This is a genomic window from Acidovorax sp. Q11, from assembly GCF_054950075.1.
In genome coordinates this window covers 170,494-212,781 of sequence record NZ_JBUDZG010000006.1, presented here as the reverse complement: position 1 = coordinate 212,781, position 42,288 = coordinate 170,494, and the positions used below count along the sequence as shown (strand labels likewise).

The 42,288-nt window shown below is 65.5% G+C and carries 33 protein-coding genes and 2 tRNA genes (1 of these 35 only partly in view); 17 read left to right on the top strand and 18 right to left on the bottom strand.

What is annotated here, in order from left to right; genetic code table 11:
• Positions 1 to 565 precede the first annotated feature (565 nt).
• Positions 566 to 1,288, bottom strand: coding sequence for a hypothetical protein (locus tag ACYZGB_RS07950; protein WP_462387705.1), 723 nt, complete (start codon positions 1,286 to 1,288; stop codon positions 566 to 568).
• Between the two features lie 245 nt (positions 1,289 to 1,533).
• Between ACYZGB_RS07950 and ACYZGB_RS07945 the strand changes: the two genes are divergently transcribed.
• Entirely contained in the window at positions 1,534 to 2,154 is a 621-nt protein-coding gene (locus ACYZGB_RS07945) for a hypothetical protein (protein ID WP_462387704.1), read from the top strand.
• Positions 2,155 to 2,210: 56 nt separating this feature from the next.
• Here ACYZGB_RS07945 and ACYZGB_RS07940 read toward each other — a convergent pair whose 3' ends face one another.
• From ACYZGB_RS07940 to ACYZGB_RS07930, 3 genes are all read right to left on the bottom strand, one after another.
• On the bottom strand, positions 2,211 to 3,221 hold the full coding sequence (locus ACYZGB_RS07940) for an asparaginase (protein ID WP_462387703.1): 1,011 nt from the start codon (positions 3,219 to 3,221) through the stop codon (positions 2,211 to 2,213).
• 23 nt (positions 3,222 to 3,244) lie between these two features.
• Positions 3,245 to 5,791, bottom strand: coding sequence for a penicillin acylase family protein (locus ACYZGB_RS07935; RefSeq protein ID WP_462387702.1), 2,547 nt, complete (start codon positions 5,789 to 5,791; stop codon positions 3,245 to 3,247).
• 67 nt (positions 5,792 to 5,858) lie between these two features.
• Complete coding sequence (locus tag ACYZGB_RS07930; protein ID WP_462387701.1) at positions 5,859 to 6,788, bottom strand: adenylate/guanylate cyclase domain-containing protein; 930 nt, start codon at positions 6,786 to 6,788, stop codon at positions 5,859 to 5,861.
• 379 nt (positions 6,789 to 7,167) lie between these two features.
• On the opposite strand from ACYZGB_RS07930, the gene ACYZGB_RS07925 reads away from it, so the two are divergent.
• Positions 7,168 to 7,530 carry a hypothetical protein gene (locus tag ACYZGB_RS07925; protein WP_063459615.1) on the top strand — a complete coding sequence of 121 codons (363 nt, stop codon included), beginning with the start codon at positions 7,168 to 7,170 and terminating at the stop codon, positions 7,528 to 7,530.
• A gap of 51 nt (positions 7,531 to 7,581) precedes the next feature.
• On the opposite strand, the gene ACYZGB_RS07920 is transcribed toward ACYZGB_RS07925, so the two are convergent.
• The 4 genes from ACYZGB_RS07920 to ACYZGB_RS07905 form a co-directional block, all read right to left on the bottom strand.
• On the bottom strand, positions 7,582 to 8,565 hold the full coding sequence (locus ACYZGB_RS07920; RefSeq protein ID WP_462387711.1) for an LD-carboxypeptidase: 984 nt from the start codon (positions 8,563 to 8,565) through the stop codon (positions 7,582 to 7,584).
• Between the two features lie 64 nt (positions 8,566 to 8,629).
• Entirely contained in the window at positions 8,630 to 10,039 is a 1,410-nt protein-coding gene (tadA, locus tag ACYZGB_RS07915) for a tRNA adenosine(34) deaminase TadA (protein ID WP_462387699.1), read from the bottom strand.
• A 58-nt stretch (positions 10,040 to 10,097) separates the two neighbouring features.
• Positions 10,098 to 10,346 (bottom strand): hypothetical protein, encoded by a 249-nt coding sequence (locus ACYZGB_RS07910; protein WP_462387698.1) that lies wholly within the window; start codon positions 10,344 to 10,346, stop codon positions 10,098 to 10,100.
• Between the two features lie 123 nt (positions 10,347 to 10,469).
• Positions 10,470 to 11,624 carry a branched-chain amino acid ABC transporter substrate-binding protein gene (locus ACYZGB_RS07905; protein WP_462387697.1) on the bottom strand — a complete coding sequence of 385 codons (1,155 nt, stop codon included), beginning with the start codon at positions 11,622 to 11,624 and terminating at the stop codon, positions 10,470 to 10,472.
• Positions 11,625 to 11,823: 199 nt separating this feature from the next.
• Here ACYZGB_RS07905 and ACYZGB_RS07900 point away from each other — a divergent pair, with 199 nt between their 5' ends.
• From ACYZGB_RS07900 to ACYZGB_RS07885, 4 genes are all read left to right on the top strand, one after another.
• On the top strand, positions 11,824 to 13,827 hold the full coding sequence (locus ACYZGB_RS07900; protein ID WP_462387696.1) for a peptidase U32 family protein: 2,004 nt from the start codon (positions 11,824 to 11,826) through the stop codon (positions 13,825 to 13,827).
• Positions 13,828 to 13,861: 34 nt separating this feature from the next.
• Entirely contained in the window at positions 13,862 to 16,555 is a 2,694-nt protein-coding gene (locus ACYZGB_RS07895; protein ID WP_462387695.1) for a cation-translocating P-type ATPase, read from the top strand.
• Positions 16,556 to 16,724: 169 nt separating this feature from the next.
• On the top strand, positions 16,725 to 18,008 hold the full coding sequence (locus ACYZGB_RS07890; RefSeq protein WP_462387693.1) for an O-acetylhomoserine aminocarboxypropyltransferase/cysteine synthase family protein: 1,284 nt from the start codon (positions 16,725 to 16,727) through the stop codon (positions 18,006 to 18,008).
• An 83-nt stretch (positions 18,009 to 18,091) separates the two neighbouring features.
• Positions 18,092 to 18,553: an energy transducer TonB gene (locus ACYZGB_RS07885; RefSeq protein ID WP_462387692.1), complete on the top strand. Its 462-nt coding sequence runs from the start codon at positions 18,092 to 18,094 to the stop codon at positions 18,551 to 18,553.
• A gap of 14 nt (positions 18,554 to 18,567) precedes the next feature.
• On the opposite strand, the gene egtB is transcribed toward ACYZGB_RS07885, so the two are convergent.
• On the bottom strand, positions 18,568 to 19,803 hold the full coding sequence (gene egtB, locus ACYZGB_RS07880; protein ID WP_462387690.1) for an ergothioneine biosynthesis protein EgtB: 1,236 nt from the start codon (positions 19,801 to 19,803) through the stop codon (positions 18,568 to 18,570).
• A 12-nt stretch (positions 19,804 to 19,815) separates the two neighbouring features.
• Positions 19,816 to 20,736 carry an L-histidine N(alpha)-methyltransferase gene (gene egtD, locus ACYZGB_RS07875; protein WP_462387689.1) on the bottom strand — a complete coding sequence of 307 codons (921 nt, stop codon included), beginning with the start codon at positions 20,734 to 20,736 and terminating at the stop codon, positions 19,816 to 19,818.
• Positions 20,737 to 21,022: 286 nt separating this feature from the next.
• Between egtD and ACYZGB_RS07870 the strand changes: the two genes are divergently transcribed.
• The 3 genes from ACYZGB_RS07870 (at position 21,023) to ACYZGB_RS07860 (ending at position 23,687) form a co-directional block, all read left to right on the top strand.
• Positions 21,023 to 21,730 carry a dioxygenase family protein gene (locus ACYZGB_RS07870; protein WP_462387688.1) on the top strand — a complete coding sequence of 236 codons (708 nt, stop codon included), beginning with the start codon at positions 21,023 to 21,025 and terminating at the stop codon, positions 21,728 to 21,730.
• Positions 21,731 to 21,787: 57 nt separating this feature from the next.
• Entirely contained in the window at positions 21,788 to 22,819 is a 1,032-nt protein-coding gene (locus ACYZGB_RS07865; protein WP_462387687.1) for a metal-dependent hydrolase, read from the top strand.
• Positions 22,820 to 23,042: 223 nt separating this feature from the next.
• On the top strand, positions 23,043 to 23,687 hold the full coding sequence (locus ACYZGB_RS07860; RefSeq protein WP_462387686.1) for a LysE family translocator: 645 nt from the start codon (positions 23,043 to 23,045) through the stop codon (positions 23,685 to 23,687).
• 65 nt (positions 23,688 to 23,752) lie between these two features.
• On the opposite strand, the gene ACYZGB_RS07855 is transcribed toward ACYZGB_RS07860, so the two are convergent.
• The 3 genes from ACYZGB_RS07855 to purL all read right to left on the bottom strand — a co-directional run bounded on the left by ACYZGB_RS07855 (position 23,753) and on the right by purL (position 30,053).
• On the bottom strand, positions 23,753 to 24,343 hold the full coding sequence (locus ACYZGB_RS07855) for an OmpW/AlkL family protein (RefSeq protein ID WP_063459603.1): 591 nt from the start codon (positions 24,341 to 24,343) through the stop codon (positions 23,753 to 23,755).
• 400 nt (positions 24,344 to 24,743) lie between these two features.
• Positions 24,744 to 25,730 (bottom strand): DUF808 domain-containing protein, encoded by a 987-nt coding sequence (locus ACYZGB_RS07850; RefSeq protein ID WP_462387685.1) that lies wholly within the window; start codon positions 25,728 to 25,730, stop codon positions 24,744 to 24,746.
• Between the two features lie 315 nt (positions 25,731 to 26,045).
• Positions 26,046 to 30,053, bottom strand: coding sequence for a phosphoribosylformylglycinamidine synthase (purL, locus tag ACYZGB_RS07845; RefSeq protein ID WP_462387684.1), 4,008 nt, complete (start codon positions 30,051 to 30,053; stop codon positions 26,046 to 26,048).
• A 137-nt stretch (positions 30,054 to 30,190) separates the two neighbouring features.
• Between purL and map the strand changes: the two genes are divergently transcribed.
• Positions 30,191 to 31,006, top strand: a complete 816-nt coding sequence (gene map / locus ACYZGB_RS07840; RefSeq protein WP_462387683.1) for a type I methionyl aminopeptidase — start codon at positions 30,191 to 30,193, stop codon at positions 31,004 to 31,006.
• Positions 31,007 to 31,093: 87 nt separating this feature from the next.
• Positions 31,094 to 33,694, top strand: coding sequence for a [protein-PII] uridylyltransferase (locus ACYZGB_RS07835; RefSeq protein WP_462387682.1), 2,601 nt, complete (start codon positions 31,094 to 31,096; stop codon positions 33,692 to 33,694).
• 22 nt (positions 33,695 to 33,716) lie between these two features.
• Here the strand turns inward: ACYZGB_RS07835 and def are convergent, their stop codons facing one another.
• Entirely contained in the window at positions 33,717 to 34,256 is a 540-nt protein-coding gene (def, locus tag ACYZGB_RS07830; RefSeq protein ID WP_462387681.1) for a peptide deformylase, read from the bottom strand.
• 127 nt (positions 34,257 to 34,383) lie between these two features.
• On the opposite strand from def, the gene ACYZGB_RS07825 reads away from it, so the two are divergent.
• The 6 genes from ACYZGB_RS07825 to ACYZGB_RS07800 all read left to right on the top strand — a co-directional run bounded on the left by ACYZGB_RS07825 (position 34,384) and on the right by ACYZGB_RS07800 (position 37,639).
• Positions 34,384 to 34,812 (top strand): YbaN family protein, encoded by a 429-nt coding sequence (locus tag ACYZGB_RS07825; RefSeq protein WP_462387680.1) that lies wholly within the window; start codon positions 34,384 to 34,386, stop codon positions 34,810 to 34,812.
• 107 nt (positions 34,813 to 34,919) lie between these two features.
• Positions 34,920 to 34,995 (top strand) — tRNA-Asn (locus ACYZGB_RS07820).
• Between the two features lie 60 nt (positions 34,996 to 35,055).
• Positions 35,056 to 35,131 (top strand) — tRNA-Asn (locus ACYZGB_RS07815).
• Positions 35,132 to 35,244: 113 nt separating this feature from the next.
• Positions 35,245 to 36,000 (top strand): leucyl/phenylalanyl-tRNA--protein transferase, encoded by a 756-nt coding sequence (gene aat, locus ACYZGB_RS07810; protein ID WP_462387679.1) that lies wholly within the window; start codon positions 35,245 to 35,247, stop codon positions 35,998 to 36,000.
• Positions 35,997 to 36,755: an arginyltransferase gene (locus ACYZGB_RS07805; RefSeq protein ID WP_462387678.1), complete on the top strand. Its 759-nt coding sequence runs from the start codon at positions 35,997 to 35,999 to the stop codon at positions 36,753 to 36,755. The genes aat and ACYZGB_RS07805 overlap by 4 nt, the downstream gene beginning before the upstream one ends.
• A gap of 56 nt (positions 36,756 to 36,811) precedes the next feature.
• Positions 36,812 to 37,639 carry an IclR family transcriptional regulator gene (locus ACYZGB_RS07800; protein ID WP_462387677.1) on the top strand — a complete coding sequence of 276 codons (828 nt, stop codon included), beginning with the start codon at positions 36,812 to 36,814 and terminating at the stop codon, positions 37,637 to 37,639.
• A 165-nt stretch (positions 37,640 to 37,804) separates the two neighbouring features.
• On the opposite strand, the gene pbpG is transcribed toward ACYZGB_RS07800, so the two are convergent.
• From pbpG to ilvC, 4 genes are all read right to left on the bottom strand, one after another.
• Positions 37,805 to 38,887 (bottom strand): D-alanyl-D-alanine endopeptidase, encoded by a 1,083-nt coding sequence (gene pbpG, locus ACYZGB_RS07795; protein WP_462387676.1) that lies wholly within the window; start codon positions 38,885 to 38,887, stop codon positions 37,805 to 37,807.
• 116 nt (positions 38,888 to 39,003) lie between these two features.
• Positions 39,004 to 40,542: a 2-isopropylmalate synthase gene (locus ACYZGB_RS07790; protein ID WP_462387675.1), complete on the bottom strand. Its 1,539-nt coding sequence runs from the start codon at positions 40,540 to 40,542 to the stop codon at positions 39,004 to 39,006.
• A 208-nt stretch (positions 40,543 to 40,750) separates the two neighbouring features.
• A complete protein-coding gene (gene pssA / locus ACYZGB_RS07785) occupies positions 40,751 to 41,584 on the bottom strand; it encodes a CDP-diacylglycerol--serine O-phosphatidyltransferase (RefSeq protein ID WP_462387674.1) in 834 nt (277 codons plus the stop codon).
• A 192-nt stretch (positions 41,585 to 41,776) separates the two neighbouring features.
• On the bottom strand, positions 41,777 to 42,288 hold the 3' portion of the coding sequence (gene ilvC / locus ACYZGB_RS07780) for a ketol-acid reductoisomerase (RefSeq protein WP_056638514.1). 505 nt of this gene lie beyond the right edge of the window; 512 of the gene's 1,017 nt are visible here — the last part of the coding sequence; its start codon lies beyond the right edge, outside the window; its stop codon occupies positions 41,777 to 41,779.

Sequence of the window (42,288 nt, the reverse complement as noted above, 5' to 3'; positions counted from 1 at the left end):
TCAAGCGCTGCGGCTGAGAATTGCGGCTGCGCCGCCTTGTCCGCTGCTGCGGTTGTCTTCGTCTTGCGTGGCATTCATGCTCCTTGTTGACATGCTATGCCTCACACACAAAACATCTGACAGGCTCAGGAAGAACATGCGGAGGTCAATTTGTGGGACTTCAAAAAAATCACGGCATTTTCATCGCGTTTGAATAGGCAGATCAGAAACAAAAGTGTTGGCAAACTGAATGGTCGCCCTGTGCTACCGGGTGGCCAAAAAGTATGGGAATCCGGCGGCTCACTGCATCCATACAAACCTTCAGACCCTTCTGTAACGCTCCAACTAGATACCTGACCACTCCGTTACTTCGCGCCGCACAAGGAAGGCCACTTATTTTTCAGTTGAGTGTCTGCTTTTACCAGTCGCGACCGGTGGCTCCAAGCAGAACGCAGGTATGGTCGTTCCGACTCTACAAGTCGCACATTGACCAACCCTCGTTTCGTAAATTCTTGTTTGCGAGCAAGCTTGCAACCATAAATGGGGTCACGACGCCCGGTTGCTGTTGAGCATGCAGCTCAACCCCCTACCGCTCCACATTCGGCAAATCATCCGGCCCTGCCACCGACATGGGCGGCAGGTTCTGCATGGCCGCCTGCGCGCCTATCAACAGCATCTGCGTGGCGTGTGCGATCTCGGGCAGGCTGCGCTCGGTGTGCTCCATGCGCAGATAGACCTTGCCGCGCACCAGCATCAGCACCAAGGGGGACTGCGCACGGACAGCGCTGTGTTCGCCTTCCAGAAAGTTGAGCAGCTGCGACACCACGGGCGCATGGATCCAGCGCTGGGCCACGTCTATGCGCTCGGCAATCACCGCAAAATGCTGGCGGAAGGACGCGGGCAGGCCGGGCCAGGTCATCTCTTCGTACATGGCCAGCCAGCGCATTTCTTCGGGCAGGTTGGCGTTTACCGTGGTCTGCAGCGTGTCGGTGATGGCGTTGTAGGCGCTGCCCTCCAGCGCCTCGTGCAAGGAGCGATTGAGCACCATCACGGCGGCGTCCGGGTCGGCGCCTACGTCGGCGCGGCCGCGCAGCTCCAGGCCACGCACGTAGTCGCGTGTGGGGGCACCACACTCCAGCCGCCAGGGGTGGCCGCCTACATCGCCGCCCAGGTCGAAATGCCCCTCGGTGGCCGATGGCACGATGGCCAGCTGCTGCGACGCGGCCCAACGGGCCACTTCCTTGTTGGTGACGGGCCGTGCGGCAGCGGCGGCGGACGGGCTGAAGGCTTTGCGCAGGCGGTCGAACATGGCCAGGGGGAAGCGGGTGCTTCGCAAGAGTCGCGGGTACAGGCATTATTGGGGGCATTGGCTGACGGAGATAGCCCCCCCCCGAGGGAAAAGCCCCCCTGAGTCGCCCGCGGCGCCTTCCCCCGAAGGGGAACGCACCCGGCGACCTAGCGAAGCCAGCTCCACGGGTGCGCTGGCCTTGCGCCGCGCCGGTTTCATCGGCCGTGGGTGGGGCACAGCGTTTGGATGACCTGCATGTTTTCACCATGAACCGCCGTCTTGTCTTTTCCGCCCTGGGTTGCACGTTGGCCTTGGCTCCTCTGGCCGCCCTGGCGTTGCCTGCCGATGCCTCGGCCACGGCCCGGCAGCTGGTGCGCTGGGCCACGGACACGGGCGACCACCAGGGCTTGCCTTTTGCAGTGATCGACAAGCCCTGGGCCCGCATCCATGTGTTTTCGGCCCAGGGGCAGTGGCTGGGCAGTGCGCCGGTGCTGCTGGGCGCGGCACGGGGCGACCGGTCGGCGCCCGACCTGAGCACGCGCCCGCTGACGCAGATTCGGCCGGAGGAGCGCACCACGCCCGCAGGCCGCTTTGTGACCGAACCGGGCCGCAACCTGCGCGGGGAGGACATTGTGTGGATCGACTACGACTCGGCCGTGTCGCTGCACCGGGTGCGCAGCGTCAGCGCCTCGGAACGCCGCCACCAGCGCCTGGCCAGCGGCAACGCTCGCGACAAGCGCATCAGCTATGGCTGCGTGAATGCGCCCGAGGCGTTCTACAACCAGCACATCGCCCCGCTGTTCGGGCAGGGGCCCGGCGTGGTCTATGTGTTGCCAGACACGGAACCGTTTGCTACATTTTTTATAGCTTCGAGCGCTTATCGATAGCGCGGAGACGGCACTTTTTACTCAAATTCTTGCCGCCTCTCGGGCGCCGCGGGGCCTCAGCCCGTCTTCTGGAGACTGAACACCGCGCGGCGGCCACCCACGGTGAGCCCCTTGGCGTTGACGATGTGCACAGAGCGCCGCCGCGCCAGCGCTTCGCGCTGGCCTGCATCCAGCCAGCCGAGCTGGTCCATCACCTCCACGGCGGCAGCCACCTGGGCGACCATGTTGCCGTCCATGATTTTGAGCGCAAAGGCCTCGCCCCGGCTGCGGCTGCCCACCACCTGCACGCCGTCGGCGCCCGTCTTGGAGACCCAGTCGCTCTGCCCCACCTGCATGAAATCCAGGTCGTGCCGCCCGGTGCCCGAACCCAGCTCGGGCCGCGCCACCATGGCGTCGGCCAGTGTGGTCAGGCTTTCGTGCAGGTCCGTGTCGGGCGCACCACCCGCCAACCGGGCATAGCCCCGCGCCAGGTGCGCCAGCGGCATGGCGTAGTTGGGCGCCGAGCAGCCGTCGATGCCCATGGCGAGCTGATCGGGGGCGAGCCCCACCGCCTGCGCCACGTGGTTGCGGATGGCCACCTGCAGCGGATGGGCGGGGTCCAGGTGATCCTCCAGCGGCAACCCCTGCTGCACGCAGTGCGCCACAAAACCCGCGTGTTTGCCGCTGCAATTGTTGTGGCGTTCGTCGGGCACAAAACCCTCGGGCAGCGTGCCCAGCCCCAGCTCCGCGAACAGGGGGCGGTGGCAGCCGCAGCGCAGCGCGTGGTAGTCCTGCCCCACGCTGGCCAGCATGCGGTCGGCCTGCTCCACATGCATGGGCTCGCCGTTGTGGCTGGCGCACAAAAGCGCCAGTTCGCCCTGCCCCCAGCCCAGCGCACGGGCCCCGCCCGCTTGCATGAAGGGCAACGCCTGGAAGGCCTTGATGGTGGAGCGCGTGAAGGTAACGGTGTACGGGTCGCCCACCCGCGCCAGCACCTGGCCCTGGCGGTTGGCCACGGCCACGGCGCCCCAGTGCTGGCACTCGGGCAGACCGCCCCGGCTGACTTCGATCAACGGAACAAAACCCATGGCGATGATTCCTGGCAGCGGCCTTAGCGCGCTGCGGTGGGAGGGGTTCCGGGGGCCAGCGTCAGGCTGTGCGCCCAGCGCGCGGGCTGGCGCTGCAGGGCGCGGTAGCCGGTGTCGACCCAGGTGGTGCTCATGTCGCGGTAGCGCGGCGAAAACACCAGGCCGCTCTGGCCCGTCTGGTAGATGAAGCGTGACTGCTCCAGGTCCGCCAGGTCATACACCGCGCGCAGCGACGCGGCATGGCGGTTCACATACGGCCCCTTGGCCTCGCCTGCGTTGTACTGGCCCACGTTCACGGTGTACGAGTCTCCGTGCGATGGCACGCTCACGTCAAAGAAGCGCGCGAGCGCAGGCACGTTGCCAAAAGGCCGGTGCACGCTGAGCGCGGGGTGCGCGGCGCCCCAGCGCCACTGGGCAGGGTCTGCGCCATAGACGGCCTGCAGGCGGTCGAGCGCACGGCCCAAGGCAGCAGCGGATTGCTCGGCGCAGGTCGCGGGCTGGCACCACCAAGCGTCGTTGCGCTCCAGGATGCCTTCGATGGCCGCACGGTAGTCGCGCTTGCCGTAGGTGGCCTTGAAGCGGCCTTCACCAATGCGCGGAATGATGAGGCCCCGGGCCAGCTCGTCTGTCCAAGCCACAAAAATCAGGGGCGCGGCGCGGCCCGCGTCCATCACGCCGTCAAAGCCCTGCAGCTCTTTCTGCGCAGCGGCGGCCAGCGGGTGCGTGGACTGCGCCTGCTGAAGGTGCGGCAGCAAGCGCTGCGTGGCGAGCGAGGCCACGTCGCGATGGATGGCCTGCATGCTGGCCGCGTCGTGTTTGGGCGTGGCTTCGATGAGTTGTGCGATGCGCTCGTAGCGGTAGGGCAGCGCCCAATCCTGCGTGAGGAAATGCGGGTAGCCGGGCGCCGTCACGCGCTGGTTGGCGGTAGCCACCCAGCCCTTGTTACCGTCATCCTGCGGGGTCTGCTCGTAGGGCAGCCAGCCCTTCCAGTCGTAGCGTGCATCCCAGCCGGGCGATGGCGCCACGCCCCGGATGTCGTTGGCGGCATCGCGCACCGGCACGCGGCCAGCGGCCTTGAAACGGATGGTGCCCTGGTCGTCGGTCGCCACCACGCTCTGCATGGGCGAGTGGTAGTGGGCCAAGCCTGCAAAGAGTTCGTCCACGCTCTTGGACTGGTTGGTCTTGAACCCCGCCAGCACAGTCTGGTTGTCGTCGTCCAGCGCGCTCCAGCGCAGGGCCAGCACATATTTGCCCAGGTCCAGCACCTCGGCGTGCGACTTCTGCACATCGCTCAGCACCGGTCCGTGGCGGGTGCTGCGGAGTTGCAGCACCACATCGGCCTCGCCCTTGACGCGGATGGTTTCCTTGCGCACGGTGAACGGCGCCCAGCCCTCGGGTGTGCGGTACTGCGTGGCGTCGGCGGGGTTGATCTGCTCCAGGTACAGGTCCTGCACGTCCGGGCCGGTGTTGGTAAAGCCCCAGGCCACCTTGTCGGTGCGGCCCAGCACCACAAAGGGCAGGCCTGGCAAGGTGGCGCCCACGGCGTCGATGGCGGCAATGGGCGTGCCGTCCGACGCTTGCCCTGCGGGCGCCTGCAGCCCGGCGAAGTACCAGATGGCGGGGGCCGACAGGCCCAGGTGCGGGTCGTTGGCGAGCAGGGGTTTACCGCTCACGGTGCGCGAGCCCGCCAGCACCCAGTTGTTGCTGCCCTTGCCTTCGTTGGTGCCCGCGTTGCGGGTCAGCTCGTCGGCCCAGGCCAGCATGCCGGTGCTGATCTGCCGTGCCAGCGGACCTTCAGGTTTGCGGCTGACCGCATCCGCGGTGCTGCCCTGCGCTGCCGCAGTGGAGCCCGCATCTGCCGCGCGGTACACGCCCAGCTGCCGGTACAGCGCTGCCAGATCGGCCGAGGCGGCGGGCTTTTCGCCCGGATAAGGCGGCATCAGCTGCCAGAGGCGGTCGGTGTCGAGCGTGCGCGCCACCGACAGGCGCGCAAACTCTGTGCCCCAGTTGCCGCCCAGATCCAGCGCCATCATCAGCGCCCAGCCTACGCTGTCTTCGGGCTCCCACACCGCGCCCTGCGCGCCGCCAGGCTGCACGCCCAGCACATGGAACTCGGGCGGCAGCGCCTGCGGGCGGTTTTTGTGGAAGGCGTGGATGCCCTGGCTGTAGGCCTGCAGCGCGTCCTTGGCGTACTGGGGCAGCCCTGCATACTGGCGTTTGGCCACGCCCGCAATGTCGAGCGCGCGCATGAGCTTGTCGGTCTCGACCGTGGCAGGGCCAAACACCTCGGACAGCTCGCCATGCATGACCCGGCGGTTGAATTCGAGCTGCCAGGTGCGCTCCTGCGCATGTACGTAGCCCATGGCAAACCAGGCATCCTGCGGGGTCTGCGCACGCACGTGGGTCACGTCCGAAGCGTCGCGCTGCACGCGCACGGCCTCGCGCAGCCCGGGCACCTGCAGCGAGCCATCGACCACCGCAAAGCTGCGCTGCACATACACCGCCGCCCCCGTGCCCGCCAGCAGTGCCGCCACCACCAGCCCGACGGCCGTCCGCTTCATCCACGCCATGTCTTGTGTCTCCTGTTGTTGTGTCGCCTGGGGGTACACCCCAGTGGGGGCGCCTGCGGGCCAGTGCTCAGCCCAGGTGTACGCTGGTGCCCACCACCTGGAAGCTCATGATCGGCGCGCTGGGTTCGGTAAAAGGCACGCCCAGCGCTATCTGACCGGTGCCATGCAGGATGCAGGCATCGCGGCGCAGCCGCACGGGCGCGTCGCTGCCCTCAAACCGCACCCAGGTGCCAAAGCTGCTCATGTCGGTGAGCACAAAACCGCTGTTGCGCCAGTCAATGCGTGCATGCAGGCGCGACACCCGGGGGTCGTTGATGCACAGCTGCGCATGGTTGGCGCGCCCCACATGCACGGGGGCGTCCGACGAGGTGAACGACATGTTCACCCCATGCCATGAGAACTGGATTTCCCCCAGGATCGGATCTACCGGTGCAAAGCTGCTGATCAGCGCCGCCTGCATGGTGAGGGAGTCCGGTGCCTCGTCCTCGCGCCACTCGACGTGGTAGAGCATGAGCGCCTCGGCCTTGCCCCGGATCTCCATGAGGCCCAGCTTGCGGTACCAGGCATCGGGGGCGGTGCCTGCCAGCAACACGGTGGTCTCGGTGGCCCAGATTTCGGCGGGCCCGGCCCGCTCGCACAGGCGAGAGGCCACATTGACCGCGTCGCCATAACAATCGCCGTCCACGTCCACCACCTCGCCACTGGCCACGCCCACTCGGATGTCCATGCGCAAAGGCTGCGGCCAACGGCCCAGTCGCTCATGGTGCTGGCGCAGCATGGTGGCGCTGGCCGAGACCGCCCCGGCCGCGTCGCCAAAAATGCACAACACACCGTCCCCCAGCTTTTTAACGACCCGGCCGCCATGGGCTTCGATGGTGTCGGCAATCCACTGGGTGACCTGGGTCACGGCTTCGGTGGCCCGCTCGTTGCCCAGCGTTTCGTACAACGAGGTACTGCCCGAAATGTCCGCGAAGACCACCGTTGACAGCACGCTCATGAACGATGGCCTATTAGTAACATCATGTGAATCAGTTTAGTGCAAGCTCAACGAAGACGCACCCACTCAAGCGTCAACAATCCTGAGCCGGGTGTTCAGCCCCCACCAGCGCACTCCAGGCCCCCACCACCGGGCTCCTGATGAGGGACAGAAGAGGAACGCATGCGCCCTTCAAGGCCCCTCCCCTCCGTCAAAAACATGGAACCCGCTAGGCAACGTCAGGGCATTGCAAGCAATCGCGCCAAATGCGTAAAAGTTCGCAACAAACGGGGGCAACGTGTTGTCTTTATACAAAAACAGGAGCATCACCCTTGCGTCAATCCTCGCTCCCGCTTAATTTGACCGACCTTGTTACAAAAACCGATTTGCGCCCCCGTCCATGCGCTGGAACAAACCCAATCTCCGCAACAACTTGCACGACCTGCTCGGCCGTGACAAGCCGTCCTCGACGGCCTGGGTGCGCGACCAGGGGCTGGAGGAAGTGCGCCAGGCCATGTTGCAAGGCCTGATGGGCGTGTCGGGTTGCGAAGTGGCACGCATGAACATGCGGCTGCGCTATGCGGGCGACATCGAAGCGCTGTGGTACCTGCGCACCGATCTGTTTGACACACTGGTGCCCTTGCGGGGCGAGGCCGTTGCCCAGAAGGTGCTGGACCACGTCACACCCTTGTTCCAGGGGCAGTTGCCGTTATCCCTGCGCGCCCCCCAGGTGCCGCAGGAACCCCGGTTCCGGAACTTCTGAGCCAGCCGCCCCCTGGGCCGCACGCCCAGGCCTAGGCCCAGCCCACTTGCTTCAGTGCTGGTGCCCCCAGTAGATCAGCGCATCACGCGCCTCCACCGACAGCGACACCGTCGCCCCCACCGGCAGCAGCACCTTGGTCTCGACATGCCCAAACGGCAGGTTTGTGAGCACCGGCGCCTTGATCTGGCTGCGCAGCCAGTCCACCACCGACTGCAGCTTGTAGCCCTTGTCGTGCGGCGCCAGCTTGAAGTTGGTGAACTGCCCTAGCACCACGGCCTTCTGTTGGGCCAGCACGCCGGCGTGTAGCAGCTGGGTAAGCATGCGCTCGATGCGGTAGGGGTGCTCATGCACGTCTTCGATGAACAGCACCCCGCCCTTGATCTGCGGCAGATATGGCGTGCCCACCAGAGCAGCCAGCACCGACAGGTTGCCGCCCCACAACGTGGCGCTTTTCACATACACATTGGGCACGGCGGGCTTGCCCGTGGTGGCGTGGGGCTTCTCGTTGTTCATGCGCCAGCCCGTGCCTTCGCCATGGCCGGTCAGCAGGTCGTCAAAGCAGGCTTCCATGATGTCGTCGGGCTCGCCCGCCACGCCAAAATCCGCCCCCACTGAGGGGCCCGCCCAGGTGGTGGCGCCGGTCTTGGCCAGCACTGCAAGCTGGAAGGCGGTGAAGTCGCTCACTCCCACAAAGTGCATGCCCTTGTCGATGGCCTTGGCCACGGCCTTGTAGCGGATGCCCGGCAGGATGCGCGTGAGGCCATAACCCCCGCGCGAGATCAGCGCCACGTCGGCACCGCTGGCGGCAGCGCGGTGGATGGCCGCCAGCCGGGTTTCGTCATCGCCCGCAAAACGCGTATGGGTGGCCAAGGCATCGGCGTCCACCTCGACCTCGTGGCCCAGGGCCTTGAGCCGTGCAATGCCGCGCTTGAAGGCCGCCTTGTCGCGCTCGGCGCTGGAGGGCGAATAGATGTAGATGTGCTTGGGACCGTGGTCGTGGTGGCACTGCGAATGGTCGTGATCGTGGTCGTGCAAAGCGCTCAGGCCCACCAGGGGCCTGCTCCGTCAAAAATAGAGGTCCGGCGTCGCGTCAGCCGCTCTAACGGCTGGCACCGGGAAACGAGAAGTATTCCACAGCCCGCGCAGCGATCGCCTCGCCGTGCTCCTGCACAAAATGCCCCGCCTCCGGCAGCACCACGGGCTCGGGGCAGCCCTGGATGGTTTGCTGCAGCGCGCGCATGGTGGGCAGGCCCAGCACCGGGTCCTGTGCGCCCACCACCATCAGGGTCTGGCCTTGCCACTGGTGATGCCAGAAATCGCGGGCCGCGCGCGACAGGGCCGCGCCCGGATCTTCGGTGGCGGCGGGCACGCGCTCCGGGAATGCGCGCAGCGCGGCACGGTAGCCTTTGTCGGGGAACGGCGCATCGTAGGCCGCGCATTCGGCGGGGCTCAGGTGCGGGTTGCCACGCGCCAGCAGGCGGCCAACGCCATACAGCGGCTTGTCGCGGCACATCGCGCGCCAGTCCACAAACCCCTTTGGCAGGGGCGTGTCGCCCGTGGCCAGCAAGGTGTTCATCACCAGCAGGCCGTCAAAACGCTCCGGCATCGCCATGGGCAAAGTCAGCCCCAGGATGCCGCCCCAGTCCTGCACCACCAGCACCACGTTGCGCAGATCGAGCCGCTCAATCAGCTCCAGCAGTACCTGGCGGTGCCATTCGAACTGGTGAGCGCCCTCCTTCTTGGGCTTGTCGCTTTTGCCAAAGCCGATCAGGTCGGGCGCCACCACACGGTCACCTGCGGCCAGAAAGGTGGGCAGCATGTGGCGGTACAGGTAGCTCCAGGCCGGGTTGCCGTGCAGGCACAGCCAGGTGCGGGGCGCATCGCGTGGGCCTTCGTCCAGATAGTGCAGCCGCAGGCCCGCCAGGCTGGACAGGTCGCTGATGTACTGCGGCGCCCACGGGTAACCAGGCAAGTCGGCAAATGCTGCATCGGGCGTGCGCAGGGCGTCGTCGCGCAGCGGGTGGCGGGCCAGCGCTTCGGCGCGCTGCTGGCGGCGGCGCTGCGCAAAAAAGCTGCTCAGCAGGCTGCCACATTCACCGGCCAGCACGCCGCCCAGCACCTCGGTCTGGTGGTTGATCTCGGCATGGCCAAACAGGTTGAGCACCGAGCCTGCGGCGCCCGTCTTGGGCTCCACCGCGCCATACACCACGCGGGCCAGGCGTGCATGCAGCATGGCGCCGCTGCACATGGCGCAGGGCTCCAGCGTGACATACAGGCTGCAGCCATCGAGCCGGTAGTTGCCCAGGCGAAGAGCCGCTGCACGCAGCGCCACGATTTCGGCGTGGGCCGTGGGGTCGTGACCCTCCACAGGCGCGTTGCGACCCGTGGCAATCACCTCGCCGTCCTTCACCACGATGGCGCCGACAGGCACCTCGCCCGCCTGCGCGGCCGCCTGCGCCTCGGCCAGGGCCAGGCGCATCCAGTGGGTGTCGAGGGGTGCGTCTACCATTTCAATATTGATAGCAACAAAACGAATACAGTCGCGCGCATACGGCCATTTTTATTCATTATTTGGCAGCATCCTCGGGCATAGGGCGTGCTTGCTGCATCAAACCTTCCATTTGCTGCTTGACCTGCTGCTGCATCTGCTGGCTTTGCTCGCGCACGGTGGCCGGGGGCGCCGATGCAGGTGCGCCCCCCGGGGCCGTCTGCAACGCGGGCACCGGGGCGCGCGTGGCCGACAACTGCTTCTTGGCCAGCAGGCCCACGATGGCCAGCACCACGACCAGCCCCACCAATCCAAACACTGCACGCATAAGACTGCTCCTTGCCGGGCACCAGCCGCCCGTTGACTCAGCGACCGACTGTAAAGGCAAACCCCCGCACGCAAAAACGGCCGCACGCGGCGGCCGTTGGAGGTTTCGCTGACGCAGCGGGCCTTAATTCAGCGCCACGCGGCTGCCGTCCTTGAAGGTGTAGAGCGTCACGGCGGGCGTGGTCAGCTCACCCTTGGCGGTGAAGGCGATGTTGGCCGTTACCCCTTTGTATTCCGCCTTGGCCAGGAAGGGGGTGAACACCTTGGGGTCCACCGAGTTGGCGCGCTTCATGGCGTCGGCCAGCACCATGGCGGCGTCGTACGCATAGGGGCTGTAGATCTGGAACTGGCCGGGGAACTTGGCGTCGTAGCGCTTCTTCCAGTCGGCGCCGCCCTGCATCTTGTCCACCGACGCGCCGCCCGTGGCACAGGTCACGTTCTTCAGCGCGGGGGTCTTGCCCGACAGCTCGGGCAGCTTCTCGGTGCACAGCGCGTCGCCGCCAAAGAACTTCACGTTGCCCAGGCCCAGCTGCTCCATCTGGCGCAGCATGGGGCCGGCCTGCGCGTCCAGGCCGCCGTAGAAGATCGCGTCGGGCTTCTTGTTCTTGATGCCGGTGAGGATGGCCATGAAGTCAGTGGCCTTGTCGTTGGTGAACTCCTCGGCCACCACCTTCAGGCCTTTTTGTTGTGCCGTGGCCTTGAAGACCGAGGCCACGCCCTGGCCATAGGCTGTGCGGTCGTCGATGATCGCCACGCTCTTGAGCTTCTGGTGATCCGCACCAAACAGCGCCAGCGCTGCACCCAGCGCGTTGTCGTTGGCGATCAGGCGGAAGGTGGTCTTGTGGCCGGGTTTGGTCAGGTCGGGGTTGGAGGCCGATGCCGTGATGTGCGGCAGGTCGCACTTGGCGTAGATGCTGGACGCGGGGATGGACGTGCCCGACTGCAGGTGGCCCACCACGCCCGCCACCTTCTGGTCGCACAGCTTTTGCGCCACAGCGGTGGCCTGGCGTGGGTCACCCGCGTCGTCTTCGGCCGCAATTTCAAACTTGATCTTCTTGCCGCCGATCACCAGGTTCTGGGCGTTGAGGTCGTCAATCGCCAGGCGCACACCGTTTTCAGTGTCTTTGCCGATGTGGGCAATACCGCCCGACACGGGGCCCGCGTGGGCGATCTTGACGGTCTGCACGTCTTGCGCAGAGGCCACACTGGCGGCCAGCGCGATGGCGGTCAGGGCAGAAATTCGGAACAGGGGCGAGGAAGCAAAAGCGGGGCGAAGCACGGTACGGAGTCTCCAAAATCAGTCTATGCAGGCATGTTGTGCACCGATCTTGTACACAACAAGCCCTGCATCCTAGCCATGCCAGCGGTCATTTGCCGCATTTGCTATGCAAACTTAGCAATTTGCTCCGGCATTAACCACGCTAACGGGCAGCCCTCCCGCAGGCATTCCCCGGGGTGGGCTGGGATAATCACGCCCCATGTCTCTCCTGCCCCACCAGCTCGAACTGCTCTCCCCCGCGCGCGATGCCGACATTGGCATCGAAGCCATCAACCACGGCGCCGACGCCGTCTACATCGGCGGCCCCGCCTTCGGCGCACGCGCCAGCGCGGGCAACGACATCCGGGACATCGAGCGCCTGGTGAAACACGCGCACCGCTTCAACAGCCGCATCTTCATCACGCTCAACACCATCCTGCGTGACGACGAGCTGGAGGCCGCGCGCCAGATGGCCTGGCAGGTGTACGAAGCCGGTGCCGACGCCCTCATCATCCAGGACATGGGCCTGCTCGAAATCGACCTGCCGCCCATCCAGCTGCACGCCAGCACCCAGACCGACATCCGCACGCCCGAAAAAGCGCGCTTTCTGCAGGACGCGGGCCTGTCGCAGATCGTGCTGGCGCGCGAACTGACGGTGCAGCAAATCGCCGCCGTGCACAAGGCGCTGGGGCCGGTGGATGCGCCGGGGCGCGCCAACATCGAGTTCTTCATCCACGGCGCGCTGTGCGTGGCCTACAGCGGCCAGTGCAACATCAGCCATGCGCAGACCGGCCGCAGCGCCAACCGGGGCGACTGCAGCCAGGCCTGCCGCCTGCCCTACCAGGTGACGGACGCGCAGGGGCGCTTCATCGCGCACGACAAGCATGTGCTCTCCATGAAGGACAACAACCAGAGCGACAACCTGCGCGCCCTCATCGATGCGGGCGTGCGCAGCTTCAAGATCGAAGGCCGCTACAAGGACATGGGCTACGTGAAGAACATCACCGCCCACTACCGCACGCTCATCGACGAGATCCTGGAGGAGCGCGAGAGCGCCGGCCGGCCGCTGTCGCGCTCGTCCAGCGGTAGCACCACCTTCACCTTCACGCCCGACCCGCTGCAGAACTTCAACCGCGAGTTCACCGACTACTTCGTCACAGGCCGCAAGGAAGACATCGGCGCGTTCGACAGCCCCAAGAACCCGGGCCAGGCCATCGGCTGGGTGACGAAGGTAGGCCCCGACTTCGTCGAGCTGGAAGTGAGTGACCCCGCCACCGTGCTGCACAACGGCGACGGCCTGTGCTACTACGACCTGCACAAGGAGCTGGTGGGCATGGCCATCAACGTAGCGGAGCCCGTGTCGGCCCGCAGCGTGGGCCAGTGGCGGGTGTACCCCAAAGACCCGATGGACGGCTTCAAGGACCTGCGCAAGGGCACCGAGGTCAACCGCAACCGCGACATGGACTGGGTGCGCACGCTGGAGAAAAAATCCAGCGACCGCCGCATCGGCCTGTGGGCGCACCTGAGCGAAACGCCCACCGGCTTTAGCCTGATGCTGACCGATGAAGACGGCAACGTGGGCTGCGCCGACGTGTTGCACGCCCACCAGAGCGCCACCGACGCCGCCAAGGCCGAAGCCAGCCTACGCGAGCAGCTCGGCCGCTTCGGCGCCACCATCTTTGCGGTGCACGACATTGCCCTGCAACTGACTGAGCCCTGGTTCGTGCCCGCCTCGGTGCTCAACGCGCTGCGCCGCGACGCGCTGGCCGACCTAGAAGCAAACCGCGCGCGCAACTTCGAGCGCCTGCAGCGCGCCACGCCCGTCGAACCGCCCGCGCCCTACCCTGAGGACACTCTGAGCTTTCTAGGCAATGTGTTCAACCACAAGGCGCACGACTTTTACGTGCGCCATGGCGTGAAGGTGATTGATGCAGCCTACGAAGCGCACGAGGAAGAAGGCGAAGTCAGCCTCATGATCACCAAACACTGTGTGCGTTTTTCGATGAGCCTGTGCCCCAAGCAGGCCAAGGGCGTCACGGGTGTGCAGGGCACGATCAAGGCCGAACCCTTGATGTTGATCAATGGCAAGGAGAAGCTGACCTTGCGCTTTGACTGCAAGCCCTGTGAAATGCACGTGGTGGGCAAAATCAAGCGCCAGGTGCTGAACCAGGCCAATGAGATCCCCCTGACCTTCTACAAAGCCCGGCCGCAGAACGCGCACTGACGCACTGGCGTGCGGCCTCTGTCCAGATTGCCGCATGCCCCCTTCTCAAGCCCCTCACCTGCACACCGCCGAGGCCGTCGCCCAGGCACATGGCGTCAACCCCGATGCGGGCCTGCATGCCGACGAGGCCCAGCGCCGCAGCGCCACGCACGGCGCCAATGAGCTGGCAACCGGACAAAACCGTCCCTGGTGGCACCTGCTGGCCGACCAGTTCAAGGATTTCATGGTGCTGGTGCTGCTGGGTGCGGCCGTCATCTCGGGGCTGGTGGGCGAGGTCACCGACACGCTGGTCATCCTCGTCATCGTGGTGCTCAACGCGGTCATCGGCTTTGTGCAGGCCTGGCGTGCCGACCAGGCCATGGCGGCGCTGCGCCAGCTGGCAGCAGCCCATGCCACCGTGCTGCGCAACGGAGCCGTGCAGGTGGTGCCTGCCACCGCACTGGTGCCCGGTGACATCGTGCTGCTGGAGGCGGGCAACCAGATCCCGGCCGACCTGCGGCTCATCGAGATTGCGCAATTGCAGGTGGATGAATCCGCCCTCACGGGCGAATCCGTCACGGTGGCCAAGCAGACGGAGGCCCTGGCCGCCGAGGATGTGGGCGCACTGGGCGACCGCACCAACATGGCCTTCAAGGGCACTACCGCCACCCACGGCCGGGCGCGGGGCCTGGTGGTGGCCACCGGCATGCACACCGAGCTGGGCAAGGTGGCCACGCTGCTCGATACCGGCGACCGCAGCACACCGCTGCAGTTGCGCCTCGCAGCGTTTGGCAAGCGGCTGGCGCTGGCGGTGCTGGGCATCTGCATCGTGATCTTTGGGGTGGGTGTGCTCCGCGGCGAGGCGCCGCTGCTCATGGCCCTCACCGCCATCAGCCTGGCCGTGGCCGCCATCCCCGAGGCCCTGCCCGCCGTGGTCACCGTGCTGCTGGCCCTGGGCGCACGCCGCATGGTGGCGGTGCATGCGCTGGTGCGGCGCCTGCCGTCGGTGGAGACGCTCGGCTCGGTCACCACCATCTGCTCGGACAAGACCGGCACCCTGACGCAGAACCGCATGCATGCCGAGCTGCTGCTGGCCCACGGTGTGCGCTGGGTCCCCGGCGACCCCCTGCCCGGCCCCGCCCATGCCGAGGCCCTGCGCGCCGCCGCGCTGTGCAACGACGCCACGCTCCAGGCACAGAACGAAGAGGGCCAGTCCGCCACCCACTGGCAGGGCGACCCCACCGAAACCGCGCTGGTGCTGGCCGCCCACGCGGGCGGGCTGGACAAGGCCCAGCTCGACACCACCTGGCCGCGCGTGCAGGAGCAGCCGTTTGACTCCGACCGCAAGCGCATGACGACCTTCCACCGCGACGTGCAGGGTTTTGTGGCCTATACCAAGGGCGCGCCGGAATCGCTCTTGCCCCGCTGCACCGCCCACTGGACGCCCGATGGCACTGCCGCACTCGACACCGCCAAGGTCCTCGCCACAGCCCAGCAACTCGCCGCCCAGGGCCTGCGTGTGCTGGCCCTGGCGCGCCGCAGCCACGCCCGCCTGCCCGACACCAACGACATCGACGCAGTAGAAAACCAGCTGGAGCTGCTGGGCCTGATCGCCCTCATCGACCCACCCCGCGCCGAGGCCCAGGCCGCAGTGCGCGACTGCATCAGCGCGGGCATCACCCCGGTGATGATCACGGGCGACCACCCCGCCACCGCGCGCGCCATCGCGCACCGGCTGGGCATTGTGCGCAGCAGCGATGCCCCCGTGCTTACCGGCGCAGACCTGGCCACGCTGGACGATGCCGCCCTGCGCGCCCGGGTGGAGCAGGTGCAGGTCTACGCCCGCGTGGACCCGGCGCAGAAAATCCGCATCGTCGAAGCACTGCAGGCCCAGGGCCACTTTGTGGCCATGACGGGCGACGGCGTGAACGATGCCCCGGCGCTCAAGCGCGCCGACATCGGCGTGGCCATGGGCCAGGGCGGCACCGACGTGGCGCGCGAGGCATCGAGCCTGGTGCTGCTGGACGACAACTTCGCCACCATCGTCGCCGCCGTGCGCGAAGGCCGCCGCATCTACGACAACATCCGCAAGTTTGTGCGCTACGCGATGACGGGCAACTCGGGCGAGATCTGGACCATCTTCCTCGCGCCGCTGCTGCTCCTGCCCATTCCGCTGCTGCCCATCCACATCCTGTGGGTCAACCTGGTGACCGATGGCCTGCCGGGCCTGGCGCTGGCGGCCGAACCGGCCGAGCGCGGCATCATGCAGCGCCCGCCCCGCGCGCCGCGCGAGAGCCTGTTTGCCCATGGCATGTGGCAGCACATCCTGGGCGTGGGCCTGCTCATTGGCGGGCTGTGCCTGGCGGTGCAGGCCTGGGCGCTGCACACCGGGCATGCACACTGGCAGACCATGGTGTTCACAGTGCTTACGCTGGCGCAGATGGCGCATGTGATCGCCATCCGCTCCGAATCCGAACCCATCTGGCGCCTGGGCCTGCTCAGCAACCGCCCGCTGCTGGGTGCCGTGCTGCTCACCTTCGCGCTGCAGATGGCGACCATTTATGTGCCCTGGCTCAACCCCATCTTCCGCACCGAGCCTCTGAGCCTGGGCGAATTGGCGCTGTGCATTGGCGCTGCGCTGGTGGTGCTGGTGGTGGTCGAAGTGGAAAAGGCTTGGCGTCGCAGCCAGCAGGCAGGCCGCACAGCCCCCGAGCCCGCCGCCAGTGCCATGGACGAGCCCGCTGCATAGGCGGGCCCATGGCGCACAAGAACCTCATAAGCACATAGCCAACGATTCGATGACGCCGGGGGCCTGCGGTGCCAGAATGGCCCGCGCCATTGGCACATCGAGCAACGCCCAGCCATGGGTGGAGCCCGGTTGCTCCACTCCCTTCCCTTCAACGAAAGAGACAGCCTTCATGAAAATCGAGACCCTGGCCGTACACGCTGGCTACAGCCCCGACCCCACCACCAAAGCAGTCGCGGTGCCCATCTACCAGACAGTGGCCTACGCGTTTGACAGCGCCCAGCATGGCGCCGACCTGTTCGACCTGAAGGTGCCTGGCAACATCTACACCCGCATCATGAACCCCACGACCGACGTGCTGGAAAAGCGCGTCGCGGCTCTCGAAGGTGGCATTGCGGCGCTGGCCGTGGCATCGGGCATGGCGGCCATCACCTATGCCATCCAGACCATTGCCGAGGCGGGCGACAACATCGTCTCGGCCAGCACACTCTATGGCGGCACCTACAACCTGTTCGCGCACACGCTGCCGCAGCAGGGCATCACCACCCGCTTTGCCGACCCGCGCGACCCGGCCAGCTTTGCGCAGCACATCGATGCGCGTACCAAGGCCATCTTCATCGAGTCCATTGGCAACCCGCTGGGCAATGTGACCGATATCGCAGCGCTGGCCAAGGTTGCGCACGACCATGGCATTCCGCTGATCGTGGACAACACCGTGCCCAGCCCCTACCTGCTGCGCCCCATCGAGCACGGCGCCGACATCGTGGTGCACTCGCTCACCAAGTACCTGGGCGGCCACGGCAACAGCGTGGGCGGCGCGATTGTGGACAGCGGCAAGTTCCCGTGGGCCGAGCACAAGGCACGCTTTCCGCGCCTGAACGAGCCCGATGTGAGCTACCACGGCGTGGTCTACACCGAAGCGCTGGGCCCGGCCGCATTCATCGGTCGCGCGCGCGTGGTGCCATTGCGCAACACGGGCGCGGCGCTGTCGCCGCAAAGCGCCTTCCTAATCCTGCAAGGCATCGAGACCTTGGCCCTGCGCATGGACCGCATCTGCGACAACACGCTGGCGCTGGCCCAGTACCTGCAAAGCCACCCCAAGGTGGAATGGGTGCGCTACGCGGGCCTGCCCGACCACCCCGACCACGCGCTGGTGCAGCGCCAGTCGGGCGGCAAGGCCTCGGGCATTTTGAGCTTTGGCCTCAAGAACACCGACGCCGACCCGCGCGCGGCCGGGGCACGGTTCCTCGATGCGCTGCAGCTCTTCACGCGCCTCGTCAATATCGGCGATGCGAAATCGCTGGCGACGCACCCGGCGTCCACCACCCACCGCCAGCTCAACCCGGAAGAGCTGGCCAAGGCGGGCGTGAGCGAGAGCATGGTGCGCCTGTCGGTGGGCATTGAGCACATCGACGACCTGCGGGCCGATCTGGTGCAGGCACTCAACGCCGTCTGAGCCTTCGGCAACAGCCAGCGCCGGTTGCGGGATACTGGAGGGCCGTCCCCGCAGATCGCGGGGTACTCTGATACAAGTTCACCATGTCCCGCCTATCCCCTCTTGCTCCGGTCACTCTCGGCCTGCTGATTCTGGCCGGATGCAGCTCCACACCATCCATCCCGCCGCGCGGAGCGGATGTGACCGATTCCCACGTCGCCAGTTTCCGCCAGAAGGAGGACGAGCAACTGCTGCAAAAGCAGGTGTCACCTCCGCTGGATGCGCCTTTGTCGCTGCTGGAGGCACCGCTGCCGCGCTACCCGTCCTTCCTGCTGAATGACACATCATCCAAAGCACGCGGCGATGTGACGGTGTCGTTCGAGATCATGCCCAGCGGGCTGGTCGGCACCGTTCGTGTGCTGTCTGGCACAGGGGATGATGCCTTGCACAAGCCGGCGATCGATGCGGTGCGCCGCTGGAAATTTGCGCCGCTGCTACGCAACGGGGAACCCGCACGCCTGGTCCTGCAACACACCTTCCGCATGGAACCTGAGCGCGTCAGATAGCGCGGTGACGCCACTCATGCGTCACGCGCCAGCCGCAGCCCGCTGTATTGCCAGCGTGCAGTGGCAGGAAAGAAATTGCGGTAGGTGCTGCGCGCGTGCCCCGGCGGCGTAGCGCACGAACTGCCGCGCAGCACGTACTGGTTGACCATGAACTTGCCGTTGTATTCGCCCACCGCGCCTTCGGCCGGGCGAAAGCCGGGGTAGGCGGCGTAGCTCGATTGCGTCCACTGCCAGGCGGTGCCAAACAGCTGCTCCAGCCCAGGGTCGCCAATGGGTGCCAGCTGCGCGGCGTGTTCCCATTCGGCCTCGGTGGGCAGGCGCGCGCCTGCCCAGCGGGCATAGGCGTCGGCTTCGTAGTACGAGAGGTGCAGCACCGGCAGCGCCGCCTGCAAAGGCTGCAACCCCGCCAGTGTGAACACCTGCCACGGGCCGTCGCCACCCGGGCGGTGCCAGTACAGTGGGTGCTCCAGCCCCTGGGCCACGCGCCAGTCCCAGCCTTCGGCCAGCCAGTGGGCGGGTTGCTGGTAACCCCCGGCCTGCACAAACGCCAGCCACTCGCCGCAGGTCACCAGCCGCGAGGCCAGCGCATACGGCGCCAGGTAGCAGCGGTGGCGCGGGCTTTCATTGTCGAAGGCGAAACCGGTGCCACCGTGGCCGATGTCCACCAGCCCTCCTTCCAGACGCACCCAGCCCGGGGGCGCAGTGGCGGGGGTGATGGCGGGATCGCCCACCGGGGTGGTGGCATCGCCATAGGCCGGAAAGATGGGGTTGCACGACAGCAGGTGCTTGATGTCGGTCAGCAGCAGCTCCTGGTGCTGCTGCTCGTGCTGCAAGCCCAGCTCAACCAGTGCGCGCAACGTATCGCTCTGCAGCACGGCGGGCATAAGCCGCGCCATGCGCTGGTCCACATCGGCACGGTAAGCCTGCACCCCGGCGAGTGGCGGCCGCGTGAGCAGGCCGCGCTGCGGGCGTGGGTGCTTGGCCCCCACACCGTTGTAGTAGGAGTTGAACAGCACGCGGAATGCGGGGTTGAACGGCGCAAAACCCGGCTCGTGCTGTTCCAGCACAAAGGTCTCGAAGAACCAGGTGGTGTGCGCCAGGTGCCACTTGGCGGGGCTGGCATCGGGCATGGACTGGGCGGCGCAGTCCTCCGCCGAAAGAGGGGCAACCAGCGCTGCGGTGTGGTTGCGCACAGAGGTGTAGCGGGGCAGCAGCCCAACGGTCGAAGCGCCAAAGTCCATGTTGGTCATACCAAAAAACCTTCAGGGCCTGGCGTGCACCACGGCAAACCAGCCCCGGTCGTCGGTCCAGGCCTGGGCCTGTGTAAAACCCGCGTGCTCCAGCATGTCGGTGAACACGCGCAAGGGGTATTTGTAGCTGTTCTCGGTGTGGATGCGCTCACCTTGGTCAAACCGGCGGCCGCCACCGGGCCAGTGCACGTCGAAGTCCGCCATGGCCTCCAGGTGCATCTCGATGCGCGACGCGCCCTGGTTGAAAAATGCGCGGTGCTGCCACTGCTCCACGTCAAAGTTGCTGCCGATGAGCCGGTTCACATGCCGCAGCACGTTGCGGTTGAAGGCGGCCGTCACACCCGCCGCATCGTCGTATGCGGCTTCGAGCACGTCCACGTCCTTGGGCAGGTCGATGCCAATCAGCAGGCCGCCGTCGTCGTCGATCAGCTCGCGCATGTGGGCCAGCAAGCTCTGCGCGTGGGGCGGGTCGAAGTTGCCGATGGACGAACCGGGGTAGAACACCAGCCGCCCGGTGCGCGGAATGTCGTCGGGCAGGGCCACGCCCTGCGTCATGTCGCCACCCACGGCCCGTGCATCGAGGCCCGGGAAGTCGTCACGCAGGCCCTGCACCGCAGCCTGCAAAAAGTCGGCAGAAATGTCCACCCCCACAAAACACGCGGGCTGCACCAGCCGGCACAGGGTGCGGGCCTTCTGGCAGTTGCCCGCGCCCAGCTCGACCAGCGTGCGCCCCACCCCCACGGCACGCGCGATGTCGGCCGCATGCTGGTGCATGAGCGCGGTTTCGGTGCGGGTGGGGTAGTACTCGGGCAGGCGGGTGATTTCCTCGAACAGGCGGGAACCATGCTGGTCGTAGAAATACTTGGGCGAAATGCTCGCGGGCCGCTGGTTCAGGCCACGCGTGATGTCGTCGGTGGGGCTGGGCAAAGGCATGGGTTGTGTCGAGGCGTCTCACGCGGCGCACATGCACCGCAGGTTCATCCAACAGAACGGCCCCGGGACCCTGTGGGCTCCAGCAGACCATCCCGCACCCGGGCGGAGGTATCAAACAATCACCCCACCGCCAGCGGGCCATTGTGCGCCGCCTGGATGACATTGTGTGCATGCCGTTTCTGCCGCAGCCCACGCCTGGCACGGTATCCCATTGCAATTTTTTGGGCACTTTCGCCCAGTGCCCCGCTCCAACGCCGCTGTGCCCACTTTTTTGCAGGAGTGCCCGATGCCCATCCACACCGGCTCAACGCCATCCAGCCCATACAGCGGCCCCTCACTGGGCATCGACACACGCCCCGCCCCGGCCGCAGGGCCCACGCGGCGGCGCCTGCTGCGGCAGGGACTGTGGGGCAGCGCCTTGGTGGCGGCCCCGGCCCTGGTGCCCGCCGCCATGGCGCAAGGGGCCTTGGCTCCCACACCACGCCAGACCGAAGGGCCGTACTACCCGGTCCGGTTCCCGTCGGACAGTGACGGCGACCTGCTGCGCAACGGCCTGATGCGCTATGTGGACGGACAGCCCGTGTGGGTGGAGGGCCGGGTCACCGACACGCAGGGGGTGCCCCTGGCGGGTGGCACGGTCGAGATCTGGCAGTGCGATGCAGACGGCCACTACCACCACCCCGGTGACGGCAACAAGGCGGCCCCGGCCTTCCAGGGCTTTGGCCGCGTGGTGCTGGGCCGCGACGGGCGCTACCGCTTCCGCACCATCCGGCCCGCGCCCTACACGGGGCGCACGCCCCACATCCACTTTAAGGTGCGCCTGCCCGATCGCGAGCTGCTGACCACGCAGATGTATGTGGCGGGCGACCCGGGCAACACGAGCGACTTCCTCTGGAGCCGCCTGGGCGCGGCAGAGCGTGCGGCCCTCACAGTGCCGTTTGCGCCGTCGGCCGATGGCATGCGGGCCGAGTTTGCGCTGGTGGTGCAGGCCTGATGGGCTGCCACCCGCCACAATCCACCACCCCTCTGCTCTGCTCACCTGCTCCACCGCATGGATTCCGTCACCCAACTCGTTCTGGGCTCTGCCGTCAGCATCGCCACCCTGGGCCGCCGCACCGCCGTGTGGAAGGCCGCGCTCTGGGGCGGCATTGCTGGCACGTTGCCCGACCTGGACGCACTGATCGACCATGGCGACGCCATCCTCAACATGGTGCTGCACCGCTCGGAGAGCCATGCCCTGCTCTACCTCACCCTGCTGTCGGCGCCGCTGGCCTGGCTGGTGTCGCGCCTGCACCGGGAGCCAGGCCTGTTCAGCCGCTGGTGGCTGGCCCTGTGGCTGGCGCTGATCACCCACCCCTTGCTCGACTGGATGACGGTGTATGGCACGCAGCTGCTGCTGCCCTTCACCCACACGCCCTATGCGGTGGGCAGCGTGTTCATCATCGACCCGCTCTACACCCTGCCGCTGCTGCTGGGCGTGCTGCTGGCGCTGCTGATGCGCCACGGGCGGGGCATTGGCTGGGTGCGCGCCGGGCTGGTGCTGAGCACGGCCTACCTGGGCTGGAGCGTGGCCGCGCAGCAGATGGCCACGCAGCGGTTTCTGGCGCACGCCCCGGTGCCGCAGCTGGCGCCCGGGAAGTTGCTGGTCACGCCCGCGCCCTTCAACACCCTGCTGTGGCGCGCCGTGGCCGTGACGCCCACGCACTACTACGAGGGCTACTACGGGTTGCTGGACGGCGACCGACCCGTGCGCTGGACCGCCCATGAACGCGGGGAGGCCCTGTATGCGCGCCACCAGGGCAACACGCTGGTGGACCGCGTGGCAAGGTTCAGCCACGGATTCTTCAAGATGAGCGAGGCCGAGGGCGAGGTCTTTATCACCGACCTGCGCATGGGCAACGAGCCCACCTACACCTTCCACTTCAACCTGGGCACCCCGGCTGAGATGGCTGGGGGCCAGCGCCCCACCACCCAGCAGTGGCAGCGGCCCGACCTGGCCACCGCCCTGCCCTGGCTGTGGGCACGCATGAGGGGGGCCGATGTGGTGCTGGCACCGCCGCAGGGCATGCGCGGGCAGCCCTAGGGGCGCCAGCGCTCAGAAGAGCAGGTGTACTGCCCGAAACAGCGGCATCTGTGCCTTGTGAGGGGGCTTCCTGCGGCCTACGCTGGGCCCATCCTTCCCGAACAAACCATGCCATGCCCTCCATGCCCAGCCACAGCACAAAGAGCCACGGGAATCGATGGCCCGGCGGCACTAGCGCCCGCATCGGCAACGTGAAACCCGGGCAGGGTTGCGGGGTGGCTGCATGACACTTGCCACCCTGCTGGTCTTCTCGCTGGTGGCACTGGTGGCCATTGCCACGCCGGGTCCCACTGTGCTGCTGGCGCTGACCAATGGCGCGCGCTACGGCGTGCGCCGCGCACTGCCGGGCATGCTGGGCGCGATGACATCCGACTTCGTGCTCGTAGGCGCCGTGGCGCTGGGGCTGGGCGCGTTGCTGGCCGCGTCGGAGTTCTGGTTCTCGGTGGTGAAGTGGCTGGGGGCCGCCTATCTGGCCTGGCTGGGGTGGCGGCTGCTGCGCTCGCAAGGAGGCCTGGACGTTGCATCCGCAGGGGGCGCCCCGAGCACCGTGGGGGCGGCAGCCGCGCCGCGCAGCATCTTCCTGCGCTCGTTTCTGGTGGCTGTCACCAACCCCAAGTGTTATCTTTTCTGCTCGGCGCTGTTGCCACAGTTCATCAACGCCAATGCACCGCAGTGGCCACAGTACGCGGCCATTGCGGTGGTGTTTGCCAGCCTCGATGGTGTGGTAATGCTGGCCTATGCGCTGGTCGGTGCACGCGCCATCCGGCTGTTGCACCGCCGTGCGGTGCGGTGGCTGGACCGCTGCTGCGGGGGCGCATTGCTGGCGCTGGCCGCCTCACTGGCGTTGTACCGCCGCGGTGTGAGCTGACCAGCGCCGCTGCAACGGCGCCGCCAGAAGCTGCCGCCATCACCGAAGCGATGGAGAACTGCCTCTTAGAAGCGCCAACCCAGACCCACGCCCACCAGAACAGGGTCTACCTTGAAGGTGCCCAGCTTGGCACCACCCGCAGTCACATCGGTCTTGATGAAGACCTTCTTCACGTCAAAGTTGAGGTACAGATTCTTGGCCAGCGGGATGTCTACACCCACCTGCAGCGCGGGGCCAAAGCTGTTGCGATCGATGTTCACACCGGCAGGCAGGTTCACGCTGGAGAAACGCGTGTAGTTCAGGCCTGCGCCCACATAGGGCTTGAAGCCGGGTGCATCAAAGTGGTACTGCGCCAGCAGTGTCGGTGGCAGGTGCTTGAGCGTGCCAATGGCTGCGCCACCCGCGCTGAGCGTGTGCTTTTGCGGCACCGTGAGGATCAGCTCGGCCGCGATGTTCTTGTTGAAGAAGTACGTGATATCGACTTCAGGAATCGCCTTGTTGTTGACCGTGAGGCCCAGGGGTGTGCTGTCCTTGTTGGCGCTGTCCAGGTGCACCGCACGTGCACGGACCATCCAGGGGCCTTCAGCCTGTTGCGCCAGGGCAGCGCCGGAAGACAGGACACACAGGGCAGCTACAGCCAGCAGGTTCTTTTTCATGGTGATTACGCATCGGTTGGACGGGGACGACCCCCGTGCATGTATTGAACCGCTGCACCTGCCCACCGGCCTTGCCTTAACTCAAGGCCTTGGTACTAACCCTTAGACCTACATCAAGACATGCCCATTCTTAGAACGTGTTTACGAGCTTTTCAGGGCCGCGCAAGTACCTTGCCGGGATGGGATGCAAGGCGCGGGGTGCAGTGGATAGCTTGGCTATCCACAAGCGCCGCAACGCTGCAGACCGCCCGGCAAGGCACTTGCCCGAAGGGTTGGGGCGAAATCGGGCGATTGGACGCCTCGACTGCTTGCATGGGCACGAGCCCATGCGGCGCATCCGAAGCATCCACTCATCCCGATTGCGCCCCAACGCGGCCCCGAAAAGATCGTAAACACGTTCTTACGCTGTGGACTTGCCGCGCAGGCGCTGCACCAGCGTGACACCCGCCAGCACCAAGCCACCAGCCACAATGCCCACCACCGCGTTGAGCAGGTTCTCGGCCACCACCTTCCACACCCCGCCTGCGGGCCACTGGCCTGCGGCGTTGGCGGCGGCCTCGACGGCATGGTGCAGCGCAGGCACGCCGTGCACCAGAATACCGCCGCCCACCAGGAACATGGCCGCCGTGCCCGCCACGGACAAACCCTTCATCAGCCAGGGCGCCGCCCGCACAATGCCCGCGCCCAGCGCCCGCGCCGTGCTGCTGGCCTTGTTGCTGAGCCACAGGCCCAGGTCGTCGAGCTTGACGATGCCCGCCACCAGGCCATAAACCCCCACGGTCATGATGATGGCGATGCCCGACAGCACGGCCACCTGCTGCGCAAAAGGCGCGGTGGCCACGGTGCCCAGGGTGATGGCAATGATTTCGGCCGACAAAATGAAGTCGGTGCGCACAGCACCTTTGATCTTGTCTTTTTCGAACGCCACCAGGTCTACCGCCGGGTTGGCGTTGGCTTTGGCATGGCTTTCGTGCTCGGCAGCGTCCTCGTGCGGTGCGTGCAGCAGCTTGTGCGCCACCTTCTCAAAGCCCTCAAAACACAGGAAAGCGCCCCCCACCATCAGCAGCGGCGTCACGGCCCAGGGTGCAAATGCGCTGATGAGCAGCGCGGCGGGCACCAGGATGACCTTGTTGATCATCGAGCCCTTGGCCACGGCCCACACCACCGGGATCTCGCGCTCGGCACGCACCCCGGTCACCTGCTGCGCATTGAGCGCAAGGTCGTCCCCCAGCACCCCTGCGGTCTTCTGCGCCGCCACCTTGGTCATCACGGACACATCGTCCGCCATGGCCGCACTCTTCTTGGCCGCCACTTTGGTCATCACGGCCACGTCGTCCAGAATGGTGGCGATATCGTCGAGCAGGGCAAGCAGGCTGCCAGAAGCCATGGGAGGTCCTTGGAATGGATGAAAAGCGCCGACTATAGCAATGACCCGCGTCAATCCTGCTGATATCAACGCCCCATGAAAAACGGGGCCGAAGCCCCGTTGCACGTCGCCTGCAAAGCGTGCCAGTCCAGCTCTTTCTGTAAGCCTTCCAAGGAGCGCAAGCGCCCTACCGCATCCATCGAAAACGCGCTGCCCCAGCGCCAGAGCAGCCGAGCAAGGGCCGCCCCGCAGCGAGGGCTGCGTCCCCCTTCCCGATTCGCGCAGCGAATCGAGAGAAGGGGGAAGCGGCGCAGCCGCTCAGGGGGTTGTACCTGCTCACCCCACCCACTTGCGCGCATTGCGCCAGATGCGCATCCAGCCGCTGTACTGCGCCTGGTCCTCGCTGGTCCAGCTCATCTGCACGTTGCGGAACACGCGCTCGGGGTGCGGCATCATGGCCGTGAAGCGGCCATCGGCGGTGGTCACGGCCGTCAGGCCACCCGTGCTGCCGTTGGGGTTGAAGGGGTACTGCTCGGTGGCACGGCCGTGGTTGTCCACGTAGCACATGGCGGCAATCGCCTTGTCGGCGTTGCCCCGGTACTTGAAGTTGGCATAACCCTCGCCATGCGCCACGGCAATCGGCAGGCGGCTGCCAGCCATGCCCTGCAGGAACAGGCTGGGGGACTCCAGCACTTCCACCAGCGAGAGGCGGGCCTCGAAACGCTCGCTCTGGTTGGTGGTGAAGCGCGGCCAGCCTTGTGCGCCGGGGATGATGTCGGCCAGCTCGGCAAACATCTGGCAGCCGTTGCACACGCCCAGGCCGAACGTGTCGGTGCGACCGAAGAAGCCCTGGAACTGTGCCGCCAGCACCGGGTTGAAGGTGATGGACCGAGCCCAGCCAATGCCCGCACCCAGCGTGTCGCCATAGCTGAAGCCGCCGCAGGCAACCACGCCCTTGAAGTCTTCGAGCTTGACGCGGCCAGTTTGCAGGTCGGTCATGTGCACGTCGTAGGCCTCGAAGCCTGCCTCGGTGAAGGCGTAGGCCATCTCGATGTGCGAGTTCACGCCCTGCTCGCGCAGGATGGCGACCTTGGGTTTGGCCAAATTCAAGTACGGCGCAGCGACATTCTCGGCTGCGTCGAACGTGAGGTGCACGTGCATGCCCGGGTCGGTGGGCTCGCCCGCCGCCGCGTGTTCCGCGTCGGCGTTGGCGGGGTTGTCGCGCTGCTGGCAGATCTTCCAGCTCACCGCATCCCACACCTGGTGCAGGTCGGCCAGCGGTGCGCTGAACACGGCCTTGGCATCGCGCCAGACCTGCAGCTCGCCCTTGCCCGCGTCGATTTCGGACGACACAGGGCGGGTCTTGCCCACAAAATGGCTGAATTTGGACAGGCCATGCTCGCGCAGCACCTGCATCACATCGTTGCGCTTGGCGGTGCGCACTTGCAGCAGCACACCCAGCTCTTCGTTGAACAGCGCCTTGAGCGTCAGTTCTTCACGGCGGGCACTGACCTGCTGCGCCCAGTTCTTGGCGTCACCGGTTTCCATGCGGCTGTCGCTGATGCCGTCGCCCTCAGTCACCAGCATGTCCACGTTGAGCGCCACGCCCACGTGGCCCGCAAATGCCATTTCGGCCGCTGCGGCCAGCAGGCCGCCATCGCTGCGGTCGTGGTAGGCCAGGATCTGGCCCTTGGCGCGCAGTGCGTTCACGGCGTTGACCAAGTTGACCAGGTCTTGGGGGTCGTCCACATCGGGCACCATGTTGCCGCTTTGCTCCAGCGTCTGGCCCAGGATGCTGCCTCCCATGCGGTTCTGGCCCTTGCCCAGGTCGATCAGCACCAGCGCGGTGTCGGCCTCAGTGGCGTTGAGCTGTGGCGTGAGCGTGCCGCGCACGTCGGACAGCGATGCGAAGGCGCTCACGATCAGGCTGACGGGTGAGGTGACCTTCTTCTTGTCCGCGCCTTCACTCCACTGCGTGCGCATGGACAGCGAATCCTTGCCCACGGGGATGGACACGCCTAGAGCGGGGCACAGCTCCATGCCCACAGCCTTCACGGTTTCGTACAGCGCGGCGTCTTCGCCGGGCTCGCCACAGGCGGCCATCCAGTTGGCCGACAGCTTCACGCGCGGCAGCTCGATGGGAGCAGCCAGCAGGTTGGTGATGGCCTCGGCCACGGCCATGCGGCCCGAGGCGGGCGCGTTGATGGCGGCCAGCGGCGTGCGCTCGCCCATGCTCATCGCCTCGCCCGCAAAACCCTTGTAGTCGGCCAGGGTCACGGCGCAATCGGCCACAGGTACTTGCCAGGGGCCGACCATCTGGTCGCGGTGGCTGAGGCCACCCACCGTGCGGTCGCCAATGGTGATGAGGAAGCGCTTGGACGCCACGGTGGGGTGGGCCAGCACGTCGATCACGGCCTTTTGCAGCGGCACGCCGGTCAAATCCATCGGCGCGAACTGGCGCTCCACGGTCTTCACATCGCGGTGCATCTTGGGCGGCTTGCCCAGCAGCACGTTCATGGGCATGTCCACGGGCAGCTTCTGGTCTTCGGCCGTGGCAGCGGGGTCGTGCAGCACCAGCTGACGCTCTTCAGTGGCCGTGCCGATCACGGCAAAGGGGCAGCGCTCGCGTTCACAAAAGGCTTTGAACTGTTCCAGCGACTCGGGCGCAATCGCCAGCACATAACGCTCTTGCGATTCGTTGGACCAGATTTCCTTGGGCGCCATGCCCGACTCTTCGAGCTGCACGGCGCGCAGGTCAAAACGTGCGCCACGGCCTGCGTCGTTGGTCAGCTCGGGGAAGGCGTTGGACAAGCCGCCTGCACCCACGTCGTGGATCGCCAGGATGGGGTTGTCGGTGCCCTGGGCCCAGCAGTGGTTGATGACTTCTTGCGCGCGGCGCTCGATCTCGGGGTTGCCACGCTGCACCGAGTCAAAGTCCAGCTCGGCCGCGTTGGTGCCGGTGGCCATGGAACTGGCAGCGCTGCCGCCCATGCCGATGCGCATGCCGGGGCCGCCCAGCTGGATCAGCAGCGAGCCAGCGGGGAATTCGATCTTCTTCGTCAGCTCGGCGTCGATCACGCCCACACCGCCCGCGATCATGATGGGCTTGTGGTAGCCACGCTGCACGCCGCCTACGTTCTGCTCGTACTCGCGGAAGTAGCCGTTGAGGTTGGGGCGGCCGAATTCGTTGTTGAACGCCGCGCCGCCCAGAGGGCCTTCGACCATGATCTGCAGCGGGCTGGCGATGTGCTCAGGCTTGCCCACGGTGCTGCCCCAGAGCTTGGAGACGGTGAAGCCCGTGAGGCCCGCCTTGGGCTTGGAGCCCCGGCCGGTGGCGCCCTCGTCGCGGATCTCGCCGCCCGCGCCGGTGGAGGCGCCTGGGAAAGGCGAGATGGCCGTGGGGTGGTTGTGGGTTTCCACCTTCATCAGCACATGCTGGGTAACGCTACTTTTTTGATAGCTATTAGCGCTTGATGGATGCGCGGTAGCGGCCATTTTTGCCACAAATCTCTCGACCTGGTGGCCTTCCATCACCGAGGCGTTGTCCGAATACGCGATCACTGTGTGCTGCGGCGCCAGCTGGTGGGTGTTGCGGATCATGCCGAACAGGCTCTTGTCCTGGGCCACACCGTCGATGGTGAACTGGGCGTTGAAGATCTTGTGGCGGCAGTGTTCGCTGTTGGCCTGCGCGAACATCATCAGTTCCACGTCGGTGGGGTTGCGCTTGAGGCCCGTGAACGCGGTCACGAGGTAGTCGATTTCGTCATCGGCCAGAGCAAGGCCGAAGCGGGTGTTGGCGGCCTCCAGGGCAGCGCGGCCACCGGCCAGCACATCCACATGCTCCATGGGCGCGGGCTGCAGTTCGGTGAACAGGGCAGCGGCGGCGCTGCGGTCGGCCACCACGGACTCGGTCATGCGGTCGTGCAGCAGGGCGGACACCTGGGCCAGTTGCTCGGCGGTCAGCTCCGGCGTCTTGCCCAGCAGGCCTGCCTTGAGGCTGATGCGGTATTCGGTGATGCGCTCCACGCGGCGGATGGCGATGCCGCAGTTGCGAGCAATGTCGGTGGCCTTGGAGGCCCAGGGCGACAGCGTGCCCAGGCGGGGCGTGACGATGAGCACGGCGCCGTCTTCGGGGCCTGCGTACGGGTCGCCGTAGGTCAGCAGCGCAGCCAGGCGTTCTTGCTCAGTGGGTGTGGGGGCCGCATCGGTGGCGACCAGGTGCACGAAACGCGCTGCAATGCCGCTGATCTTGGGGTGGATCGCCTCCAGGGCGGGTTGAAGTTGCTGGGCGCGGAAGGAGCTGAGGGCGTTGCCGCCCGCCAGCGTGGTCATGTGCAAGGTCACGGTAGCGGCCTGTTGGGGGGTGTCAGGGGTAGAGGGTGGCTCCGGGCGCCAGCGTGCAGCCAGGACCGGAGCCCAGCATTTTACCGGGCATGGCTGCACCGCCTGCGTGGCGCGGGGGCCAATGGGATAATCCGGGGATGAGCATCACCATCAAAAGCGCTGAGGACATCGAGGGCATGCGCCTGGCCTGCCGCCTGGCCTCCGAAGTGCTGGACTACATCGCCCCCCACATCAAGCCCGGCATCACCACCAAAGAGATCGACCGCCTGGGCGCCGAATGCATGGCCCAGCAAGGCACCATCTCGGCCACCGTGGGCTACCAGCCGCCCGGCTACCCGCCCTACCCGGCTTCGCTGTGCACCTCGGTCAACCATGTGGTGTGCCACGGCATCCCCAACGACAAGCCGCTCAAGAAGGGCGATATCGTCAACGTGGACGTGACCGTGATCACCAAGGATGGCTGGTACGGCGACAACAGCCGCATGTACCTGATTGGCGAATGCTCGATTGCCGCCAAGCGCCTCACGGCCCTCACGTTTGAAGCCATGTGGCATGGCATCGTACAGGTCAAGCCCGGCGCGCATCTGGGCGACATCGGCCACGCCATCCAGAAGTTTGCAGAAGGCCACGGGTTTTCCATCGTGCGCGAGTTCTGCGGCCACGGCATTGGCCAGAAGTTCCACGAAGAGCCCCAGGTGCTGCACTATGGCCGCCCTGGCACGCTCGAAAAGCTTGTGCCCGGCATGGTCTTCACCATCGAGCCCATGATCAATGCGGGCCGCCGTGAGGTAAAGGAATTCGGCAACGACGGCTGGACCATCGTGACCAAGGACCACAGCCTGTCGGCCCAGTGGGAGCACACGGTGCTGGTCACCGAGACTGGCTACGAAGTGATGACACTGTCGGCCGGCTCGCCGCCACTGCCCGCCTTCGTGACCGCGACCAAGACCTGACCTGCGAGGCGCACAGCCCCTGGCACAGACCGGCGCGCACAACTCTTGCATGGCTTTTTGCATGGCCTCCCACAGCACACACCGACCATGACTGAACTCCATGCCCTGCGCGACGCCTACCGCAGTGACAAGGCCGCCCTGCTGGCGGCCATGAAATCCACAGGCGCATCGACACGCGTCATCCGCGTGGTGCTGCGCAAGCTGTCATCGCTGGCAGGCAACCTGCTGCACACGCTGTGGCAACGTGCCCAGCTGCCCGACGACATGGTCCTGGTGGCGGTGGGCGGCTTCGGGCGCGACCAGCTGTTCCCCTACTCCGATGTCGATGTCCTGCTGCTGCTGCCCGACGGCGCCGCGCCCGAGGCGGGCAGTGCGTTGCGCGCGCAGTTGGAGGGCTTCATCGGCAGCTGCTGGGACACGGGACTGGAGATCGGATCGAGCGTGCGCACCGTGGCCGAATGCCTGGCAGAGAGCGCCGGCGATGTCACCGTGCAGACCTCGCTGCTCGAATCCCGCCTGGTGTGCGGCAACGCTGCGCTGTTTGCCGAGTTCCAGCGCCAGTACCGCGCGCAAATGAACCCCGAGGCCTTCCTGGTGGCCAAGACGCTGGAGATGCGCCAGCGCCACACCAAGTACGAGAACACACCCTACTCGCTCGAACCCAACTGCAAGGAATCTCCCGGCGGGCTGCGCGACCTGCAGATGATCCTGTGGGTAGCACAAGCCGCAGGCCTGGGCCGCAACTGGAAAGAGCTGGCCGCCAGCGGCATGGCCACGGCCTTTGAAGTGCGCCAGATTGAGCGCAACGAGGCGCTGCTCTGCCTCATCCGCGCCCGCCTGCATGCAGCGGCCGGGCGGCACGAAGACCGCCTGGTGTTCGACCTGCAGACCGCCGTGGCCGAATCGTTTGGCTACCGCTCGCAGGCGCCCGATGGCTCGCGCCTGCCCATGCGCGCCAGCGAGAGCCTGATGCGCCGCTACTACTGGGCGGCCAAGGCCGTGTCGCAGCTCAGCCAGATCCTGCTCCTCAACATCGAGGAGCGACTGAGCCCATCGACGCACGAACCGCGCCCGATCAACGAACGCTTCTTTGAGAAGGCGGGCCTGATCGAGGTGGCCAGTGACGATCTGTATACCCGCGACCCGCACGCGATCCTGGAGACCTTTCTGCTCTACCAGACCACGGTGGGGCTCAAGGACCTGTCAGCGCGCACCCTGCGAGCGCTGTACAACGCGCGCGGAGTGATGGACAGCGCGTTCCGGCGCGACCCGGTCAACCGCGATGCCTTCATGCGCATCCTGCAGCAGCCCTCCGGCATCACCCACGCCGTGCGGCTGATGAACCAGACCTCGGTGCTGGGGCGCTACCTGTGGCCGTTTCGCCGCATCGTGGGGCAGATGCAGCATGACCTGTTCCACGTCTACACGGTGGACCAGCACATCCTGATGGTGCTGCGCAATGTGCGCCGCTTCTTCATGGCCGAGCATGCGCACGAGTACCCGTTCTGCTCGCAGCTGGCTGGCGGGTGGGACAAGCCCTGGATCCTGTACGTGGCCGCCCTGTTCCATGACATTGGCAAGGGGCGCGGGGGCGACCACTCGCAGATTGGCGCCGAAGAAGTCCGGCGCTTTTGCCGACAGCACGGCGTGGACCGCAAGGACGCCCGGCTCATCGAATTCCTGGTGCGCGAGCACCTGACCATGAGCACCGTGGCACAAAAGCAGGACCTGAGCGACCCCGACGTGATCGGTGCTTTTGCGCGCCGCGTGGGCAACGAGCGCAACCTCACGGCCATGTACCTGCTCACGGTGGCCGACATCCGCGGCACCAGCCCCAAGGTCTGGAACGCCTGGAAAGGCAAGCTGCTGGAAGACCTGTACCGCGCCACGCTGCGCACCCTGGGTGGCCGTGCGCCCGATGCGGCCGCCGAGATCGAGGCTCGGAAGCGCGAGGCCCTGGTGCTGCTGGCGCTCAACGCCCTGCCATTCGAGGCCCACAAGGCGCTGTGGGCCACGCTCGACGTGAGCTATTTCATGCGCCATGACGCGGCCGACATTGCCTGGCACACACGCCACCTGTCGCGCCATGTGGGCACGGCGAAACCGGTGGTGCGTGCACGCCAGTCACTGGCCGGCGATGGCTTGCAGGTGATGGTGTATGCCGCCGACCAGGCCGACCTGTTTGCCCGCATCTGCGGCTACTTCGACCGCGTGGGCTTCAGCATCCTGGATGCGCGCGTGCACACCGCCAACAACGGCTATGCGCTTGATACCTTCCAGGTCGTGGCCTCTTCGGCATCTGAACAGCCCGGGCACTACCGTGAGCTGACCCACATGGTCGAGAGCGATCTGATGCGCGTGATCGAGGAAGGCGGCCCGCTGCCAGAGCCCGCGCGCAAGCGGGTTTCGCGCCGGGTCAAGAGCTTCCCGGTCGCACCCCGCGTCACCCTGCGGCCCGATGAAAAGGCGCAGCGCTGGCTGCTCGCGATATCGGCCAGCGACCGCGCGGGCCTGCTCTACCTGGTGGCACGCATCCTGGCGCAGCACCACCTGAGCGTGCAGCTGGCCAAGGTCAGCACACTGGGAGAGCGGGTGGAAGACACCTTCCTCATCCAGGGCCCCGAGTTGCAGAACAACGCACGGCAGATTCAGATCGAGACCGAACTGCTGCGCGAGCTGTCGTCCTGACACCGGCCCTGCGCCCCCTCCGTCAGTCGTCTTCCGTGGCGCTGATTTCCGGGAACAGCACCTCGGTAAACCCGAACTGCGTGAAGTCCCGCACCCGCATCGGGTACAGCTTTCCGATGAGGTGGTCGCACTCGTGCTGCACCACGCGGGCATGGAAACCATCCACGGTGCGGTCGATGGGATCGCCGTACGGATCAAAGCCGGTGTAGCGGATGCGGGACCAGCGCGGCACCTTGCCGCGCAGACCGGGCACCGAGAGACATCCTTCCCAGTCTTCCTCTTCCTGCTCTCCCAAAGGGGTGATGACCGGGTTCAGCAACACGGTCGGGGGCACCAGAGGCCGGTCCGGGTAGCGCGGGTTGCGGTCGTTGGCGCCAAAGATCACCAGTTGCAGATCCACCCCGATCTGGGGCGCCGCCAGGCCCGCGCCGCTGACGGACCGCATGGTGTCGAACATGTCCCGCACAAGAAGGTGCAGGGCGTCGGTGTCAAACTCGGTCACGGGTTGGGCCACGCGCAGCAGGCGCGGGTCGCCCATCTTCAGGATGGTGTGGATGGTCATTGAATGAACAGGAATTTGAGCAGAGGCCCATGCGGTGATGCGCGCGGGCCTACGGGGCACATGCAGCATAGCGCGTGGGCAGCCACCGCGCAGCACTCACCCCTCCCAACCCCTTCACAATACCCCCATGGCCACGACGCCCCCAGACGACTCCATCCCCGAGCCTCCCGAGCCTTCGCCACGGCCCTTGCCCTGGCCTGTGCGCTGGCTCCTGCAGAGCTTCGCGGTGTTGTGCTTGGTAATGGGCGCGATTGGTGTGGTCGTTCCCGGCCTGCCCACCACCGTTTTCATCCTGATGGCGGCCTGGGCTGCGGCGCGCAGCTCGCCACGGCTGTACCGCTGGCTGTGGCACCACCGGCTGTTTGGCCCACTGCTGCGCAACTGGGCCCAGGGCGGCAAGGTCAGCCGCCGAGCCAAATGGAGCGCCGCCCTCGTGATGTCCTTGAGTGCCGTGGTGCTGCTGCTGACGGTGTCACGCCCATGGGTCGTGGCGGTGGCCATCGGGAGCATGGCCTGCGTGCTGGCCTGGCTGTGGCGCCGCCCCGAGCCCTCGTGACAGCCCGGCTGCGGTACTCGAATGGCTTCGGCGAAATCAGCCCGATGGCACAAACCCACAGCAAATGCTTTTTGGGCTGTTTTTTGTGTATATAATCTAAGTCTTGTTCCTCGATAGCTCAGTCGGTAGAGCGCCGGACTGTTAATCCGTAGGTCCCTGGTTCGAGCCCAGGTCGAGGAGCCAAGATTTTGCAGGCCCTGCATGAGTGAAGCGGGGCCTTTTACATAGATAGATACCGATTATTCCTCGATAGCTCAGTCGGTAGAGCGCCGGACTGTTAATCCGTAGGTCCCTGGTTCGAGCCCAGGTCGAGGAGCCACACTAATAGCCCTGCATCGTCATTCGGTGCGGGGCTATTTTTTTTGCCTACAACAGCATCAGCCAGCACCCGAGGCCGCATGCCAGACAATGGTGTCTTTGCGCATAGCCACCATGCCCCCGCAACTGCCCTGGCTGGAAATCGAAGACCCCTTCCCCGCTCCCGCCCTTGCCTGGGGATCTGAAGACCCCGCACCTGGCCTGCTGGCGGCCGGAGGTGCACTGGACGTAGAGCACCTGTGCGCCGCATACGCGCAAGGCACCTTCCCCTGGTATGGCCCCGGGCAGCCCATCCTGTGGTGGGCACCAGACCCGCGCATGGTGCTGCCGGTCGCCGAGTTTCGGTTGCACCGCTCCCTGCGCAAGACGCTGCAGGCCTTCTGCACCCAGGAAGACTGCGAAATCCGCGTGGACCACGCATTCAAACAGGTCATCACCGCGTGTGCCACCAAAGAGCGTGAAGGCCAGGCAGGAACCTGGATCGTGCCGGAGATGGTCGAGGCCTATACCCGACTTCATGCCGCAGGCCATGCCCACAGCGTCGAGACCTGGGTCCAGGGAGAACTGGTCGGGGGGCTGTACTGCGTGGCGCTCGGCCGAGCAGTGTTTGGCGAATCCATGTTTGCCCATGCCACCGATGCCTCCAAGATCGCGCTCTCGGCCCTGGTGGCACTGTGCCGCCACCACGGCATCGGCCTGATCGATTGCCAACAGAACACCGGGCATCTGGCGTTTCTCGGAGGACGCGAAATACCCCGCGCTGAATTCCTCCTGCAGGTCGAAAAGGCCCGCAATCAACCCGCCATCCCCTGGACGTTTGACCCCGTATACTGGAACGAGCTGCTGCCCACCACGACCCGCAAGGCATGACGCAACTCAACGACCTCCCGCTGCAGACCCTGCAGTTCTATGCGACCGCCCCCTACCCCTGCAGCTATCTGCCGGACCGGCAGGCGCGATCGCAGGTCGCCACGCCCAGCCACCTGATCCAGAGCGACCTGTATTCCGACCTGGTCGCCAAGGGGTTTCGCCGAAGCGGCATGTTCACCTACCGGCCGTATTGCGATGGCTGCCAGGCGTGCACACCCCTCCGGGTACTAGCCCACGAGTTCAAACCGGATCGCAGCCAAAGGCGTGCTGCGGCCCGCCATGCAGGGCTGCAGGCACGGGTGCTGCGCCTGTGTTTTGTGCCCGAGCACTACCAGCTCTACCTGCGCTACCAGAACGGTCGCCATGCGGGCGGCGGCATGGATCAGGACAGCATTGACCAATACACCCAGTTCCTGCTGCAAAGCCGTGTCAACTCGCGGCTGGTGGAGTTTCGGGAGACCGACGCGTCAGGAGAGCCCGGGGCCCTGAAGATGGTCTCCATCCTGGATGTGCTCGATGACGGCCTGTCGGCGGTCTACACCTTCTACGAACCTGAACCCCACTGCAGCTACGGCACCTACAACGTCCTTTGGCAGATCGAGCAAGCGCGCTCGCTGGAGTTGCCCCATGTGTACTTGGGCTACTGGATCGAAGCCAGCCCCAAAATGAACTACAAGGCCCGTTTTCACCCCCACGAGATCCGCACCGAGGGCCAGTGGCATCGCATGCATGCGCCCCCTCCCCATAGCGCCTGAACACCTGGCAACATTTCACAAGGTAAGATGCAGCGGCTTCTGCTTCACTGCCGCCCATGAAAAAAATCGATCCCAGCATTCCCGTCAAACCCAGCGTTCAAGTGCTGGAGCGCATGTTTACGCTGATCGACGTGCTGGCCTCCCGTGAAGATGCAATCTCCTTGAAGGAAATCAGCGAAAAGACGGGCCTGCACCCGTCCACCACCCACCGCATCCTGAACGACCTGACCATTGGCCGGTTTGTGGACCGCCCTGAATCCGGCAGCTACCGGCTGGGCATGCGACTGCTGGAACTGGGCAACCTCGTCAAGGCCCGCCTGAGCGTGCGCGACGCCGCCCTGACCCCCATGCGCAACCTGCACAAGCTGATCCAGCAGCCGGTCAACCTGAGCATGCGGCAAGGGGACGAGATTGTGTATGTGGAGCGAGCTTACAGTGAACGTTCGGGCATGCAGGTGGTGCGCGCCATCGGGGGCCGGGCGCCGCTGCACCTCACCTCTACGGGCAAACTATTCCTGGCGCTGGACGACCCCCAACGCGTGCGCGCCTACGCCACGCGCACCGGCCTGGCTGGCCACACACGCAACAGCATTACCCAATTGCCGGTGCTGGAGCGCGAGCTGGCGAAAGCCCGCCAGTACGGCATTGCTCGCGACAACGAAGAGTTGGAGCTGGGCGTACGCTGCATGGCGGCGGGGGTGTATGACGACCAGGGGAAACTTGTAGCCGGCCTGTCCATTTCGGCCCCTGCCGATCGACTGGATGAGGGCTGGATGCCCAAGTTGCAGGCCACCGCCAACGAGATATCCCTGGCCCTGGGCCACGTGTCCACCGCCGATCCCAGCCACGACATAGCGGCAAGCAGCCACGGCGACTTTCGCTAACTTCTGCGCCCCTCCCTGGTTTCTATTGCAGAAAGCCGCAGACACCCAAAGCACGCCACACCACCAAGCGGCAGTGCTGAGTGCGGGCGATCACCCCCTCAAAACAAAACACCCGACGGCGATTTGCCAGTCGGGTGTTTTTTTAGCACTGGAGGATGAAGCCTGTCAGCCGTTACCGCCCCGGGCGGAGTGCAAAGGCGCAGCCAGCGTCGGCGTGGATTCCACCCACTGGCGCACCCGCTCGGCATCGCCCAGGCGGCTGAACTTGCCCGCCGAATCCAGAAACACCATGATCAGCTTGCGCCCGGCCACCTGAGCCTGCATGACCAGACAACGCCCAGCTTCCGAGATGTAGCCGGTCTTCTGCAGGCCGATATCCCAGGTCGGGTTCTTCACAAGCCCATTGGTATTGTTGTACTGCAGGGTTTTCCGCCCCACAGCCACCTCATAGCCCGGGGACGTGGAAAGTTCGCGCAACAATGGGTCGCCATGCGCCACATTCACCAAGGTCGCCAGATCGCGGGCGCTGGACTGGTTGCGGCTGGACAATCCGGTGGGCTCGACATACCGCGTATCGGTCATCCCCAGCAGGCGGGCTTTGGCATTCATCTGGGCCACAAAAACTTCCAGCCCGCCTGGGTAAGTGCGGCCCAATGCATGGGCAGCCCGGTTCTCGCTGGACATGAGCGCCAGATGCAACATTTCGCCCCGCGTCAGCGTGGTCCCGACCGTCAAGCGCGAGCGGCTGCCTTTCTCGGTATCCACATCGTCCTGGGTGATCGTCAGGGGTTCATCCATCGGCAATTTGGCCTGGGAAATGAGCATGCCCGTCATGAGCTTGGTCAGAGACGCAATCGGCAGCACCGCATGATCGTTTTTGCTCAGCAGGACCTCGTGCGTATCCTGGTCCATCACCAGCGCTACGCTGGATTTGAGATCCAGCGGATCATTGACTTCATGCAGGCCCGCAATCTGACCAAACGACTGCCTCGCCGGCACAAAAGCCACCCGAGTGGGCGCCTTCGCCGTCTTGGCAGTCACCCGCACGGCCTTGGCATTGGTGTTGGCTGCCGCCTTGCGCGGTGCCACGGCGCGCTTGGCATTTGCCGAACTTACCTGCTGCTTTTTGGAAACGGCTTTTTTTTGTTCGCCCGCATGTACCAGGGGGCTGACGAGAGCTGCACTCACGACGGCGAAGCCCAGAAACTGGAGAAAACGAGTCACTGCAGAGCGGTGGCGATGGTGCATCAAAGTGCTCCAAACGGTAAGAAGTGTTGAGCAGTGTACAGAATCAAAAAAAGTCGCGCAAGATCAATATCTTGCGCGACTTTCCCAGAAAGTGAGTGAAATTATAAGTCGGTCACTCAGCCCTGCGCAGCCACCCGGTCGGCTTTACTTTGTAACTTGTTCAAAGCACTCAGATAAGCCTTGGCGGATGCGACCACGATATCAGGGTCTGCCCCCACACCATTCACCACCCGGCCGCTGTTCTGCAGGCGCACGGTGACCTCCCCCTGACTCTCGGTCGAACCGCTGATCGCATTCACCGAGTAGAGCACCATCTCTGCGCCGCTCTTGACATGCGTCTCGATGGCCTTGAGCGAAGCATCCACCGGGCCGTTGCCTTCGGACTCGCCACGCACCTCCTGCCCATCGACAGTGAACACAATGCGTGCACGGGGCTGCTCGCCGGTTTCGCTTTGCTGGAACAACGAGACAAAACCGTACTGCTCCTTCTCGGCCGTCACGCTCTCGTCGCTGACCAAGGCCAGGATGTCCTCGTCAAAAATCTCGCTCTTGCGGTCAGCCAGCTCCTTGAACTTGGCAAAGGCCACATTGATCTCGGTTTCGCTGTCTAGCTGCACGCCCAGCTCCTGCAGGCGCTGCTTGAAGGCGTTGCGGCCGCTGAGCTTGCCCAGCACGATCTTGTTGGCCGACCAGCCCACATCCTCGGCGCGCATGATCTCGTAGGTGTCGCGGGCCTTGAGCACGCCGTCCTGGTGGATGCCACTCGCATGGGCAAAAGCATTCGCCCCCACCACGGCCTTGTTGGGCTGCACCACAAAGCCTGTGGTCTGGCTCACCATGCGGCTGGCCGCCACGATGTGCTGGGTGTCGATGGCCAGATCCAGTCCGAAGTAGTCCTTGCGGGTCTTCACGGCCATCACGATCTCTTCGAGCGAGCAATTGCCAGCGCGCTCACCCAGGCCGTTGATCGTGCACTCGACCTGCCGCGCGCCGCCGTTCTTCACACCGGCGAGCGAATTGGCCACGGCCATGCCCAGGTCGTTGTGGCAATGCACTGACCAGATCGCCTTGTCGCTGTTGGGGATGCGCTCGCGCAGGGTCTTGATGAAATTGCCGTACAACTCTGGCACGGCATAGCCCACGGTGTCAGGCACGTTGATGGTGGTGGCGCCTTCGGCGATCACGGCTTCGAGCACACGGCAGAGAAAATCCGGGTCGCTGCGATAGCCGTCTTCAGGGCTGAACTCGATGTCAGCCACGAGGTTGCGCGCAAAACGCACGGATTGCTTGGCCTGCTCCAGCACCTGCTCGGGGGTCATGCGCAGCTTCTTTTCCATGTGCAGCGCGCTGGTGGCAATGAACGTGTGGATCCGCGCACTGTTGGCACCCCGAAGGGCTTCGGCCGCCCGCGAAATATCGCGGTCGTTGGCGCGCGAGAGCGAGCAGATGGTCGAGTCCTTGATGGCGTTGGCGATGGCTTGCACCGCTTCGAAATCACCGTTGGAGCTGGCGGCGAAACCGGCTTCGATCACATCCACTTTCAGGCGCTCCAGCTGGCGCGCGATGCGCAGCTTTTCGTCCTTGGTCATCGAGGCGCCCGGCGACTGCTCGCCATCGCGCAAGGTGGTGTCGAAAATGATCAGTTTGTCAGCCATGTTGTTCTCCTGGTATCGGTGGGTGGGGACCCGCAACGTCAAAATTCTGGCGCCCAAAACAAAAGGCCCGTTGCGGATGCATACGGGCCTTTGTGGAAAAAGTGTGCGCGTGCGCCTACCGTCTCCGCCCGTGGGGAGGTAGCAGTAGCGCCAGAGCAAACATGTTCATACAGCGCAATGTAGCACAACTGCGCTGCCGTAGCGGCTGTCACTTGTGCAACCCGCGTTCGTCCGGTTCGTCTGTCGAGGTGCTGATCACGCTGCTGTGCTGCCCCTTGGCCTTGCGCCAGGCATACACGGCGTAGCCAGAAAGGCCATAAAAAACGAATACACCGAACAGCACGATGGGCGGATGGATGTTGATGACAGCAATACCCAGCGCAATCAGCACGATGGCGGCAAAGGGCACGCTCTTTTTCATCTGGATGTCCTTGAAGCTGTAGAACGGCACGTTGGTCACCATGGTGAGCCCCGAGTACAGCGTAAAAGCGAACATCAACCAGGTGATCTGCGACCAGGTGAGCCAGGAATCCTCGCCGGGCTGCACACCCAACTCAGTCATCAGCCAGATGAAACCAGCGACCAGCGCTGCAGCAGCAGGGGAAGGCAGGCCCTGGAAGTAGCGCTTGTCCACCACCCCCGTGTTCACATTGAAGCGCGCCAGCCGCAAAGCCGCACAGGCGCAGTACACAAAGGCAGCAATCCAGCCCCAGCGCCCCAGACCCTGCAGCGACCACTCATAGGCAATCAGCGCGGGCGCGGCGCCAAAGGACACCATGTCGGACAGCGAATCCATCTGCTCGCCGAACGCGCTTTGCGTATTGGTCATGCGGGCAACACGCCCGTCCAGGCTGTCTAGCACCATCGCGCAGAACACCCCCACGGCGGCCATGTCGAAGCGACCATTCATGGCCATGACAATGGAATAGAACCCCCCGAACAAGGCGGCCAGCGTGAACAGGTTGGGCAAGATGTAAATGCCCTTGCGCCGTTTGCGCACCATCACACCAGGGTTGTCGGTGGATTCATTGCCGTCATGCATCAAAAAGACCTCCAGCGCCCGCCCATCAAGCGCAAGCCGCTATTTAATTTATAGTTTTTCGCACGGGCCCGCAGCGCCCGAAGGCCACCACACGCTCAAAAAGCGAAGGCCGCAGTGTAGCGCCTGCCCACCGGCGCGCCCGGCAACAAAAAAGGCCACAGAAGTGGCCTTTGGATGCTTCGCTCGGAAGTATCAGTTGCGGGTCTGGTCAACCAGCTTGTTCTTGGCGATCCAGGGCATCATGGCGCGCAGTTGGCTGCCGACCTTCTCGATGCTGTGATCGGCGGTGTTGCGGCGGCGGGCCGTCATCGATGGGTAGTTCAGGCGGCCTTCCTGGATGAACATCTTGGCGTAGTCACCGTTCTGGATGCGCTTCAGGGCATTGCGCATGGCTGCGCGCGACTGCTCGTTGATCACCTCAGGGCCGGTCACGTACTCGCCGTACTCGGCGTTGTTCGAGATCGAGTAGTTCATGTTGGCAATGCCGCCTTCGTAGATCAGGTCCACAATGAGCTTGAGCTCGTGCAGGCATTCGAAGTAGGCCATTTCAGGGGCGTAGCCGGCTTCGACCAGGGTTTCGTAACCCATCTTGATCAGCTCGACGGCACCGCCGCACAGCACGGCCTGTTCGCCGAACAGGTCGGTCTCGGTTTCTTCCTTGAAGTTGGTCTCGATGATGCCGGCCTTACCGCCGCCGTTGGCAG

Coding starts and splice junctions, on each gene's coding strand:
- ACYZGB_RS07950 (WP_462387705.1), bottom strand. CDS start 1,288: ATGTTCGACCGCCTGCGCAAAGCCTTCAGCCCGTCCGCCGCCGCTGCC.
- ACYZGB_RS07945 (WP_462387704.1), top strand. CDS start 1,534: ATGAACCGCCGTCTTGTCTTTTCCGCCCTGGGTTGCACGTTGGCCTTG.
- ACYZGB_RS07940 (WP_462387703.1), bottom strand. CDS start 3,221: ATGGGTTTTGTTCCGTTGATCGAAGTCAGCCGGGGCGGTCTGCCCGAG.
- ACYZGB_RS07935 (WP_462387702.1), bottom strand. CDS start 5,791: ATGGCGTGGATGAAGCGGACGGCCGTCGGGCTGGTGGTGGCGGCACTG.
- ACYZGB_RS07930 (WP_462387701.1), bottom strand. CDS start 6,788: ATGAGCGTGCTGTCAACGGTGGTCTTCGCGGACATTTCGGGCAGTACC.
- ACYZGB_RS07925 (WP_063459615.1), top strand. CDS start 7,168: ATGCGCTGGAACAAACCCAATCTCCGCAACAACTTGCACGACCTGCTC.
- tadA (WP_462387699.1), bottom strand. CDS start 10,039: ATGGTAGACGCACCCCTCGACACCCACTGGATGCGCCTGGCCCTGGCC.
- ACYZGB_RS07910 (WP_462387698.1), bottom strand. CDS start 10,346: ATGCGTGCAGTGTTTGGATTGGTGGGGCTGGTCGTGGTGCTGGCCATC.
- ACYZGB_RS07900 (WP_462387696.1), top strand. CDS start 11,824: ATGTCTCTCCTGCCCCACCAGCTCGAACTGCTCTCCCCCGCGCGCGAT.
- ACYZGB_RS07895 (WP_462387695.1), top strand. CDS start 13,862: ATGCCCCCTTCTCAAGCCCCTCACCTGCACACCGCCGAGGCCGTCGCC.
- ACYZGB_RS07890 (WP_462387693.1), top strand. CDS start 16,725: ATGAAAATCGAGACCCTGGCCGTACACGCTGGCTACAGCCCCGACCCC.
- ACYZGB_RS07885 (WP_462387692.1), top strand. CDS start 18,092: ATGTCCCGCCTATCCCCTCTTGCTCCGGTCACTCTCGGCCTGCTGATT.
- egtB (WP_462387690.1), bottom strand. CDS start 19,803: ATGACCAACATGGACTTTGGCGCTTCGACCGTTGGGCTGCTGCCCCGC.
- egtD (WP_462387689.1), bottom strand. CDS start 20,736: ATGCCTTTGCCCAGCCCCACCGACGACATCACGCGTGGCCTGAACCAG.
- ACYZGB_RS07870 (WP_462387688.1), top strand. CDS start 21,023: ATGCCCATCCACACCGGCTCAACGCCATCCAGCCCATACAGCGGCCCC.
- ACYZGB_RS07865 (WP_462387687.1), top strand. CDS start 21,788: ATGGATTCCGTCACCCAACTCGTTCTGGGCTCTGCCGTCAGCATCGCC.
- ACYZGB_RS07860 (WP_462387686.1), top strand. CDS start 23,043: ATGACACTTGCCACCCTGCTGGTCTTCTCGCTGGTGGCACTGGTGGCC.
- ACYZGB_RS07855 (WP_063459603.1), bottom strand. CDS start 24,343: ATGAAAAAGAACCTGCTGGCTGTAGCTGCCCTGTGTGTCCTGTCTTCC.
- ACYZGB_RS07850 (WP_462387685.1), bottom strand. CDS start 25,730: ATGGCTTCTGGCAGCCTGCTTGCCCTGCTCGACGATATCGCCACCATT.
- map (WP_462387683.1), top strand. CDS start 30,191: ATGAGCATCACCATCAAAAGCGCTGAGGACATCGAGGGCATGCGCCTG.
- ACYZGB_RS07835 (WP_462387682.1), top strand. CDS start 31,094: ATGACTGAACTCCATGCCCTGCGCGACGCCTACCGCAGTGACAAGGCC.
- def (WP_462387681.1), bottom strand. CDS start 34,256: ATGACCATCCACACCATCCTGAAGATGGGCGACCCGCGCCTGCTGCGC.
- ACYZGB_RS07825 (WP_462387680.1), top strand. CDS start 34,384: ATGGCCACGACGCCCCCAGACGACTCCATCCCCGAGCCTCCCGAGCCT.
- aat (WP_462387679.1), top strand. CDS start 35,245: ATGCCCCCGCAACTGCCCTGGCTGGAAATCGAAGACCCCTTCCCCGCT.
- ACYZGB_RS07805 (WP_462387678.1), top strand. CDS start 35,997: ATGACGCAACTCAACGACCTCCCGCTGCAGACCCTGCAGTTCTATGCG.
- ACYZGB_RS07800 (WP_462387677.1), top strand. CDS start 36,812: ATGAAAAAAATCGATCCCAGCATTCCCGTCAAACCCAGCGTTCAAGTG.
- pbpG (WP_462387676.1), bottom strand. CDS start 38,887: ATGCACCATCGCCACCGCTCTGCAGTGACTCGTTTTCTCCAGTTTCTG.
- ACYZGB_RS07790 (WP_462387675.1), bottom strand. CDS start 40,542: ATGGCTGACAAACTGATCATTTTCGACACCACCTTGCGCGATGGCGAG.
- pssA (WP_462387674.1), bottom strand. CDS start 41,584: ATGCATGACGGCAATGAATCCACCGACAACCCTGGTGTGATGGTGCGC.